Annotated in this window: 56 protein-coding genes, 1 tRNA gene and 1 riboswitch (2 of these 58 only partly in view); of the genes, 20 read left to right on the top strand and 37 right to left on the bottom strand. The window is 68.0% G+C overall.

All coding sequences use genetic code 11. The features are described 5' to 3' along the window. On the top strand, window positions 1–353 hold the 3' portion of the coding sequence (gene pstB / locus N1027_RS09205) for a phosphate ABC transporter ATP-binding protein PstB (protein ID WP_259507116.1). 427 nt of this gene lie to the left of the window's left edge; only the last 353 of its 780 coding nucleotides appear in the window; its start codon lies beyond the left edge, outside the window; the stop codon is at window positions 351–353. Between the two features lie 82 nt (window positions 354–435). Here pstB and N1027_RS09200 read toward each other — a convergent pair whose 3' ends face one another. From N1027_RS09200 to N1027_RS09190, 3 genes are all read right to left on the bottom strand, one after another. Next, window positions 436–1,281, bottom strand: coding sequence for an anti-sigma factor (locus N1027_RS09200; RefSeq protein WP_259507115.1), 846 nt, complete (start codon window positions 1,279–1,281; stop codon window positions 436–438). Beyond that, complete coding sequence (locus tag N1027_RS09195; RefSeq protein ID WP_372499703.1) at window positions 1,278–1,877, bottom strand: sigma-70 family RNA polymerase sigma factor; 600 nt, start codon at window positions 1,875–1,877, stop codon at window positions 1,278–1,280. Before N1027_RS09195 ends, N1027_RS09200 begins: the two co-directional genes overlap by 4 nt. Window positions 1,878–2,108: 231 nt before the next feature. Then, the gene (locus tag N1027_RS09190) at window positions 2,109–2,738 is read right to left on the bottom strand and encodes a DNA-directed RNA polymerase subunit beta (protein ID WP_259507113.1); all 630 of its coding nucleotides are present in this window, start codon (window positions 2,736–2,738) and stop codon (window positions 2,109–2,111) included. 137 nt (window positions 2,739–2,875) lie between these two features. Here N1027_RS09190 and N1027_RS09185 point away from each other — a divergent pair. Then, window positions 2,876–2,948, top strand: a tRNA-Lys gene (locus N1027_RS09185). A gap of 26 nt (window positions 2,949–2,974) precedes the next feature. Here N1027_RS09185 and N1027_RS09180 read toward each other — a convergent pair. Further along, window positions 2,975–3,613, bottom strand: a complete 639-nt coding sequence (locus N1027_RS09180; RefSeq protein ID WP_259507111.1) for an HD domain-containing protein — start codon at window positions 3,611–3,613, stop codon at window positions 2,975–2,977. A gap of 87 nt (window positions 3,614–3,700) precedes the next feature. On the opposite strand from N1027_RS09180, the gene N1027_RS09175 reads away from it, so the two are divergent. Both N1027_RS09175 and N1027_RS09170 read left to right on the top strand, forming a co-directional pair. Next, window positions 3,701–4,741 carry a GlxA family transcriptional regulator gene (locus N1027_RS09175; protein WP_259507108.1) on the top strand — a complete coding sequence of 347 codons (1,041 nt, stop codon included), beginning with the start codon at window positions 3,701–3,703 and terminating at the stop codon, window positions 4,739–4,741. Window positions 4,742–4,794: 53 nt separating this feature from the next. After that, window positions 4,795–5,769 (top strand): NADP-dependent oxidoreductase, encoded by a 975-nt coding sequence (locus N1027_RS09170; RefSeq protein WP_259507106.1) that lies wholly within the window; start codon window positions 4,795–4,797, stop codon window positions 5,767–5,769. Between the two features lie 14 nt (window positions 5,770–5,783). Here N1027_RS09170 and N1027_RS09165 read toward each other — a convergent pair whose 3' ends face one another. Genes N1027_RS09165 through N1027_RS09155 form a run of 3 tightly spaced genes read right to left on the bottom strand, consistent with a single transcriptional unit; the run spans window position 5,784 to window position 7,800 of the window. Further along, complete coding sequence (locus N1027_RS09165) at window positions 5,784–6,539, bottom strand: ABC transporter permease (protein WP_259507104.1); 756 nt, start codon at window positions 6,537–6,539, stop codon at window positions 5,784–5,786. Further along, window positions 6,536–7,255 carry an ABC transporter ATP-binding protein gene (locus N1027_RS09160; protein ID WP_259507103.1) on the bottom strand — a complete coding sequence of 240 codons (720 nt, stop codon included), beginning with the start codon at window positions 7,253–7,255 and terminating at the stop codon, window positions 6,536–6,538. Before N1027_RS09160 ends, N1027_RS09165 begins: the two co-directional genes overlap by 4 nt. Beyond that, window positions 7,252–7,800 (bottom strand): TetR/AcrR family transcriptional regulator, encoded by a 549-nt coding sequence (locus N1027_RS09155; RefSeq protein WP_259507101.1) that lies wholly within the window; start codon window positions 7,798–7,800, stop codon window positions 7,252–7,254. The genes N1027_RS09160 and N1027_RS09155 overlap by 4 nt, the downstream gene beginning before the upstream one ends. Window positions 7,801–7,870: 70 nt before the next feature. On the opposite strand from N1027_RS09155, the gene N1027_RS09150 reads away from it, so the two are divergent. Further along, complete coding sequence (locus tag N1027_RS09150) at window positions 7,871–8,479, top strand: TetR/AcrR family transcriptional regulator (protein ID WP_259507099.1); 609 nt, start codon at window positions 7,871–7,873, stop codon at window positions 8,477–8,479. Window positions 8,480–8,503: 24 nt separating this feature from the next. Here the strand turns inward: N1027_RS09150 and N1027_RS09145 are convergent, their stop codons facing one another. Both N1027_RS09145 and N1027_RS09140 read right to left on the bottom strand, forming a co-directional pair. Beyond that, the gene (locus N1027_RS09145) at window positions 8,504–9,457 is read right to left on the bottom strand and encodes a DUF8686 domain-containing protein (protein ID WP_259507097.1); all 954 of its coding nucleotides are present in this window, start codon (window positions 9,455–9,457) and stop codon (window positions 8,504–8,506) included. A gap of 33 nt (window positions 9,458–9,490) precedes the next feature. Beyond that, entirely contained in the window at window positions 9,491–10,120 is a 630-nt protein-coding gene (locus N1027_RS09140) for a pyridoxamine 5'-phosphate oxidase family protein (RefSeq protein WP_259507095.1), read from the bottom strand. 120 nt (window positions 10,121–10,240) lie between these two features. Between N1027_RS09140 and N1027_RS09135 the strand changes: the two genes are divergently transcribed. Genes N1027_RS09135 through N1027_RS09115 form a run of 5 tightly spaced genes read left to right on the top strand, consistent with a single transcriptional unit; the run spans window position 10,241 to window position 15,721 of the window. Next, window positions 10,241–10,837 carry a TetR/AcrR family transcriptional regulator gene (locus tag N1027_RS09135; protein WP_259507093.1) on the top strand — a complete coding sequence of 199 codons (597 nt, stop codon included), beginning with the start codon at window positions 10,241–10,243 and terminating at the stop codon, window positions 10,835–10,837. After that, on the top strand, window positions 10,834–12,570 hold the full coding sequence (locus N1027_RS09130) for an ABC transporter ATP-binding protein (protein ID WP_259507091.1): 1,737 nt from the start codon (window positions 10,834–10,836) through the stop codon (window positions 12,568–12,570). The genes N1027_RS09135 and N1027_RS09130 overlap by 4 nt, the downstream gene beginning before the upstream one ends. Next, complete coding sequence (locus N1027_RS09125; protein ID WP_259507089.1) at window positions 12,567–14,570, top strand: ABC transporter ATP-binding protein; 2,004 nt, start codon at window positions 12,567–12,569, stop codon at window positions 14,568–14,570. Before N1027_RS09130 ends, N1027_RS09125 begins: the two co-directional genes overlap by 4 nt. Then, window positions 14,567–15,289, top strand: a complete 723-nt coding sequence (gene merB, locus N1027_RS09120; protein WP_259507087.1) for an organomercurial lyase — start codon at window positions 14,567–14,569, stop codon at window positions 15,287–15,289. The genes N1027_RS09125 and merB overlap by 4 nt, the downstream gene beginning before the upstream one ends. A gap of 54 nt (window positions 15,290–15,343) precedes the next feature. Then, window positions 15,344–15,721: a DUF4190 domain-containing protein gene (locus N1027_RS09115; RefSeq protein WP_259507085.1), complete on the top strand. Its 378-nt coding sequence runs from the start codon at window positions 15,344–15,346 to the stop codon at window positions 15,719–15,721. Window positions 15,722–15,853: 132 nt separating this feature from the next. Here the strand turns inward: N1027_RS09115 and N1027_RS09110 are convergent, their stop codons facing one another. From N1027_RS09110 to N1027_RS09095, 4 genes are all read right to left on the bottom strand, one after another. Next, complete coding sequence (locus tag N1027_RS09110; RefSeq protein WP_259507083.1) at window positions 15,854–16,723, bottom strand: aldose 1-epimerase family protein; 870 nt, start codon at window positions 16,721–16,723, stop codon at window positions 15,854–15,856. Between the two features lie 184 nt (window positions 16,724–16,907). Beyond that, window positions 16,908–17,789 (bottom strand): bifunctional methylenetetrahydrofolate dehydrogenase/methenyltetrahydrofolate cyclohydrolase, encoded by an 882-nt coding sequence (locus N1027_RS09105; RefSeq protein WP_259507082.1) that lies wholly within the window; start codon window positions 17,787–17,789, stop codon window positions 16,908–16,910. Continuing rightward, window positions 17,783–19,057: a serine hydroxymethyltransferase gene (gene glyA / locus N1027_RS09100; RefSeq protein ID WP_259507080.1), complete on the bottom strand. Its 1,275-nt coding sequence runs from the start codon at window positions 19,055–19,057 to the stop codon at window positions 17,783–17,785. The genes N1027_RS09105 and glyA overlap by 7 nt, the downstream gene beginning before the upstream one ends. Before the next feature lie 46 nt (window positions 19,058–19,103). Further along, a riboswitch (ZMP/ZTP riboswitch) is annotated at window positions 19,104–19,186 on the bottom strand. An 8-nt stretch (window positions 19,187–19,194) separates the two neighbouring features. Next, window positions 19,195–20,433, bottom strand: a complete 1,239-nt coding sequence (locus tag N1027_RS09095; protein WP_259507078.1) for an MFS transporter — start codon at window positions 20,431–20,433, stop codon at window positions 19,195–19,197. A gap of 228 nt (window positions 20,434–20,661) precedes the next feature. Here N1027_RS09095 and purU point away from each other — a divergent pair, with 228 nt between their 5' ends. Further along, window positions 20,662–21,519, top strand: coding sequence for a formyltetrahydrofolate deformylase (purU, locus tag N1027_RS09090; protein ID WP_259507070.1), 858 nt, complete (start codon window positions 20,662–20,664; stop codon window positions 21,517–21,519). A gap of 113 nt (window positions 21,520–21,632) precedes the next feature. On the opposite strand, the gene nagB is transcribed toward purU, so the two are convergent. From nagB to N1027_RS09060, 6 genes are all read right to left on the bottom strand, one after another. After that, window positions 21,633–22,418, bottom strand: coding sequence for a glucosamine-6-phosphate deaminase (gene nagB, locus N1027_RS09085; protein WP_259507068.1), 786 nt, complete (start codon window positions 22,416–22,418; stop codon window positions 21,633–21,635). An 87-nt stretch (window positions 22,419–22,505) separates the two neighbouring features. After that, a complete protein-coding gene (locus N1027_RS09080; RefSeq protein ID WP_259507067.1) occupies window positions 22,506–23,561 on the bottom strand; it encodes a BadF/BadG/BcrA/BcrD ATPase family protein in 1,056 nt (351 codons plus the stop codon). Further along, a complete protein-coding gene (locus N1027_RS09075) occupies window positions 23,558–24,457 on the bottom strand; it encodes a carbohydrate ABC transporter permease (protein ID WP_259507066.1) in 900 nt (299 codons plus the stop codon). Before N1027_RS09075 ends, N1027_RS09080 begins: the two co-directional genes overlap by 4 nt. Next, on the bottom strand, window positions 24,457–25,398 hold the full coding sequence (locus N1027_RS09070; RefSeq protein WP_259507065.1) for a carbohydrate ABC transporter permease: 942 nt from the start codon (window positions 25,396–25,398) through the stop codon (window positions 24,457–24,459). Before N1027_RS09070 ends, N1027_RS09075 begins: the two co-directional genes overlap by 1 nt. Window positions 25,399–25,439: 41 nt before the next feature. After that, window positions 25,440–26,729 carry an ABC transporter substrate-binding protein gene (locus N1027_RS09065; RefSeq protein ID WP_259507064.1) on the bottom strand — a complete coding sequence of 430 codons (1,290 nt, stop codon included), beginning with the start codon at window positions 26,727–26,729 and terminating at the stop codon, window positions 25,440–25,442. Between the two features lie 52 nt (window positions 26,730–26,781). Beyond that, window positions 26,782–27,720, bottom strand: coding sequence for an N-acetylmuramic acid 6-phosphate etherase (locus N1027_RS09060; RefSeq protein ID WP_259507063.1), 939 nt, complete (start codon window positions 27,718–27,720; stop codon window positions 26,782–26,784). Window positions 27,721–27,853: 133 nt separating this feature from the next. On the opposite strand from N1027_RS09060, the gene N1027_RS09055 reads away from it, so the two are divergent. Then, window positions 27,854–28,948, top strand: coding sequence for a serine hydrolase domain-containing protein (locus tag N1027_RS09055; protein ID WP_259507062.1), 1,095 nt, complete (start codon window positions 27,854–27,856; stop codon window positions 28,946–28,948). Between the two features lie 2 nt (window positions 28,949–28,950). Continuing rightward, window positions 28,951–29,820 carry a MurR/RpiR family transcriptional regulator gene (locus N1027_RS09050; RefSeq protein WP_259507061.1) on the top strand — a complete coding sequence of 290 codons (870 nt, stop codon included), beginning with the start codon at window positions 28,951–28,953 and terminating at the stop codon, window positions 29,818–29,820. Here N1027_RS09050 and N1027_RS09045 read toward each other — a convergent pair. Continuing rightward, window positions 29,817–31,040, bottom strand: coding sequence for an alpha/beta hydrolase family protein (locus tag N1027_RS09045; RefSeq protein WP_259507060.1), 1,224 nt, complete (start codon window positions 31,038–31,040; stop codon window positions 29,817–29,819). The two genes, N1027_RS09050 and N1027_RS09045, sit on opposite strands and share 4 nt — an antisense overlap. Window positions 31,041–31,168: 128 nt before the next feature. Between N1027_RS09045 and N1027_RS09040 the strand changes: the two genes are divergently transcribed. Both N1027_RS09040 and N1027_RS09035 read left to right on the top strand, forming a co-directional pair. Next, window positions 31,169–31,390 carry a helix-turn-helix transcriptional regulator gene (locus N1027_RS09040; RefSeq protein ID WP_259507059.1) on the top strand — a complete coding sequence of 74 codons (222 nt, stop codon included), beginning with the start codon at window positions 31,169–31,171 and terminating at the stop codon, window positions 31,388–31,390. Beyond that, the gene (locus N1027_RS09035) at window positions 31,383–32,687 is read left to right on the top strand and encodes a type II toxin-antitoxin system HipA family toxin (RefSeq protein WP_259507058.1); all 1,305 of its coding nucleotides are present in this window, start codon (window positions 31,383–31,385) and stop codon (window positions 32,685–32,687) included. The genes N1027_RS09040 and N1027_RS09035 overlap by 8 nt, the downstream gene beginning before the upstream one ends. Before the next feature lie 7 nt (window positions 32,688–32,694). Here N1027_RS09035 and N1027_RS09030 read toward each other — a convergent pair whose 3' ends face one another. From N1027_RS09030 to N1027_RS09000, 7 genes are all read right to left on the bottom strand, one after another. Then, window positions 32,695–33,483 carry a glucosamine-6-phosphate deaminase gene (locus N1027_RS09030; RefSeq protein WP_259507057.1) on the bottom strand — a complete coding sequence of 263 codons (789 nt, stop codon included), beginning with the start codon at window positions 33,481–33,483 and terminating at the stop codon, window positions 32,695–32,697. After that, window positions 33,471–34,454: an ROK family protein gene (locus N1027_RS09025; RefSeq protein ID WP_259507056.1), complete on the bottom strand. Its 984-nt coding sequence runs from the start codon at window positions 34,452–34,454 to the stop codon at window positions 33,471–33,473. Before N1027_RS09025 ends, N1027_RS09030 begins: the two co-directional genes overlap by 13 nt. Further along, entirely contained in the window at window positions 34,451–35,950 is a 1,500-nt protein-coding gene (gene nagZ, locus N1027_RS09020; protein WP_259507055.1) for a beta-N-acetylhexosaminidase, read from the bottom strand. Before nagZ ends, N1027_RS09025 begins: the two co-directional genes overlap by 4 nt. Continuing rightward, window positions 35,947–36,789 (bottom strand): carbohydrate ABC transporter permease, encoded by an 843-nt coding sequence (locus N1027_RS09015; protein WP_259507054.1) that lies wholly within the window; start codon window positions 36,787–36,789, stop codon window positions 35,947–35,949. Before N1027_RS09015 ends, nagZ begins: the two co-directional genes overlap by 4 nt. Then, the gene (locus N1027_RS09010; protein WP_259507053.1) at window positions 36,786–37,775 is read right to left on the bottom strand and encodes a carbohydrate ABC transporter permease; all 990 of its coding nucleotides are present in this window, start codon (window positions 37,773–37,775) and stop codon (window positions 36,786–36,788) included. Before N1027_RS09010 ends, N1027_RS09015 begins: the two co-directional genes overlap by 4 nt. A 112-nt stretch (window positions 37,776–37,887) precedes the next feature. After that, entirely contained in the window at window positions 37,888–39,168 is a 1,281-nt protein-coding gene (locus N1027_RS09005) for an extracellular solute-binding protein (RefSeq protein ID WP_259507052.1), read from the bottom strand. A gap of 50 nt (window positions 39,169–39,218) precedes the next feature. Beyond that, complete coding sequence (locus tag N1027_RS09000) at window positions 39,219–40,373, bottom strand: ROK family transcriptional regulator (protein WP_259507051.1); 1,155 nt, start codon at window positions 40,371–40,373, stop codon at window positions 39,219–39,221. Between the two features lie 105 nt (window positions 40,374–40,478). Here N1027_RS09000 and N1027_RS08995 point away from each other — a divergent pair, with 105 nt between their 5' ends. Together N1027_RS08995 and nagA are read left to right on the top strand one after the other, a co-directional pair. After that, the gene (locus tag N1027_RS08995; protein ID WP_259507050.1) at window positions 40,479–40,832 is read left to right on the top strand and encodes a YrdB family protein; all 354 of its coding nucleotides are present in this window, start codon (window positions 40,479–40,481) and stop codon (window positions 40,830–40,832) included. Further along, window positions 40,829–41,974: an N-acetylglucosamine-6-phosphate deacetylase gene (gene nagA / locus N1027_RS08990; protein WP_259507049.1), complete on the top strand. Its 1,146-nt coding sequence runs from the start codon at window positions 40,829–40,831 to the stop codon at window positions 41,972–41,974. The genes N1027_RS08995 and nagA overlap by 4 nt, the downstream gene beginning before the upstream one ends. A gap of 198 nt (window positions 41,975–42,172) precedes the next feature. Here the strand turns inward: nagA and N1027_RS08985 are convergent, their stop codons facing one another. Further along, window positions 42,173–43,390, bottom strand: a complete 1,218-nt coding sequence (locus N1027_RS08985; protein WP_259507048.1) for an NADP-dependent isocitrate dehydrogenase — start codon at window positions 43,388–43,390, stop codon at window positions 42,173–42,175. A 148-nt stretch (window positions 43,391–43,538) separates the two neighbouring features. Between N1027_RS08985 and N1027_RS08980 the strand changes: the two genes are divergently transcribed. Genes N1027_RS08980 through N1027_RS08970 form a run of 3 tightly spaced genes read left to right on the top strand, consistent with a single transcriptional unit; the run spans window position 43,539 to window position 44,775 of the window. Further along, on the top strand, window positions 43,539–43,991 hold the full coding sequence (locus N1027_RS08980) for a GNAT family N-acetyltransferase (protein WP_259507047.1): 453 nt from the start codon (window positions 43,539–43,541) through the stop codon (window positions 43,989–43,991). Beyond that, window positions 43,988–44,368 (top strand): MGMT family protein, encoded by a 381-nt coding sequence (locus N1027_RS08975; protein WP_308199789.1) that lies wholly within the window; start codon window positions 43,988–43,990, stop codon window positions 44,366–44,368. Before N1027_RS08980 ends, N1027_RS08975 begins: the two co-directional genes overlap by 4 nt. Further along, window positions 44,365–44,775, top strand: coding sequence for a hypothetical protein (locus N1027_RS08970; RefSeq protein WP_259507045.1), 411 nt, complete (start codon window positions 44,365–44,367; stop codon window positions 44,773–44,775). Before N1027_RS08975 ends, N1027_RS08970 begins: the two co-directional genes overlap by 4 nt. Before the next feature lie 30 nt (window positions 44,776–44,805). Here N1027_RS08970 and N1027_RS08965 read toward each other — a convergent pair whose 3' ends face one another. The 9 genes from N1027_RS08965 to sucC form a co-directional block, all read right to left on the bottom strand. Beyond that, window positions 44,806–46,614 (bottom strand): ABC transporter ATP-binding protein, encoded by a 1,809-nt coding sequence (locus tag N1027_RS08965; RefSeq protein WP_259507044.1) that lies wholly within the window; start codon window positions 46,612–46,614, stop codon window positions 44,806–44,808. Next, the gene (locus N1027_RS08960; protein ID WP_259507042.1) at window positions 46,611–48,497 is read right to left on the bottom strand and encodes an ABC transporter ATP-binding protein; all 1,887 of its coding nucleotides are present in this window, start codon (window positions 48,495–48,497) and stop codon (window positions 46,611–46,613) included. Before N1027_RS08960 ends, N1027_RS08965 begins: the two co-directional genes overlap by 4 nt. Before the next feature lie 203 nt (window positions 48,498–48,700). Continuing rightward, a complete protein-coding gene (ddaH, locus tag N1027_RS08955; protein ID WP_284438728.1) occupies window positions 48,701–49,909 on the bottom strand; it encodes a dimethylargininase in 1,209 nt (402 codons plus the stop codon). Between the two features lie 68 nt (window positions 49,910–49,977). Further along, a complete protein-coding gene (purH, locus tag N1027_RS08950; protein ID WP_259507040.1) occupies window positions 49,978–51,624 on the bottom strand; it encodes a bifunctional phosphoribosylaminoimidazolecarboxamide formyltransferase/IMP cyclohydrolase in 1,647 nt (548 codons plus the stop codon). Beyond that, window positions 51,621–52,214, bottom strand: coding sequence for a phosphoribosylglycinamide formyltransferase (gene purN / locus N1027_RS08945; protein WP_259507039.1), 594 nt, complete (start codon window positions 52,212–52,214; stop codon window positions 51,621–51,623). The genes purH and purN overlap by 4 nt, the downstream gene beginning before the upstream one ends. A 2-nt stretch (window positions 52,215–52,216) precedes the next feature. Next, window positions 52,217–53,503 (bottom strand): cell division protein PerM, encoded by a 1,287-nt coding sequence (locus N1027_RS08940; RefSeq protein ID WP_259507038.1) that lies wholly within the window; start codon window positions 53,501–53,503, stop codon window positions 52,217–52,219. A 74-nt stretch (window positions 53,504–53,577) separates the two neighbouring features. Next, window positions 53,578–54,102 (bottom strand): hypothetical protein, encoded by a 525-nt coding sequence (locus N1027_RS08935; protein ID WP_259507036.1) that lies wholly within the window; start codon window positions 54,100–54,102, stop codon window positions 53,578–53,580. A 227-nt stretch (window positions 54,103–54,329) separates the two neighbouring features. Then, on the bottom strand, window positions 54,330–55,232 hold the full coding sequence (gene sucD / locus N1027_RS08930) for a succinate--CoA ligase subunit alpha (RefSeq protein ID WP_259507034.1): 903 nt from the start codon (window positions 55,230–55,232) through the stop codon (window positions 54,330–54,332). Between the two features lie 17 nt (window positions 55,233–55,249). Further along, window positions 55,250–55,878, bottom strand: the 3' portion of a protein-coding gene (gene sucC, locus N1027_RS08925; protein ID WP_259507032.1) for an ADP-forming succinate--CoA ligase subunit beta. It continues 541 nt past the right edge of the window; the window shows 629 of its 1,170 coding nt (coding positions 542–1,170); its start codon lies beyond the right edge, outside the window; the stop codon is at window positions 55,250–55,252.

Below are 55,878 nucleotides of genomic sequence, written 5' to 3'. Positions count from 1 at the left end.
TGTCGCTCCCGGGCTCCGGTCTCTCCGGTGGCCAGCAGCAGCGACTCTGCATCGCGCGCGCGATCGCGGTCTCCCCCGACGTGCTTCTCATGGACGAGCCGTGCTCGGCTCTCGACCCGATCTCGACCCTCGCCATCGAAGACCTGATCGAGGAGCTCAAGCAGGAGTACACGATCGTGATCGTGACCCACAACATGCAGCAGGCCTCGCGCGTCTCCGACAAGACCGCGTTCTTCAACATCGCGGGCACTGGCAAGCCGGGCAAGCTCATCGAGTTCGACGAGACCACGACCATCTTCAGCAATCCCACTGTGCAGGCCACCGAAGACTACGTCTCGGGCCGATTCGGGTAGCCCACCCCATTCCTCGCGAGTCGCCAAAGTCCGCCCTCCAACCGTATGGTTGAGGGCGGATTTTGGCGACTCGCGAAGGGGGTCAGACGGTGGGGGCCACGATGATGGGGTCGGTGGTGGGAGCCGATGAACCTCCGGCCGGCTCGACCGTGACGCCGACCGTGTCGCCGGGGCTGAGGGCGCCAGCCAGAACGTGCCAGGAGGTGCCGTCGCCCGACGCCTCGAAGGTGCCCGCGGGTGCTGCGCCCGCTGCGTCGATGTACCAGGCCTCGTAGACCTTGCCGTCGGGCAACGTCGCGAGTCCGTCGACCACGACCGCCGAGCGACCCAATTCGTTCGACCAGACCACCGTGGCCGTTCCGCCGCCCGCGACCGGAACGGTCGAGCGTTGGGAGTCGGCTGCCGCGGTGATCTCGGCCAGACCTGCCGCAGAGACATCCGTGATCACCGAGTCTCCGAAGCCGCCTGAGATCGCCGTGCCGACCACACCACCGCCGATGAACAGAGCGGCCGCGGCCGCGATGCCGGCCACGAGGGTTGCGGGGCGGTTGAACCAGCGGGTGCGGGCACGGGATGACGCGCGGGATTCCGCCCGGGTCGTCGTGGAAGCGTGTCGCGCATCCGCGACCGGCGTCTCGGCCGGGGTCGACGCATCCGGGATCGACGTAGCCGGAATTTCGCGGTCGAGCTGCGGAGTCGTCGCGAGCTTCGCCATCAAGTCGGTCTTCAAGCGCTCCGACGGAGCCACCGGGGTGGCTGCGAGGCCGAGCAGGCCTGCTGTCTCGACGAGGCCGTCGGTCTCCTCGCGGAGGCTGTCAGACGCATCCGTCGCCCGCTCGAAGGCCTCGGCCTCGTCGCGGGTCAGGGCATCGAGTGAGTACGCACCCGTCGACAGGCGGGGATCGTCGTCATCACGGCGGTCGTTCATGAGGTCACCCCCAATTCGTCTCGAAGTCTGATCATTCCGTCGCGGAGCCTGGTCTTCACGGTACCGACCGGAATGGAGAGGATGCCTGCGATCTCGGTGTGGCTGTATCCACCGTAGTAAGCGAGGGAGATCGCTTCGCGTTGCAGCGCGGTCAACTGCGCCATGGCCCTCTTCACCCTTTCGTGTTCGATGCGGATCTCGACGGTCTCGCTGACCTCGTCGTATTCGGGTTCGATGTCACGGAGCCCGATCCGTTCGTCGCGGTCGTGTCCCGACTGCGACGAACGCACCCGGTCGACGGCCCGGCGATGCGACATCGTGAGAATCCACGACATCGCGCTGCCACGCTGCGACTCGAACCGCGACGCGGTGCGCCAGATTTCGAGGAAGACCTCTTGCGCCACCTCTTCGGACTGCGCGTGATCGACCAGCACCCGCTTCACGAGGCCCAGCACGCGAGGCGCTGTGCGGTCGTAGAGCTCCGAGAAGGCCTGTTGGTCTCCTCGCGAGATGAGGTCGAGCAGTCGTTCGAAGGTCACAGCGGTCTCGGAACTCCCTGTGTCCGGCCCTCTGTCGGTGGTCACGAGTTCAAGCATGGCAGGACACGCTCTCAATCGGACTCGGGGGCTGAACATCGGATCACGTTCATGACAGCTATTCGGAACCCGGGAGTCAGCGGATTGGAGCGGAACTCCCCTCAGCGAGTGGAGGGGAGTTCGTGAAAATGAAGAGCCGGGTCGCGGAACGCCTCTCGGCGAGAGGCCGCTCGTAGCGGCGAATATTGGAGCCCGGGGTTACCGCGACCCGACTCGGTCTAGTTTACGCAATCAGTCGAGGTTGTCGCTGCGCCAGAGGCCGGCCGACTGCGTGAGATCCGCTCCGATGGTCTCGAATCGGAGTGCGCGGGTGGTGAGCGTCGACGCCGTGTCGGGGGCGCCGATCTCCGCGTCGTCAGCGATGCTGGCGCATCCCTGAGCCATGATGCGGCAGAACGCGGAGGCCCGATCGAGGGCGATCGCAAAATCTCCTGTGAAGAGGCCGCGCAGAATCTGATCGGCGAGTTCGGTGATCTCCTTCGGCCCCGTCGGCGACTCAGCACCGGCCACGACCGGGTCGATGCTCGGGATGACCTCGGTGCCGCGTTCGAAGAAGTAGCTGGTCTGCTCAGGGTCTTGCCGGATGAGGGCGCGCAGCAGGTAGATGCGCCACAGGCTCCCGGGCAGGGTGCGCGGGTTCGCGCGCGCCCAGAGCTCGGCGATGGCGTCGATTCCGTGATCGTCGGTGAAGCTGAGCAGACGGTCGATGACCTCCGGATGCGGATCGTCGCGCACCCGGTTGAGCAGCGCACCCGCGGTCTCGTGGGCCACACGATTGATGTGCGCGGGATCTTCGCCGCCCTGGAACGCTTCGAAGGCCGAGCCGTCGAAAAGTGCCGGCTTGTGGAAATCGTTGCTCATGCCATCCCATCCTGCCCCCGTCGGGGTCGTCTGACTTCTCAACGCTACGCGTCCGCATCCGTTACCGCAGGCGGTCACGCGCTGAGCGAACGTACCGGCACTCGGGCTCCTGCGTTTAGCGATAGATTGGGAGGCGAGGGCCTGTAGCTCAGTTGGCAGAGCATCGGACTTTTAATCCGCGGGTCGAGGGTTCGAGCCCCTCCGGGCCCACTCATCTCGCGGATCGCGCGGCGCCATCACGACGCCCAGGCCGATCCGTTGACGCGATCGACCATGCTGCCTCGGCGGAAATCGGGCACGAAGTGTTCGAGGATGTCGGCATTGATGGTGCCGTACGTGGTGTCGGGCCGTTGCTTGAGCCCCTGGTGGAACATCTGCAGGAACTCGTTCTTGAAGTCGCCCCGCGGATGCGCGGCCGTGATCTCCTCTACCAGCGCCGGGTCGAGCTCGTCGAGCCCCACACCGATGGCGTCGGTGAGCACACCGAGGTTGGTCGCAGCGATCTCGGGGCCCATGCGGCCCGGAATCCCGGGCGTCGTGTGCAGCGCGATAGCGTTCCACACGGTCTCTGCGGCCGACGCCGAGAAGCCGCGCTCGAGCAGGAAGGCCCGGGCGTGATCGGCGCCGTCGACCTCGAAGCGCTGCTCGGCGTCGGAGAAGGGGGTCAGCAAGCCGGTGTCGTGGAAGAGGGCCGCGATGTAGAGGAGTTCGGGGTCGGGCCGGAGGCCCATCGCTCGGGCGCGGAGCGAGCTGAAGAGAAACACTCGACGCGAGTGGTGGAAGAGCAGCGGGTTGGTGCTCTCGCCGATGAAGCGGGTCGCTTCTGCGGCGGCCGAGGTCTCCGGGATCTCCACCCCTGCGATAATTTCTGACATGCGATGCTCACTTTCGGGCCGTGACGTTGTGGAAGGCCACTTCCACAGTGCGCCGGCGCGACCCGACTCCGCCGCCTCGGCCAGGCCATGAACCACCCACATCCGGACACCGTCGGTTCCCGCCGGGCGTCCGGCGAGGGCAGCCATCTGGTCGCTGTACTCGTCTACGACGGGGTCAAACTGCTCGATGTCGCCGGGCCGACCGAGGTTTTCGCCGAAGCGAACCGGCTGGGCGCCGACTACCGCGTCACCCTGGTCTCACCCACCGGAGCCGACGTCACGACGTCTCTCGGCATCCGGATCGCCGTCGACGGCGGGCCCGACCTCGACACGCCGCCGCAGACCTTCCTCATCGCCGGGGGCGACATCTACCCGCGCACTGTGGTGCCGCCTGAGCTGGCCGCGGCAGCCGAGACACTCTCGAACGGTGCCGACCGCGTCGCCTCCATCTGCACCGGAGCATTCATCCTCGCCGCGACCGGACTCCTCGACGGCAAGCGCGCCACGACGCATTGGAAGGTCGCCACCACCCTCGCCGCGCAGTATCCGACGACCCGGGTCGAGCCCGACGCGATCTACGTGCGCGATGGCAGCACATACACCTCGGCCGGAGTGAGCGCCGGGATCGACCTCGCGCTGGCGCTCGTGGAAGAAGACTACGGGCCCGATCTCACCCGTGAGGTCGCACGAGCACTCGTCGTCTATTTGCAACGGGCCGGTGGCCAGTCGCAATTCTCCGCGCCGCTGCAGGGGTCGCCGCCCCGCACACCGGTGCTTCGGAGCATCGTCGACCTGGTCACGGCCGACCCGTCGGCAAGTCACACGCTGACGGAGCTGGCGGAGCATCTGCATCTGAGTCCCCGGCATCTCACCCGCCTGTTCCACGACGAACTCTCGACCACCCCTGGCCGGTACGTCGAGTCGATCCGCTTCGACATGGCGAAGGCGTTCCTCGACCAGGGGTACACCGCCACCCAGGCGGCAGAACGCGCCGGCTTTCCGAGCTACGAGAGCCTGCGGCGGGTCTTCGGCCGCGAATTGGGGATCTCCCCCGCGGCGTACCGGCGGCGGTTCCGCACGGCTCGACGGGAGGATGCCGCAATCGACACCGTGTCCGGATTCGAGTGATTTCCGGCCGGATGGGTGCTGCGCCCTGAGGCGCAATCCGTCACGCTGAAGACATGGACGAGACGACGAACGACACACCACCTCGCATGATGATGGCGCTGCGCGCGCATGAGCGTGGGGGCCCTGAGCGTCTCGTCTATGAAGAGGCGCCGCGGCCGGACGCCGGCGCGGGCGAGGTCGTCGTAGCCGTTCGTGCGGCAGCCATCACCTTCGCCGAACTCACCTGGCCCGAGACTTGGGAGGCCGATGGCGTCGACCGCACGCCGGTCATCCCTTCGCACGAGGTCGCCGGGGTCGTCGCCGAGGTCGGGCCGGGTGTCGGCGACCTCGAGGTCGGCGACTTCGTCTTCGGTCTCGTGCCCTTCAACCGCGACGGGGCGGCCGCCGAGTTCGTAGCGGTGCCGTCGGCGGCCGTCGCACGAAAGGCGGTCGCGGTATCCGACATCACCGCCGCCGCGGCCGTCTTGCCCGCTCTGACCGCCTGGGAGGCTCTGCGCGATCAGACGCACCTCAGTGCCGGTCAACGCCTTCTGATCAGGGGAGGAACGGGTGCGGTCGGCGCCTTTCTCACGCAGTTCGCGCATCGGATGGGAGTCGAGGTGACGGTGACTGTGTCGTCCGACTCGTCGTCGACCCGCGCGATCGGGCTCGGCGCCGACCAGGTGGTGGTCGTGCCTCGTGGCGTGGTTCCGCAGCTGCGCGGTTTCGACGTGGTGATCGACGCGGTCGGCGGTGGTGTGCCGGAGTGGATGTATGCCGCAGCTCGGCAGGGAGGTCAGCTCCTCGTTCTCCAGGAGCCGCCGAGTCAGGAGCTCGCCGACCGGCATGGCGTGAGCGCGACCTTCTTCGTTGTCGGCACCCGCCGCGACCGGCTGGAAGAGTTGGCCGCGCTGCTCGCCACGGGAGACGTCGAGGTGGCCATTGCGCAGACGTTCCCGCTCGCACAGGGCCGCGCCGCCTACGAGAGCGGTTCGCTGCCCAAGCCCACGCCTGGCAAGACGGTCATCCTCGTGCCCGCAGGCGCCTGAACGGTCACTCCGCTCTATCGATCGAGTTGCAGACGATGCCACGACAACGCGGTGAGCGCAACGAAGGCCGCCGCGAACGGGACGACCGTCGCGAGTTGCAGCATGGTCACCTGCGCGCCCAGCGACACCGCCCATAAGGCAGGCGCGGCCAGCGGCATCCACCCCCCGAGGCCGGCGAGCACCGAGACCTGCGCCACGACCACCAGCCCGATCGCGACGCCCACCCCGCCGAGCACCGAGCGGCTGAGCGTCGCCGCCCAAGCGACGGGCAACGTGATGACGGCCGACATGATGCCGAGCACCGACTGGCGCACGAGCATCGCCCAGGTGTCGTCATCGAGTGAGCCCAGCCCGGCGATCGCGCCCACGACGCCGAGCACCACTGACAGGAGAAGGCTCATCAGGACCGCCCAGCCCAGGTACACCACGAGCTTGGCGAGGGCGATCGTCGTACGACGGATCGGGAGGGCGAAGAGACCGGTGATGGTGCCGTCACCGAACTCCCTGCCGAACATCCACGCGAGCACCACCGCGAACCCTCCCAAGCCCCCGGCGCCCGTGATCTGGGCAGCACCGAGGAGGAATCCATGCCAGTCCCCGGTGGCCACGGGCCCGAGCTTGGCGAGCACCTGCGGATCGCTGGAAGTCTCGGCAGCCAACAACATCGACCCAATCAGCACCGAGATTCCGAGCACGATGGCAATCGATCCGACCCGGCCGACCGTGGAGCCCGCCAGTTTGACCGTCTCGGCCCACAAGGCGGCTCTCATCGTGCACCCTTCTCGTCATCGAGTCGGACTGTCTCGAAGAAGGCGTGCTCGATGTCCGGAATGGAGGGGTCGAGTGACCCGATCAGGCGCCCCGCGTTCATGACCACGATCCGGTGGGCGATCCGGGCGACCTCGTCGAGGTGGTGGCTACTGACCAGCACCGCGGTTCCGGCGGCTGCACGGCGGAGCAGGCTCTCGCGAAGCCGGATGACCCCGGCTGGATCGAGGGCGTTGGTCGGCTCATCCAACACGATGACCCGGGGGCTGTGCTGCAGGGCGGCCGCGAGGCCGACACGTTGCCGGTTCCCCAGGGAGAGTGCGCGCACCTTGCGACCCGCATACTCCTCGAGGGCGAATTCACTCAGGATGCGTGCGATCGCGTCGTCGACGTCGACCACGCCTCGGAGCCGGGCGCTCAGCTCGAGATTGCGCTGCGCCGTCAGCTCGGGGTACGCGAGCGGGTAATCGACCAGGTGACCGACGCGTCGCCACTCGCCGGAGGGAGCCTTGTTCAGCAGGGACCCGGCGAGGCGCGCATCGCCGGCGTGCGGCCTCAGCATGCCCAGCATCACGCGCATCAGCGTCGACTTTCCTGCACCGTTCAGGCCGACCAGGGCGACGACCTCCCCGGGGTGCACGCTGAGATCGAGGTCGAATACCCCGGCGCCGTTGCGGAAGGTGCGCGTGACGTGCTCGAGGGCGATCGCCGACGTCATACGTCGCCGCGCAGAACTCGCAAGGCAGCGTCGATACCGACGCCCAGATCGGGCTCGTCTCCGTCTGCCCAGTCGAGCAGAGCAGCATCGAGCGCTCCCATCGTCGCCGAGGCAGCGATGCGCGCATACGGCGAACCGACACCGCGCGCGACCAGAGCGTCTGCGATCGCATCTTCGGTCGCCGCGCTGTTGCGCGCGAGCGCTCCTCGCAGCGACGGTGTCCGGGACACGATCCTGAGGCGCTCACGGACCTCCGCGCTGGCTGGTGCAGGCACCGCCCGCCAGGCCTCTGCAACACCGCTGATGGCCGCGGCCAGAGCCGGAACCCCGTGGGGTTGGCGCCCGACGGCGTCGGCGATCAGCGGGTCGTAGGGGTCGTCGATGAGAACCGCATCCTTGGCGGGGAAATGGCGGAAGAATGTCATCTCGCTGACCCCGGCGCGCTCGGCGATCGCCGCCGCGGTCGTGCCGTCGTAGCCACGCTGGCGGAACAACTCGAGTGCGGCGCGAGTCAGGGACTCCTTCGTGCGGTCCGACCTGTTCATCTCATAATGTTAGTGACTAACATTTGGTGACGCAAGCCATGCACTAGACGACCAGTCGTATAATGGTGCGATGGGACGCAAATCGGATGGCCGCGAACGGCTTCTCGAGGCCGCGGCCGCCCTCCTCGCTCAGCGGCCGTACAGCTCCATCGGCGTGGCCGAGATCTGCGCGGTGGCCGGGGTGCAGAAGGGCAGCTTCTACTACTTCTTCCCGTCGAAGCAGGCTCTCGCACTCGCGGTGATCGACGAGCACTGGGTCTGGCAGCGCAGCGAATGGCTGAAGGCGCTCGAAGCGCCGGGCACGCTGCAGGAGCGGCTGCACTCGCTGTTCGTGGCGACATCCGACATCCAAGTCGCTTCGCTGACGGGTTCCGGGTCGGTCACCGGATGCCTGTTCGGCAACCTCGCTCTCGAACTCAGCAGTCAGGACGAGCCCGTGCGCGAGCGGCTGCAGGGCATCTTCGAAGAGCAGATCGACCTCGTCGAGCACGCGATCCGCGAGGGCGTCGACGCGGGCGAGGTCGCGGTCATCGACCCGCGCGAGGCCGCGCGATCGATCGTGGCCCAGCTCGAGGGCCTGGTGCTCTTCGCGAAGCTCTTCAACGACCCCGGGCAGATCGACCGCCTCTGGCAGAACAGCCTCAGCCTCCTCGGCCTGGCCACCCCCGCCGCCGTCTGAACGCGCCACCCTCAACGACTTCGACTAGGGACTCGAGAGCGGCGGGCGCCGATCGGGTGGGGTGCGCGGGGCCGCGGGGGTGCCCCAGCGCATCCAGGCCGAGACGTAGATGGCAAGACCGGCCACGAGCCCGACGATGACCCAGAGCACGATGAGGAAGTCGATCCACGACCCGATCGGCGGCGAACCGGGCAGGAAGGTTCGCAGCGGAATCGTGGCGAACAGCATCGCACCCATCCAGCTCATGAACGAGGGCTCCACCTTGCGCTTGCCCCGGAACGCCGTGATCGCCACGAAGAGCACGAGCGTGGGCATGACGATCATGAGGCCGAGCAGCACCACGCCGAACGCGAGCGTGCTACCGGACCGACTGGCCGTCATGTCGACGACCGGCACCTTCTCGGTCTGATCGCCTTGCACGATGGTTCCCGCATCGACGTCCTCATTGATGAATCCGGACAGGTTCCAGCCGGGTATGCCGCCGTCGAACAGGACGTTGGTGAACACGGGGGTGGAGACGTCATCCTCCGTGGTGAAGGCCAGCACGGTCAATTCGGGGGTGTTGTAGGTGTCTAGCGGCCAGTTCTCGATCTCACCGTTCGAAACGATCGAAACGGTCGTCGTCGGCGGGATCGTCCCTTTGGCGATGTCGATGGTCTGTTCGCCATCGACCGGCGTGATGATGACACTCAGATCCTTGGCCAGGGTCACCCCGCCACCGACGAGGAGGTCGTCAGATGGAATCACCTCGGCCTGCATGACGACGCGTTCACCCACACCATTGACGGCACTCGGCGTCATCCGCACCGTCACGACGTTGTGGTTCAATTCCGGGGTGCTGGGCAGCGCGAACCGCCCACTGGATGCGTAGAGCAACACCACCACCACGTACACCAGCACGGCGACCGCGACGAACACCGGCACCACCCATCGCCGTCGACGACGCGGGCGTTCGGGCATCCGCTGCTCAGCGCTCACGAAGCGAGCTTATCGGCGCGGCTCGCCGCAGCCTCAGTAGATCGAGTCGGCGTAGCGCGGCCCGTAGTACTCCTCGAGCACCTCGAGCGAGTCATCGGGCCGCTCGAGCGTCTTCGCGATCTTCGCCCGCGAGGGAGCGACGGATGCGTCCCACGACTCGGGCGCCCACGCCGCCGACCGCAGAAACGCTTTCGAGCAGTGGTAGTAGACCTCTTCGATGTCGACGACGAGCGCCAGACGCGGCCGGTGGCCCTTCACAACCAGGTCGTCGAAGAACGGCTCGTCGACCGCGATGCGCGCCCGCCCGTTGATGCGCAGCGTGTCGCCGCGCCCCGGAATCAGGAAGATCAGCCCGGCGTGCGGATTGTCGAGCACGTTGTGCAGGCTGTCACCCCTCCGGTTGCCTGGCCGCTCGGGCAACACGATCGTGGTGTCGTCGAGCACGTGGACCAAGCCCGCCGGATCGCCCTTCGGCGACACGTCGCAGCGACCGGATGCGTCGGAGGTGGCGACGAAGCACAGCGGCGACCCGGCGAGCCACACCCGGTCGACGTCGTCGAGCCGCGAGCGCGCCTTGTTCTTCACCCGCTCGAGCGGCTGGCCGAGCAGGTTCTGCAGGGCGTCGTGGGTGGCGATCGTGGGCGAGTTGAGTTCGTAGGGCATGGAGACCTCCTCCCCGATCCTCCCACGCCCCCGGCGGCCACCACCGTCCGCAGCCACCCGCGAGTCCCACTGCCGCGCAACGCTTGCGAGTGAGTGCTCACTCAGGTAGTGTCTCAGCTCGTGAGCAGCACCGACGAACTGGCCGAGAACGGCACCCGCCGCGCCCCCGCGCTCCCCCTCGAAGACCGCCGGGCGATGATCCTCGACGCCGTCATCCCGCTCCTCGTCGAGCAGGGCGCCGACATCACCTCGAAGCAGATGGCGGAGGCCGCCGGCATCGCCGAGGGCACCGTGTTCCGCGCCTTCGGCGACAAGGATTCCCTCATCCGCGCCGCCGCCGAGAAGTTCTTCGATCCGGAGTACGTGCGCAACGGCCTCCGCGGCATCGACCCCGACGATCCGCTCGAGTCGAAGATCGCGCAGGTCATCGACATCTTCCGCGCACGCCTCCGGGGCGTCATGCGCGTGATGGCGGCGCTCGGCCGCCACGAGCCCCCTCCGAGGCCCGAGGAGGACCGCTCGGGCGAGATCATGGCCCAGGTGTTCGCACCGGATGCCGAGCGGCTCGCTCTCTCACCCCGCCGCATCACGCACTTCATCCGGCTCATCGCCTTCTCCAGCGCCATCCCGCAGATCAACGAGGTCGACACCCCGTTCACGAGCGAAGAACTCGCCCGCATCATCGTTCACGGAATCACGAAAGAAGCCTCCGCATGACCCTTCTCCGCCTGCTCGGGCGCTTCATGAAGCCCTACGGCAAGCTCGTCGCCGCCGTGGTGCTGTTCCAGCTCATCCAGTCGATCGCCTCGCTCTACCTGCCCACCCTGAACGCCGACATCATCGACGAAGGCGTCGCCAAGGGCGACACCGCCTACATCATGACGACGGGGGCATGGATGCTCGGCATCACCCTCGTGCAGGTCGCCGCCGCGATCACCGCGGTCTACTTCGGGGCGCGCACCGCCATGGCCATCGGCCGCGACCTGCGCGGCGCGATCTTCCACCGCGTGAGCGAATTCAGCGAGCGCGAGGTCTCCTCCTTCGGCGCCCCCTCGCTCATCACCCGGTCGACGAACGACGTGCAGCAGGTGCAGATGCTCGCGCTGATGACCTTCACCCTGCTCGTCTCGGCTCCGATCCTCGCGATCGGCGGTGTGGTGCTGGCGCTGCAGCAAGACGTGCAGATGTCATGGATCATCGCGGTCGCGGTGCCGGTGCTGCTCATCTCGCTCGGCGCCATCATCGTGCGGATGGTGCCGCAGTTCCGAAAGATGCAGACCCGGATCGATGCCGTCAACCGGGTGCTTCGAGAACAGCTCGCGGGCATCCGCGTGGTGCGCGCCTTCGTGCGCGAAGACGTCGAGACCGCACGCTTCGCGAAGGCGAACCGCGATGTCACCGATTCCGCACTGCGGGCGGGCAAGTTGCTGGCACTGATGTTCCCGACGGTGCTGCTCATCCTGAACGTCTCGAGTGTCGCCGTGATCTGGTTCGGCGCGTTCCGCATCGACGAGGGCTCGATGCAGGTGGGCACCCTGATCGCCTTCCTCAGCTACCTGGTGCAGATCTTGATCGCGATCATGATGGCGACGTTCATGGCGATGATGATCCCCCGGGCCTCGGTCTGCGCCGACCGCATCACCGAGGTGCTCTCCACCGACTCGTCGGTGGTTCTGCCGGCGAACCCGGTGCGCGAGCTGAAGCGGCACGGCACCGTCGAGCTGCGTGGCGCCTCCTTCACCTACCCGGGCGCCGAGCAGCCGGTGCTGCGTAATCTCGACTTCAGCGTCGAGCCCGGACAGACCCTCGCCGTGATCGGCAGTACCGGATCGGGCAAGACCACGCTCGTGAACCTGCTGCCGCGCCTGTTCGACGTCACCGGCGGATCGGTGCTGGTTGACGGCGTCGACGTGCGCGAACTCGATCCGGATCTGCTGTGGAGCCGGATCGGCCTGGTGCCGCAGAAGCCCTATCTCTTCTCGGGCACCGTGGCCTCGAACCTCCGGTACGGCAACCCCGACGCCACCGACGACGACCTCTGGCGCGCGCTCGAGATCGCTCAGGCGCGAGACTTCGTGTCAGCGCTGGAGGGGCAGCTCGAGGCGCCGATCGCCCAGGGCGGCACGACGGTGTCGGGCGGCCAGCGCCAGCGGCTCGCCATCGCGCGAGCACTCGTGAAGCAGCCGGAGATCTACGTTTTCGACGACTCGTTCTCTGCACTCGACTTGGCGACGGATGCGCGACTGAGACAGGCACTCCGCACGAGAGTCGCAGGCGCCACGAAGGTGATCGTGGCGCAGCGGGTGTCGACCATCATCGACGCCGACCAGATCATCGTGCTGGAGGACGGCGCCATAGTCGGGCGCGGCACCCATGAAGAACTGCTCGAGACATCCGAGACCTACAACGAGATCGTGTCGTCGCAGCTCACCGCGGAGGAGGCAGCATGAGCGGCAACACCCAGACCAAGGCGCAGTCCGCTCCCCGTCCGGTCGGCCCGCCGGCGGGTTCGCCGGGCCGGGGCCCGGGCGGACGCGGCGGCGGCCCGTTCGGCGGCGTCGGCATGCCGACCGAGAAGTCGATGACCTTCGGCCCCTCCGCGAAACGTCTCATCCGGCGCCTCAGCCCGCACCGCATCGCGGTGCTCGCCGTGATCGCGCTCGGCGTCGTCAGCGTGGTGTTCACCGTGCTCGGCCCGTGGCTGCTCGGCCAGGCGACGAACCTCATCTTCGCCGGCGCGATCGGCAAGACCCTGCCGGCCGACATGACGAAGCAGCAGCTGATCGACCAGCTGCGAGCCGGCGGTCAGGGGCAACAGGCCGACCTGCTGAGCGGCATCGCCCTCACCCCGGGGCAGGGCATCGACTTCGACGCCCTCGCCATGGTGCTCGGCATCGTGCTGGTGCTCTACGTCGCGGCATCCGTCTTCTCCTGGTTGCAGGGCCGGGTGCTCAACACCATCGTGCAGAGCACCGTCTACCGGCTGCGCGAAGAGGTCGAGGCGAAGATCAACCGCTTGCCGCTCGGCTATTTCGACAAGATGCAGCGCGGCGAGCTGCTCAGCCGGGTCACGAACGACATGGACAATGTGGCGCAGAGCCTGCAGCAGACGCTCTCCCAGATGCTCACGTCGATCCTCACCGTCATCGGCGTGATCGTGATGATGTTCGTCACCTCGCCGCTGCTCGCGCTGATCTCACTGATCACCATTCCGCTCACCGTCGGCATCACCGCAGTGATCGCGAAACGCTCGCAGAAGATGTTCGTGGCGCAGTGGGCGCACACGGGAGCGCTGAACGCCCAGGTCGAAGAGAACTTCACCGGCCACGCCCTGGTGAAGGTGTTCGGCCGCCAGCGCGAGACCGAGCAGACCTTCACCGAGAAGAACGAGGAGCTCTACAAGGCCAGCTTCGGCGCACAGTTCGTGTCGGGCATCATCATGCCGGCCATGATGTTCGTCGGAAACCTGATCTACGTCGTGATCGCGGTGGTGGGTGGGCTGCAGGTCGCCTCGGGAGCGCTCAGCATCGGTGCGGTTCAGGCGTTCATCCAGTACTCCCGCCAGTTCACCCAGCCGCTCACCCAGCTGGGATCGATGGTGAACCTGCTGCAGTCGGGCGTGGCCTCGGCTGAGCGCGTCTTCGAGCTGCTGGATGCCGACGAGCAGACCCCGGATGCCTCGCCCGCCGAGACCCCCGCCGACTCGCGCGGCCGTCTGGTGTTCGAGAACGTGTCGTTCCGCTACACCGAAGACAAGCCGCTCATCACCGACCTGTCGCTGGTGGCCGAACCCGGGCAGACGGTGGCGATCGTCGGCCCAACGGGCGCCGGTAAGACCACGCTGGTGAACCTCATCATGCGGTTCTACGAGCTGGATGCCGGGCGCATCACGCTCGACGGCGTCGACATCGCGCAGATGACCCGGCGCGACCTGCGCTCGCGCACCGGCATGGTGCTGCAGGACACCTGGCTCTTCGGCGGCACCATCCGTGACAACATCGCCTACGGCCGGCCGGATGCCACGGAGGAGGAGATTCTCGACGCCGCCCGCGCCACCTACGTCGACCGCTTCGTGCACTCGCTGCCCGACGGTTACGACACGGTGCTCGACGACGAGGCGTCGAACGTCTCCGCCGGCGAGAAGCAGTTGCTCACCATCGCCCGGGCGTTCCTGGCGAAGCCGAGCGTGCTCATCCTCGACGAGGCCACCTCGTCGGTCGACACCCGCACCGAGCAGCTGGTGCAGAAGGCGATGTCGGCGCTGCGGGCCGACCGCACGAGCTTCGTGATCGCGCACCGGCTCTCCACCATCCGCGACGCCGACCTCATCCTCGTGATGGAGTCGGGCAGCATCGTGGAGCAGGGCACGCACGCCGAGTTGCTGGCCGCCGAGGGCGCGTACTTCGCGCTCTACAACTCGCAGTTCGCCCAGGCGTTGGTCGACGAATGAGTTCCGCCGGCGGCCACGGCACCGCGACCGGCCCCGCGGAGGTGGACGACTCCGCCGAGTTCGCCGAGCGGGTGCGGCACGCGATCTACGCGCGGTTCGCGTCGAGCGGCGCCGCCTCGTCGGTCGACGAGCTGGCCTCCGCGCTCGGGGCCGAACCGGCCGTCGTTTCCGCCGCCTTCGACCGGCTCGCGACCGAGCGGCACGTGGTGCTCGACGCCGAGCGGCGCATCCTGATGGCGCATCCGTTCGCCTCGATCCCGCTCGGCTTCTCGGTGATGGGCCCCGACACGCTGTGGTGGGGCGGATGCGCCTGGGACTCGTTCGCCATCCCGCACCTCGTGCCCAGCGCCCCCGAGGTGCTGGTGGCCACCACCTGCCCGAACTGCGGCACCGCACACGCCTGGACGGTGGGACGGGATGCGCCTCCCGCGGGCACGCAGGTCGCCCACTTCCTGGTGCCCACGGCCCACATCTGGGACGACGTGGTGCACACCTGCTCGCACCAGAGCATCTTCTGCTCCACGGGCTGCGTCGACGAATGGCTCGCCGCCGAGGAGCTCGAGCCCGGATACACGATGTCGCTCGAGACCCTGTGGCGGCTCGCGGCGCGCTGGTACGAGGGGCGGCTCGACACTCCGTACACCCGCCGGGACCCCCAGACCGCGGCCGCCTACTTCCGTGAGGTGGGGCTGCACGGTCCGTTCTGGGGTCTCGACTGAGGGGCGGCCGGGCGCCGGATCGAACGGTCAGCTGACCGAGGTACATTCGACGACATGAGCATCCTCCCGCAGGGCCGCAACGGTGCGGGGTGGTATCCCGACCCCGAAGCGACCGATGTGCTGCGGTGGTGGGACGGCTACCGGTGGACAGACGACTTCGCGCCGCTCGCCGTCGATCCGGCTGACAGTCGAAACGGCTATGCCACCGCGTCGCTCGTGCTCGGCATCGTGTCGATCGGGTTCAACGTGCTGTTCGTGCCGAGCGTGCTCGCGGTGGCCTTCGGGTTCGCCGGGCTGAGCAAGGCGCGTCGAATGGGCATGGGGCGCGGGCTCGCCATCACGGGCATCGTGCTCGGTGCCATCGGGGTGATGTTCATGATCGCGTTGATCGTGCTGGTCGTGACCATTCGCGCCGTCTCCGTCTCTCGCTGAAACGGCTCTTCACAGCGCGTCGATGCGGGCGTAAAATCGATGCCAAGAAGGACGAATTCATCAGAAGTCCCCCGCTCAGTCCGCACCGGCTGGGCGGGGGTTTCTCTGTGGAGGGCGGGCGCGGCAGGCGCCTCAGGGGGTGACGTAGCGGATGCCCCAGGCGAGCTCCCAGCGCTCCCCCGGCCGCAGCCAGCGCAGCCCCTGGCCGGAGTTGAACGCGTTCGCCGGTGCCGTCATGGGCTCGATCGCCACGGCCTGACGCGGACCGTCGGCCGCCGCGAAGTTCTGCGGGGTGAAGACCTGCACATAGCCGAAGTTCTCGTCGGCCCAGAGCTCGACGCGACGACCGTCGGGTGCTTCGAGTCGCTGCACGCTCCGTCCGTCGTTCGTGCTGACGCCACCGAAGCCGTGGTCGATCTCGAGACCGGCGACGCGCCGGCCCTGTGTGAGGTCGAAGTCGGTGCCGGCTACGTCTTCTTCGGAGACGGGGATCTGGTGCTCATCCGTGAGAAACCGGGTGCTTGCGTCGATGGTGAGGGTGAGTTCGCCCACCGGGAGGTCGCCGAGCGCGAGATAGGGATGCGCGCCGACAGCGACCGGGGCCGCCTGGTCGCTCTCGTTCACGATGGAGTGGGTCACCGTCATCCCTTCGGCGCTGAGCCGATGCTCGACCGTGGTCTCGAGCAGGAACGGGTACCCGTGCTGCGGAAAGACGGTAGCGCCCTGGAGCACGCGATGAGGCTCCTGTTCGAGCATCCGATACCCCGTCGACCGCAACAGCCCGTGAATGGCGTTCCCCTGTTTCGGCTCCGTGATGTCGAGCTGTTGCGGGGCGCCCGCCAACGTCCACCGCCCGCCCGCCACCCGATTGGGCCACGGCACGAGCACGATCCCGGCAGCCCCCGGCGGAGTGGATGTCTCGGGAAACGTCTCGACCAGCGCCACCCCGTCAACGTCAAGCGCCCGGATCCCGGCCGCCACCTGCGTGACGACCGCAGTCACCACCCGCCCTTCACCCTCGAAGCGAAGCGAGTATTGATCCCCAGTAGGCGCGCGCACCTCTTCACACTACTCGCCGCCCGCAGGGCAGGCGGGGCGGCGGGTTTTGCCTCCCGCCGCCTTTGAGCTCCGCTCAACCCTTAGGCGGGAGGTGAAACCCGCCGCCCCGCCTGCCCCACCCAAGAACTCAGCGAACGCGTCGCTCAGCCTCAGAAACGACGTTGGCCAGCAGCATCGCCCGAGTCATCGGCCCCACTCCCCCAGGAACCGGCGACAGGAACCCCGCGACCTCGGCAACCCCGGGATCGACGTCGCCGACGAGCCGCGCCTTGCCGGTCTCTTCGTTCACGATGCGGGTGATGCCCACGTCGAGCACCGCTGCGCCGGGCTTCACCCAATCGGGCTGGATGAGGCCGGGCACGCCCACGGCGGCGACCACGACATCCGCCCGCCGCACTTCAGCGGCGAGATCGACCGTGCGGGAGTGGGTGAGCGTCACGGTGGCGTCGATGCCCTTGCGGGTGAGCAGCAATCCGAGCGGTCGGCCGACGGTGAGCCCGCGACCCACCACCACGACGTGCTTGCCCGGCAGCGTCACGCCGTAGCGGGTGAGCATCTCGACGATGCCCGCGGGAGTGCACGGCAGCGGCGAGTTCAACTCGCCTTCCACGCCGAGCACGAGCCGGCCGAGGTTCGTGGGGTGGAGGCCGTCGGCGTCTTTCGCCGGGTCGATCAACTCGAGCATCGCGTTCTCGTCGATGCCGTCGGGCAACGGCAGCTGCACGATGTAGCCGGTGACGGAGTCGTCGGCGTTCAGGCCGGCGATGGCGTCGCGCACATCCTGCTCGCTCGCCGTGGCCGGCAGATCGACACGCACCGATTCGATGCCGACCTCGGCGCAGTCGCGGTGCTTGCCGGCGACATAGGAGATCGACCCCGGGTCGTCGCCGACGAGCAGGGTGCCGAGCCCAGGAACGATGCCACGTTCGCGGAGGGCGGCGACCCGCTCGCGGATCTCCGTCTTGAGGGCCGTCGCCGTGGCGACGCCGTCGAGTCGAACGGCTACCACTGCTCGAGGCCCGGGTAGAGCGGGAAGGCCGCGGTGAGCTCGAGCACGCGGGTGCGGAGGGTCGTGACATCCGGTGCGGGCTTCAGGGCGGTGGCGATGATGTCGGCCACCTCGGTGAACTCCACGTCGCCGAACCCACGGGTGGCGAGGGCGGGCGTGCCGATGCGAAGACCCGACGTCACCATCGGGGGGCGCGGGTCGAACGGAACCGCATTGCGGTTCACGGTGATGCCGACTTCGTGCAGGATGTCTTCGGCCTGCTTGCCGTCCAGCTCCGAGGTGCGGAGGTCGGCCAGCACGAGGTGCACGTCGGTGCCTCCGGTGAGCACGTCGACGCCGGCGGCGCGCGTGTCGTCGGCGGTGAGGCGCGAGGCCAGGATGCGGGCACCGCTCACGGTGCGCTCCTGGCGGTCTTTGAACTCGGGTGTGGCGGCGAGCTTGAACGCCGTGGCCTTGGCGGCGATGACGTGCATCAGCGGTCCGCCCTGCTGGCCGGGGAAGACGTTCGAGTTGAGCTTCTTCGCGAGTTCCATGTCACGGCTCACGATGAAACCGGAGCGGGGGCCGCCGATGGTCTTGTGCACGGTCGACGACACCACGTCGGCGAAGGGCACGGGCGACGGATGCAGGCCCGCGGCCACGAGACCGGCGAAGTGCGCCATGTCGACCCAGAGCTTGGCGCCCACCTCGTCGGCGATGGCCCGGAAGGCGGCGAAGTCGAGCTGCCGCGGGTAGGCCGACCAGCCGGCGATGATGACCTGCGGCTTGTGCTCGAGCGCCTTGTCGCGCACCACGTTCATGTCGACGAGGAAGGTCTCGGGGTCGACGCCGTAGGAGACGGCGTTGTAGAGCTTGCCCGAGAAGTTGAGCTTCATGCCGTGGGTGAGGTGACCGCCGTGGGCGAGTTCGAGGCCCAGGATGGTGTCGCCGGGGGTCGCGATGGCACTCAGCACCGCCGCGTTCGCGGTGGCGCCGGAGTGCGGCTGCACGTTCGCGTATTCGGCGCCGAAGAGCGACTTCGCGCGGTCGATGGCGAGCTGTTCGGCGATGTCGACGAACTCGCAGCCGCCGTAGTAGCGGCGGCCCGGGTAGCCCTCGGCGTACTTGTTGGTGAGCACCGAGCCCTGGCTCTGCAGAACGGCTCGCGGAACGAAGTTCTCGCTCGCGATCATCTCGAGTGTGCCTCGCTGGCGGTCGAGCTCGAGCTGCAGCACTTCGGCGATCTCGGGATCGACCTCAGACAGAGGGGAATTGAAGGTGTCGGACAAGACTGGCTCCTTTTCGGCGTGACGGACTGATGGTGATTTCGGAATCCGTATCGACCCAGGCGCGCGGCCGAATCCCTGTCCGTCGCTTCCCGATGGTGACCATCTGATACGCCAGTTGCGACGCGAGTCAGCTTACCTCAGACGCGTCGGGCGCGGCGAGTGAGAACGGGAGTCACGGCCAGCAATGCACCCGCGACCACCAGACCGATCAGATAGATCCACGGAAGCGAAGCCAGCCCCAGCGAGTCGAGGAAGAGGGAGCCGACCAGCGCCCCGATCCCGATGCCCGCGTTGAAAGAGGAGGAGTAGAACGCGCTCGAGGTGTCGCGGATCTCCGGCGACGCCGCGTGCATCAGTCGCGTGGGCAGCAGGGTCGGAATCACACCGAACGCCACGCCCCAGACGAAGAAGGCGCCGATGGCCACCACGGGGTTGGCGGCGAACACGGCCAGCAGCAGCACCGAGACGCCGGTCGCGGCCAGCGCGATCACGAGCCCCAGCGTGGGCCGTCGACCGAACACGGCTCCGGCCGCGAACACGCCGATCGCACCGGCGGCACCGTAGACGAGCAGCAGCAACCCCACCTGGCCTTCGGGCACACCCATCTGGCCGATCATGAAGGGCGCGATGTAGGTGTAGAAGGCGTAGTTGCCGATCATGATCACCGAGACCAGGATGCAGATGAGGGCCACCACGGGGATGGTCGGGTCCAGCGGTCCTCGACGACGCGCAGCACGCAGCGCCCTGGTGTCGGTCGAGGGCTCGAGGTGCTTGCGGTGATCGACGCGCGGCAGCAGCAGCACGATGAAGACGGCGCCGAGGAGCGCCAGCACGGCGATGCCGAAGAACGGCACCCGCCAGCCCCAAGCGTGGCCGACGGCGGTGGCCAGCGGCACGCCCAGCACGAAGGCGAGCGTGCCACCTCCGGTGGTGATGGCGACCGCGCGGCCGATCTGCTCCCGGGGCACCAGGTGGGCGGAATACGCACCCACCACGCCCCAGAACAATCCGTGCGCCATGCCGCCGACGACGCGTGCCACGACGAGCACCTCGAAGTTCGGGGCCAGACTGCCGACGAGGCTGGAGAGAGCGATGACCACCAGCACGAGCATCAGCAGCAGGTGCCGGGGCACTCGGCGAAAGAGGAACGTCAGGGGAACGCTCGTGAACACCACGGCGAAAGCGAAGACGCTGATCAGAAGACCCGTCTGCGATTCGGAGACGCCGAGCGACGTGCTCATCTCCGGCAGCAGACCGGTCGGGATCATCTCGGCGGTCACCGAGAGGAAGACGGCGGTGGCGAGGACGATCAGTCCACCCCAGGGGAAACGTTTGACGACAGGCGTGGAGCCCGTTCGCGGCATTGTTGTGGTCACAGCGTGCGCACCTATTCGAAGACAACTCGAAAGCGGCGGACAGAGGAGGCCCCTGCGCTTTTCGACGCCGTGCCTGCCTGACGACCTGACGTACCGTGGCGGGGCAGAAAGCCCGCGAACCGGTGCGCCTTCGTACATGCCCGAGGACGAACGATATCCGTTCGGCCACTGACTAGTGTAGCTCAGGAGAACCCGCGGGCAAGAGGCCCGGGATAAGAGGAGAGTCGCATGGCGCTGCCGCACAACCACTGGGTGCTGACTTTCGTGTGCGCCGACCTGGCGGGAATCGTGCACGCTGTGAGCGGCGCCGTCGTCGCATCCGGTGGCAACATCACGGAGAGCCAGCAATTCTCCTCGGCCGACACCGGGCGGTTCTTCATGCGGCTGCAGGTGGAGTCGGAGGCATCTCGCGGGGAGTTCGAGGCGGCGCTGGCTCCGGTGGTGGAGCGCTATGACATGGAGTGGCAGCTCGACGTGGTGGGGCGGCCGCTCCGCACCCTCGTGCTGGTGTCGACCGCGGCGCACTGCCTGAACGACCTGCTGTTCCGGCAGCGTGCCGGCCAGTTGCCCGTGCAGATCCCGCTCGTGCTCTCGAACCACGGATCTCTGCGCGACCTCGCCGGGTTCTACGACGTGCCGTTCGAGTCCTTGCCGGTGACGGATGCCGCATCGAAAGCCGCCTTCGAACAGCGCGTCATCGACGCGGTCGACGAGCACGACATCGAACTCGTCGTGCTGGCGCGCTACATGCAGATCATCTCACCCGAACTGTGCGAGCGGCTCGCCGGTCGGCTGATCAACATCCACCACTCCTTCCTTCCCGGATTCAAGGGCGCCAACCCTTACAAGCAGGCGCACGCACGCGGCGTGAAACTCATCGGCGCCACGGCGCACTTCGTCACCAGCGACCTCGACGAGGGCCCGATCATCGAGCAGAACGTCGTGCGCGTCGACCACACCCGAACCCCGGCCGAGCTCGTGGCGATCGGTCAAGACGAAGAGAGCCGCACCCTCACCCAGGCGGTGAAGTGGTTCGCCGAAGACCGAGTGCTGCTCGACGGCGCTCGCACCATCATCTTCCGGTGAGTTCATTGTGCGCCGCCGCCACTGGTGCGCACCTCCCGGCGAAGTCGCGGCGACTCACCGATCGGCGTTCTCGACGCTGAACGCGACGGGCGCGGTTGGCGCGTTCAGCCGAATCACGCGGCGCGGGGCTTGAACTCCTGCACGGAACGGTAATAGTCGGCGAGGGCCAGGCCGGAGGCGGCCGCCTCGTCGATCACGACCGTGGCGTGGGGGTGCAGCTGCAGGATGGAGCCCGGCCAGCGGCTGGAGAGCGGCCCTTCGATCACGTGCGCGATCGCATCCGCCTTGTCGACGCCCTGGGCCACGAGCAGCAGACGCCGTGCGTCGCCGATGGTGCCGAGGCCCTGCGTGATGCAGTGCACCGGCACCTGATCGGGTGAGTCGAAGAAGCGGGCGTTGTCGGCTCGGGTCTGCGGGGCCAGGGTCTTGACGCGGGTGCGGGAGGTCAGCGACGAGCTCGGCTCGTTGAAGCCGACGTGCCCGTTGCGGCCGATGCCGAGCAGCTGCAGCTCGATGCCTCCGGCGTGCGCGATCGCGAGGTCGTACTCCGCGGCAGCGGCGTCGACATCGGCGGCCGATCCGTCGGGCACGTGGGCGTTGGCCGGGTCGATGCCGAGAGGGTTCACGATCTCGCGCTGCACCACGGCGGCGTAGCTCTCCGGGTGACCGTCGGGAAGTCCGACGTACTCGTCGAGCGCGAACACGCTCACGGCCGAGAAGTCCACCCGGTCGGCAGTTCCGGGGGCGGAGAGCTCTGCGAGCCGCCGGTAGGTGGCCAGGGGCGACGACCCGGTGGCCACGCCGAGCACCGCATCCGCCCTCGAGCGCACGACCCCCGCGATGAGGTCGGCGGCGACCCGCCCGACCTCTTCGGGGGTGTTCGTGATGATGATCTCCATCGGATGCCTTCCGGGTCAGATCGAGTGGGCACGATTCGTCGCGCCCACGGGACGTGTGCGACGAATCGTGCCCACTCGATGGAGGGTTCAGGGGGTGGTGAGCCAGAGGTGCTCAGGGTGACCCGCTGGTGGGTTGGCGCTGGTGAGCAGGCGGGCCAGACGGATGGCGCCGTCGAGCGGCGTGCCGGCCGGAGGGCGCAGTTCGATCGGCGGGTGCGCCTCCCCCACCGCCGCCGTGAAGGCGTCGGTGAACGCTCCCGACGACCCGCGAGGTGCCGCGACGGCACCGCCGGAGACGGATGCGGGAGGTGGAGCGGATGCGGCGGGTACCGCCGGTGCCGCGAAGACACCGCCCACCGCCGAGGCGATCCGCGGGAGCCGCGGGTCGAGGGCCGCGACGAGCGTGCGGGCCACCTCTCGGCCCGCCGCCGTCATGATGCGCACAGCAGCGGCATCGCCCACTGCCGCGAGGGCGTCGACGCGACCCGCGAACGACCCCAGCACCCCGGCGCGGTCGTTGCGCGTGTAGAGCTGGGCGGGCCAGGTCTCCGGCGCCCCGAACGACTCGATCGCGGCGGCGAGGAGCGCAGAGGAGTCGGTGGCGACCCCGTCGCGCTGTCGCATCGCGGCCTCGAGGCCTTCGCGGCCGATCCAAGAACCGGCGCCCCGATCGCCGAGGAGGTGCCCCCATCCGTCGACCCGACGCCAGACCGAACCCAGATCGGTGCCGAGCGCGACCGACCCGGTGCCGACGGCCACCACTGCTCCCGGGGAGCCGGCGAGGGCGCCGAGGTGCGCGGTGACGGCATCCGTGGCGAGCGCGGCGACGGCCCCGGATCGGCGAGCGGCGATCGCGCGCACCACCTCGTGGGGGTCGTCGATCAGTGTGAACGCTCCGGTCGCGCCGACAGCGATGGCGCCGACGGCAGCCCACTCCTCCGGCCATTCCGCCGCGGCGCGATCGAGGAGGTCGTCGACGACCTCCGGGATGCTGCTCCCCCGGGAAGCGATCCCGACGCGCGACCCGTGCACCACGCGCATCCCTCCCGCGTGGCCGGAGTCCGCGCCGCCCGCGGCCAGAGCGATCCGGCTGCCGCTGCCCCCGATGTCGAGGCCGAGCACCCAGCCGGCGTCGGAGCTCACTTGCTCATGCCCGCGGTGAGTCCGGAGACGATCTGCTTCGTGGCGAGCAGGAACAGCACGACCAAGGGGATCGTGGCGAGCGTGAGCCCGGCGAACAGGGTGGCCCAGTCGGTCTGGTATTCGCCGAAGAAGCGCGTGATGCCCACCGGCAGAGTGTAGGCCTTCTGATCGCGGATGAGGATGAGCGGGTAGAAGAAGTCGTTCCACACCGGCACGAAACGGAAGACGATCACGGTGGCGATCGCCGGCCGCACGAGCGGCAGGTGCACCCGCAGGAACGTGGTGAACGACCCGGCGCCGTCGAGTTTCGCGGCCTCGTCGAGCTCGATCGGCAGCTGCCGGAAGAAGCCGGTGAGCACGAAGGTGGAGAACGGGATGCCGAGGGCCGCGTAGACGAGGATCAGGCTCCACAGGTTGCTCACCATGCCGAGGCTGTCGAGCAGGAAGAACAAGGGGAGGATGGCGAGATAGACCGGCAGCATCAGGCCCGAAAGGAAGGTGCCCTCCAGCAGCGTGAAGATGCGCGATTTCGTGCGGGAGAAGGCATACGCCGCGAGCAGCGAGACCGCGGTCGAGAGCAGCACCGAGGCCACGGTCACGAAGATCGAGTTGAAGAAGTAGGTCTGGAAGTCGGCGGTGATCCAGGCCTTCTGGTAGCTCGTGAGCGTGGGCTGCAGTGGCAACCCGAGGGGGCTCTTGGCCATCTCGGGCATGGTGCGGAAACTGTTCAGCACCATCAGCACGAGCGGCGCGATGGCGATCAGCGCGTAGAGCCAGAGGAAGCCGGAGCCGAGGAACGAGCCGAGCGTGAGACGCTGACCGGGCAGCCGGGCGGCGCGAGACGCCTTCGCGGCCCGCGCCCGCGAGGCCCGGGTGGAGGTGGTGGTGGCGCTCATCAGTAGAGCCTTCTTTCCGCGCGGCGCATCAGCCAGGTCATGAGGAGGGCGACTCCGAAGATGAACAGGAACAACAGGGTGGCGATCGCCGAGGAGGTGCCGATGGCGTTCGACGAGCCCGACTCGAAGGCCGTGCGATAGAACAACAGGCTGAGCACATCGGTGGCGCCGGCCGGGTTGCCCGCCGATCCGCCGAGGGCGTACGGGATGGCGAAGGCCTCCATGGCACCGATGAAGGTGAGCACGCTCACCGTGCCGATGGCCGGGAGGAGCAGCGGGCCCGTGATGTCGCGGAAGCGCTGCCACGGCGTGGCGCCGTCGAGCGATGCGGCTTCGTCGATCTCGTCCGGGATGCCGCCGAGCGCCGCCCCGTAGAGGAGCACCGGGAAGCCGACCCACTGCCAGGCAGTGACGAACACGACGACCCAGATCGCGGTGGTCGGGTTGCCGAGCCAGGGCTGCGCGAGCGCATCCAAGCCGATGCCCTTCAGCACGGCGTTGACCGGGCCGAACAGCGGCGACAGCATGAGCGACCAGAGGTAGCCCACCACGAGCGGCGACACCAGGTAGGGCAGTGTGTACACGGTCTGGAAGAACCGCTTGAAGCGGCGCACCCGGTGCAGCAGCACCGCCAGCCCGAGGCCGATGGTGTTCTGGAACACCATCGCACCGACGAACAGCAGGATGTTGTGCACGAACGCGTTCGGTATCGCGTCTTTGTAGGGCAGTTGCGTGAAGATCGTCACGTAGTTGTCGAACACGGAGAAGTCACCGCGCACGATCCCCGTCCAGTCGAACAGCGAGTAGCTGAGCGCCGTGATGAGGGGATACAGGATGAAGATGACGAACAGGATGAGCGCGGGCAGAACGAAGACCATGCCCGCACGCCGCGACAGGGTGATGCCGGTGTTCCGGCTCCGGCGTGAATTCGTGACAGGCATGGTCTTCGTTCCTCAGGTGCTCGTGCTCGGGTGCGTTGGGATTACGGGGTGGGCGTGAACCACTGCGAGATACCGTCCTGGAGCGCTTTGGCTGCTCCTGCGGCATCCTGCTCGCCCATGAAGATCTTCTGGATCTGCGGGCCGAGCACAGCGGTTCCGAGCGGGTCGCCGTAGCGGAAGTCGACGAGCAGCAGGTAGGGCGCCTGACCCTTCTGGTAGTTGTCCCACGCCTCCTGCATGACCTCGTTGGAGTAGGTCACACCGGGGATCGCGGAGAACTGGTTGAGGTCGTCGGCGACCAGCTGGCCGAACTCGGGCGTCGCGAGCCAGTTCAGCAGCTCAGCGGCGGCCTCCTTGTTCTTCGACTTCGAGTTGATGGCGAAGTTGCCGTCGGCGTAGGCGGGGCTGACCGGGGTGGTGGAGACCGCATCCGGGGGCAGCGGCACCTGGTAGGAGCCGAGGTTCATGTCGGGAGCCTGGGTGGCGAAGGTGGAGATCTCGAACGATCCGCCCGGGAACTGCGCCGCCTGGCCGGAGGTGAACTGCACCTGGCTGTCGGTGTAGCTCACGCCCACGACATCCGGGGTGAGGTACTTCTTCATGTCGGCCACGATCTGCAGCGACGCCACGTAGTCGGGGTCTTCGAACGTCTTGGTGCCATCGAGCACCTCGCCCTCGAAAGCGCTGCCGCCGTAGCGGGCCGAACCCACGATGTCGGCGAAGATCGGCATCATCCAGTCGTCTTTCACGCCGAGGGCCATCGGGGTGATGCCCTTCTCGACGAGGGTGTCGTTCAGGTCGATGAACTCCTGCCAGGTGGTGGGCACCTCGAGGCCGTTGTCCTTGAAGATGTCTTTGTTGTAGAACATCTGCAGCGTCTGGGTGGCGAGCGGCACGGCGTAGGTCTTGCCGTCTTCCTTGCCCTTCGCCCCGGCGAGAACGCTCGGTGCGATGTCGTCGAGCCCGTCGACGATGTCGTCGATCGGGTCGAGCTGACCCGCCTCGATGTTCGGCTGCAGCTGTCCGTACGCGCGCACCATCGGCACGTCAGGGCCGTCGCTGCCGGCGAGGCCGGTGGTGAGGATCTGGTTGTACTCCGTGTTCTGGAACGCCTCGAAGTCGACAGTGATGCCGGGGTGTTCCTTCTCGAAGACGTCGAAGATCGTGTTGTACGCATCGATGTCCTCGGTGCGCCACGACCAGACCTTCAGCGTGACGTCGTCGTCGCTGGAAGCCGCCGTCTCGTTGACGGGCGCCGAGGGGGCGCATCCGCCCAGCAGCAGCGCGACGCCGGCGACGCCCGCTGCGAGCGAGAGTGCTCTGCGCATCATGGATGTTCTCCTTCTGATTGGTGGTACTCGGTGGGGTGGGACAGCTAGGGGGTCAGGCCGCGGGATGCTCGAGCGCGGTCAGCGCTGCGCGCACCGAACCGTTCGCACCGGCCAGGGCGGCCTGCGCCCGATCGACCGGAACGGCGGCCACGGCGGTCACGATGGCGACTTTGAGATCGCCGTCGGCCCGGGTCAGCAACTCGGTGCCTTCACTCTGCGAGACACCGGCCGACTGCATGAGGATACGCAGCGTGCGGCGGCGGAGCTTCTCATTGGTGGCGACGACCGAGACCATCAGGTTCGACCAGGTGCGGCCGAGGGCCACCATCAGCGCGGTCGAGAACCCGTTCAGCGCCAGCTTCTCGGCGGTGCCCGCCTTGAGTCTCGTCGAACCGGTCACGACCTCGGCCCCGGTGCGCAGCACGATGTCGCTGTCGGCGAGGGCGGCGAGCGAGGCACGCGGGTTGCAGGAGATGAGCGCCGAGTGCGCGCCGAGTTCCCGGGCACGCTCGAGCGCGCCACCGACGAAGGGGGTGTTTCCGGATGCGGTGAGGCCGATCGCGACGTCGTCCGGTCCGAGGGTGGCGGCTTCACGTCGGCCGTCCTCGACCGAGTCTTCGGCGTTCTCGACGGCGTGCACGAGAGCGCGCGGGCCGCCCGCCATGTGCGCGACGACGACGCCGGGTTCGATGTTGAACGTCGGAAGCAGCTCGGCGGCGTCGAGCACCGCCAGGCGGCCCGAGGTGCCGGCACCGAAGTAGTGCACCGATCCTCCGCGCAGCACGCAGCTGACGGCGATGTCGACGAGGGCGGCGAGCTGCGGCGCGACGGCGGCCACCGCGTCGACGGCCACGCGGTCCTGCGAGGCCAGCAGGGCGAGGATCTCGGTGGTCGACAGCGAATCGAGCTCGAGCGACTCGGGGAGCCGCCGTTCCGTCTCGGGCACGTACACGTCTCCCTCGAGAAGGGGATCGAGTGCGGGGTGGTGCATCGCCATCGTTGTCGCTCTCCGTTTCGTTCGCCCGGGCGCTCTGCGCTCCGGCGTCATCGAGCATCTTGTAACAAAACCCCATGATTCGTCAAGCGGGTGTGGATTTTCTTCATCTCCGTGAAACAATCGGTCTGTGAATGAGATCGCACGCCTCCTCGACGAAGCGACGAGTGGTGAATCGCCGGCGTGCTCGGCCGCCGTGGTACTGGTGTCCTCCGGCGGACGACTCCTCGTCTCCGAGGCACGAGGCACCCTCGCCCGGGCCGCCGACGACCGCGGCTCACCGCACGAATTCGCGAACACGCCGGCATCCGTCGACACCCTCTTCGACCTCGCGTCGATCACGAAACTCTTCACCGCCGCCGCCCTGCTCACGGTGCTCGACGAGCAGGGCCTCGGCCCGGGATTCCGGGTCGCGGATGCGATCGACGAGTACCGCGTCGACGGCCTCTCCGCGGTCACCGCCGAGCAGCTGCTGAGCCACACGGCCGGGTGGCCGGCCGAGTGGACCGACCCCCGCTCCGGCCAGTCGCCCTGGGCGCGATTCCGTTCGGGGCAGCCTGGCGACCAGGCCGGCAGCGTGCATCGCTACTCCTGCGTGAGCTACCTCTGGGCGGGTCTCCTGGCCGAGAGCCTGAGCGGCGAGCGGCTGGATGCCGTGATCGCACGCACCCTGCTCGAGCCGCTCGGTCTCCACGACACGATGTTCACCCCCGGTGCCGAGCTGCGTGGCCGGATCGCCGCGACCGAATACCAGTCGGTGCCCGACCGCGGTCTCGTGCACGGCGAGGTGCACGACGAGACAGCCTGGGCACTCGGCGGGGTGACCGGCAACGCGGGTCTGTTCGGCAGCGCATCCGATCTTCTCGTCTTCGGCGAAATGCTGCGGAACGGTGGTCGGCACCAGGGCCGGCAGGTGCTGCCGGAGTGGGCGGCGGCGGCCATGACGACCAACCGGCTCGACGATCTCGGTCTCGCCACCGACCAGCGGCCGGCCTACGGCCAGGCCCTCGGATCACGGGTCGGAGACGCCGACTGGATGGGACCGCTCGCGGCACTCGGCGCGATCGGGCACACGGGTTTCACCGGCACGAGCCTCATCGTCGAGCCAGGGGGTCGGCGTTCGGTAGTATTTCTGACCAATCGGGTCCATCCGACTCGGCATCGCTCGGACATCCGGGATCTCCGGCTCCGCGTGGCCGACGCTGTCGTCCGTCTGGAGGAATAGGGATGTCCACTGATGTCTTCATGGCCCTCCGCCAACGGCTGCCGGCGCTGAGCAAAGCCGAACGCCGCATCGCGGATCGGGTGCTCGAGCAACCCTCGATCGTGGTCGACTCCACCATCAACCAGCTGGCCGAGCTCTGTGACGTCTCACAGGCGAGCGTGGCGCGACTGTGCCAATCGGTGGGTTTCAGCGGCTACAAGCCGTTCCGGATGGCGATCGCGTCGGCGATCACCCTGGAGGAGGCTTCCCGCGACCAGTTCCGGGTCTCGGATGCCGACATCGGGCCGGATGACAGCGCTCACGACGTCGTGATGAAGGTCGCCTATCAGGAGGCCCGGGCCGTGGAGGAGACCGCGCGCGCGCTCGATCTGGAGGCGCTCGACGCGGTGGTCGCCGCCATCCGCGACGCGGCGCGCATCGACATCTTCGGCGTCGGGTCGAGCGGCCTGACCGCTCAGGATCTGCAGCAGAAACTGCACCGGATCGGGATGAGTTCGTACTCCTGGGTCGACCCGCACCTCGCTCTCACCTCGGTGGCGCTCACCCGGCCGGGGAACGTGGCGATCGCGATCTCGCACTCGGGCCTCTCGGTCGAGGTCAACGACATGCTCACGGTGGCGCGCCGCGCGGGCGCGATCACGGTGGCCATCACGAACTTCCCCGAATCGCCGCTCGGCCTCCTCGCCGACCTGGTGCTCACCACGAGTTCGCGCGAGAGCCGCTACCGCTCGGGCGCGATGTCGAGCCGCATCGCCCAGCTCGCGCTCGTCGACTTCCTGACCGTGCGGCTCTTGCAGGGCAGCTACGAGCAGGCCAACGAGTCCCTCCGCCTCACCTACGACGCCGTGCAGAACCACCGCCTGAGGTACTAGGCGCGGTTCAGGATGGCGTCGAGCCAGTCGAACATGCGCTGCTCGGTCAAAGCCCGGGCGAGCGGCTGGCAGTGGTAGTTCGCGCCTTCCGCGGCGGTGAACTTCACCACCGTCGAGACTGAGGGCGTGAGCGCCGCGAGCTCCTGCGACTGGCCTGGCCAGAACTGCTCGTCTTCGGGCTCGGTGATGAGCAGAGGGGTCGTGATGGCGGTCGCCTCGTCGACCACCGTGTACGCCCGCACCGCCTCGATCGTCTCGGCGTAGCCGCCACTTCCGTACGGTCGCGCGCGGAAGTTCCAGGTGCGCGCCGTGCCCGGCGAGAGTTTCAGCCCGAGCGCCATCTCGCGATCGAACTTCGTGTTCTCCTTCTCATCGAGGAGTTTCAGCAGGCCGTTCGGCAGGTGCGTCGTCCATGACGTGGAGACGTCCACCACGCCCGGGTCGACGATCGCCGCGGCGAAGCGGTGTTCGAACGCGAGAGCCCGGGGCACCCAGTAGCCGGCTTGGCTGATGCCGTAGACGGCGACGCGGTCGGCATCCACTCCCGCGTGGCCGAGCACGAAGTCGAGCACCGGGGTGAGCACGGCCTCCCAGTCGGGCCGGAAGGTGGTGTTGCGTTCGAACAGCATCGACTGCTGACCGGGGCCGTCGAAGACGAGCGCGTCGTAGCCGCGCGCCAAAGCCCCCGAGACGGCGCTCGACCAGAGCGCCGCGAGCGACCCGTCACTCCCGTTCACCGCGACGAGCACCGGATGCGTGTCACCGGGCGCGGTACTGCGGAAGTAGTAGCCGGGGAGCGTGGTGCCTTCATACGGGATCTCGACGCTTCGGGCATCGACCGAGGTCGTGCCGATGAACCGCTCCCACGCGCGGCGCTGCTTGGTGAAGGTCGGCAGCAGCTGATCGGTCGAGTCGAGGGCCGACACGGCATTCACCGCGACGCCATAGTAGGCCGACGCGCGCAGGTAGGCGGAGGCGGCGCTCTCGTCGTGGCTGGCGTCGGAGGAGGCATCGCCGATGGCAGCGATCCGGTCTCCGAGCGCATCCCAGGCGGCGAACCATTTCTCGTGCTCGTTTTTGCCGATGCCACTCACCGCGGCCAGCACTTCGCCGGTGTCGGAGGCGCCGGCGTAGGCCAGGCCCAGCACGCAGCGGATCTCGAAGTCGTAGTCGGGGTTCGCCGAGAACCCGGAGACGAAGGTCTCGGATGCTTTCACCATGCGGCCATTCTGTCGATCCGGGCTTTGCCTGGCTACGATTGACTACGCGAAGGTAGTCGTAAAGCCTTGACTACCCATCTGTAGTCACTGATAGACTGACTACCTTCACGTAGTCGTCTGGGGGCACCATGCGCGCGACCATCGCCTCTCCGCAGGATCTCGGCCGGGTGGTGCAGCGTCTTCGAGCACGTCACGGCCTGAGCCAGCGGGAACTGGCGCAACGGCTCGGCACCTCGCAGCGCTACGTCTACGAACTCGAAGCGGGCAAACCGAAGACAGCTGATGCTCGCTATTTCCGTCTCCTGGGCCTGCTCGGCATCCAGCTCACCGCGGAGACGACGGATGACTGACGGCGAACTCCCCGTGCGTCTTCACGGCACGCATCTCGGTGAGCTCGTCGGGGCGGAGACAGGCCGCAGCGGGCGGGGAGGCAGCGTAGTCCTCCGCTGGTCGCGCGACGCCGAAGAGCGCTGGGGCCTCAACTCGCCCGTCCTCAGCCGCTCCTTACGTGTCGGCTTCTCGTCCCCCGACCTGACGGATTCCTTCTTCGGCGCCCTCCTTCCCGAAGGGCGCCACCTCGAACGACTGGCAGCTGAAACGAAGTCGACCACCACCGACCTCCTGGGCCTGTTGACCCGCATCGGTGCCGACCTTGCCGGCGCGCTTCAGATCGGCGATCCGCGGGAGGCTCGCGAACCGCAGCTGCTCACGACGGAGCAGATCGACCAGCTACTGGCCGGCGCATCCGGATTCCTCGTGGGAGGTGGTGGCTCGGCCCTGCCGGGGTTCCAGCGCAAGCTCACTCTTACCCGCGCCGATGGTCGTTGGCTGCGCGGCAACGGAACGCTTCCCTCGACTCACATCCTGAAACCCGTCGCCATGGAGGATCGTGCGACTGTGGACAGCGAGCATTTCACCCTCACGATCGCACGCGAGATCGGACTGTCTCCGTTCGAGACCTGGGTCGAGCAGATCGGCGAGAGAGCGGTGCTCGTCGTCGAACGCTACGACCGCCGTCGCCGCGACTCCGGCTTCGAGCGGTTGCATCAAGAGGATGCCGGGCAGGCGATCGGTCTGCCCTGGGGTGGAAACGAGAAGTTCGAGCAGAACGACGCCCGCGCGTCGCTCGCGTCGGTCGCTGCACTCCTCGATCCGCAGCGCACGGTCTTCGCACCCGGGCGGCCAGACACCGAGAAGCTCTTGCGGTACACCACCCTGAACGTCGCATCCGGCAACACGGATGCCCACGCCAAGAACTTCTCGCTGCTGCATGACCACGACGGGGCCACCACTCTTGCGCCGTTCTACGACGCGGCTCCGCTCGCGCTGGCCTACGGCGCGACGCAGTCGCTGTCGATGCGGGTGAACGGTCGCTGGTCGCAGCCGGACATCACGCGCGCTGATCTCGTGGCCGAGGCAGTGAGCTGGGGGCTGGCCGAAACGCGGGCCGCGGCGGTCGTCGATGACACGCTCGCCCGCATTGTCGAGGCGACGCGGGTCGTGCCAGCACATCCTTCCATCTCCGCGCACATCCCGGGCTACATCCGGGAGCAGGCGAAGAACCTCGCGGCCGGCAAAGCGGCCCGCATCTCCTCGCCCATCCCCTTGATGGCCCAGAAACACATCGGCACCCCGCAACCGCGTTGAGGCGGTGTCAGATGATGACCGGGTCCCAGGTGGGCTTGTTCGAGAAGGCGTCGAGGTAGTAGTCGAGCTCGAGGAGCATGCTCGCGGCCTCCTCGTCGACCACGACGCTGGCCCTCGGATGAAGCTGGATGGCCGATGCCGGAACACTCGCCGTGAGCGGCCCCTCCACCGCCGCCGCGATCGCATGCGCCTTGGCGGCTCCGAACGCCAACAGCACGAGTCGCTTCGCGCGGAGGATGGTGCCGAGCCCTTGCGTGATGCTGTGGATCGGTACCTCGTCGACCGAGGCGAAGAACCGTGCGTTGTCCTCCCGCGTCTGCTTCGTGAGCGTCTTCACCCGGGTGAGCGAGGCGAACGACGAACCGGGTTCGTTGAAGCCGATGTGCCCATCGGTGCCCACACCCAGAATCTGGAGGTCGACCCCGCCGGCCGCGACGATGGCATGCTCAAATCGCTCCCCCGCCGTCTCGATGCCGAGTGCCCGGCCGTCGGGCACGTGGACGGCCGCAGGGTTCAGTCGCAGGGGGCCGATCACCTCGCGGTCGATGACCGAGTGGTAGCTCTCCGGATGCGCGACCGGGATGCCCACGTATTCGTCGAGCGCGAACCCGCGTACCGCCGAGAGATCGAGCCCGAGCGCGACGCGTTCGGCGAGAGCGCGGTAGACGGGCAGGGGCGTGTCGCCCGTCGCGAGGCCGAGCACGGCATCCCTCTTGCCCGCCACCAGCCGCTCGATCGCCTCGGCCACCAGGGCACCGGCCGCCTCGCGATTTCTGACGACGATCACTTCTGCCACGTGGCGACCTTCTCTCCCTGACCCGTCGGCGTGCCGACATCCGTCCGGGATGCCCCGGCGAGCGGAGCGCCCACCAGGGCCGCGCCGACCGCAGCAGCCGGGAACCCTGCCGGAACCAGCTGCACCCGGCTGTCGAGACCGAGCGACGCCAGGAACGGCGACTCCACCGCCCAGGATGTCAGAACCCGGCGCACCTCGTCGAGCAGCCAGGCTCCGATGGCGCTGAGTCCGCCGCCGATCATCACGATCTCCACGTCGACGGTGAGCACGAGCACGCGCACCGCCGCGGCCACGTTGTCGACCAACAGCGATCGGATGGCGAGCGCCGCCGCATCGCCGGCGTCTGCGGCGGCCAGCAGCGAACGAGCCGGGATGGGGTCGTCGGTCACCCACTGGCGGGCGATCGCCGAGCCCGAGGCCACGGTCTCCAGGCATCCGCGCTGTCCACACGGGCAGAGCACGCCGTTCGGATCGACCGGGATGTGCCCGATCTCGCCCGCGGTCCCCCTCGCTCCGCGCCACAACGCACCGTCGATCACGAGGCCTGCGGCGAGCCCGGTGCCGAGGTTGAGGTAGGCGATCGACCGAGCCGTCAGCCCGGGCTGCGCCGTCATCAGGTGGTAGGCGCCGAGCGCCGCCGCCTTGACGTCGTTCTCGACCTTGACGTCGAGCCCGAGCGCCACGCTGAGGCGGCGGCCGACGTCGAGTTCGTCGAAGCCGAGATTGACGGCGTGGGAGACGTTGCCGGTGACGACATCGACCTGGCCCGGGATGCCGATGCCCACCGATTCGAAGCCGTCCACCGGCACGCCGGTGATCTGCGAGATGCGCGTCACCCCCTCGATGGCCGTGCGGATGACCGCCTCCGGCCCGAAGCCGGTGGCGAGCCGCACGCGGTCGACGATCGTGCCGTCGTCGTCGACCGCGACCGCATCCGTCTTCGTTCCGCCGATGTCGAGCCCGAGCCTCACGCGCGCACCCCGCTCTCGCGGAGCAGGTCGGCGAAAGCGGCGCCGACGAGTCCGGATGCCCCGAACGTCGCGATCCCGGCGTAGGCCGGGTCGTCGCCCGGCCAGCCCATGTCGACGCTCACGACCCGCTCGTGGCGGGTGCGGAGCTCGTCGACGAGCGCGACCACCCACGGTCGTCGTTGATTGTCTTTGCCGATGACGAGAAGAGATGCCTCCGACGGCATATGTCCGATCCGCTCGTTCCAGTCCTCCTCGGTCACCGCGATGACGGGGAGCCGTGGCCCCGATGCCTCCAACGCGGCGAACGGCCCCCAGGCGGAGATGCCGACCGCGATGTTGGCGACCGTGTCGAGGCGCAGCACCACCCAACCGGAGCCGTGCAGTTCTGCGGCGACCGACGGTGCGATCGAGAAGGCGGAGGCGACGCGACGCACATCCGGCATCGTCGGTGCCTCGACGCGACCGAGCGGAACCCCGGTCGCCGGAACGCCGGCGCCGTCTGCTCGCGCTTCGGCGTCGCGGATGCGCTCGCCCAGTTGCCGCAGCCGCACGGTGGCCTCGGCGAGCCTGGCCACCGTCAACTCGCCGTCGCGAAGCGCCGACGACACGCGGTCGACGATCTCGTTCAGTTGCTGCTCGGTGTTCTTCGTGCCGATGCAGAGCAGGTCGCAGCCTGCGGCGAGCGCCTGCACGGCGGCCGTCGGTATTCCTGTCTCGCCGCTCGCGCCCACCATGTCGAGCGCGTCGCTCACGATCACGCCGTCGAAGCCCAGCTCGTCGCGCAGCAACCCGTCGAGCACGATGGCCGAGAAGGTGGCCGGATGCCCGGGGTCGAGTTGCGGCAGCAGGATGTGGCTCGTCATGACCGTGAACGCGCCCGCTCGCACCGCCGCAGCGAAAGGCTGCAACTCGCGTTCGCGGAGCGTCTCGAGTGACACGTCGACACTCGGCAACGCCAGGTGCGAATCCTGTGCCGTGTCGCCGTGCCCAGGGAAGTGTTTGATGCTCGCGGCGACGCCCTGAGCTTGCAGGGCTTCGACCCAGGCGGCACCGTGCCGCGCCACGAGGGCGGGGTCGCTGCCGAAACTCCGGATGCCGATGACGGGGTTGCGCGGATTGGAGTTCACATCGACGTCGGGGGCGAAGTCGATGTTCACGCCGGCAGCCCGCAGCTCCGCACCGACCGCTGAAGCGACGGCGCGGGTGGCGTCGAGGTCGTCGAGCCGCCCGAGCACGGCGTTGCCCGGGAAGGGCGCTCCGCTCTCACCGTGCAGGCGGGTGACGTCGCCGCCCTCCTCGTCGACCGCGATCAGGGCGTCCGGATTGGCGGCACGGATCGCATCCGTCAGCTCGCGCAGCTGCGTCGGCGACACCACGTTCTCGTGGAACAGGCACACCCCACCGAGGCCCTCGCGGAGCATGCGCTCGACCCACTCGGGCAGGGTGGTGCCCACGAATCCGGGCAGGAGGGTGCCCAGGATGTGCTGTCGGCTCATCCCTTCACCGCCCCGCTGACGAGCCCCGAGGTCATCCGGCCCTGCACGATCAAGAAGAACACGATCACTGGAATGGCCATCAGCGTCGACCCGGCCATGATGGCGGCCCAGTTCGTGGTTCCGGTGACCTGTTGGAAGGTGCGCAGCCACACCGGCAGCGTCATCATCTCGGGGCGGGAGTTCACCACGAGGGCGAGCAGGAACTCGTTCCAGGCCTGGATGAAGCCGAAGACACCCGTGGCGACGAGGCCCGGTGCGAGCAGGGGGAACGTGATCCTCCAGAACGCACCGGTCCGCGAGCATCCGTCGATCATGGCCGACTCCTCGAGCTCCACGGGCACGCCGTTCACGAAGCCGCGGAGCGTCCAGATGGTGAAGGGCAGCACGGTCGCCACGTAGACGAGCGTGAGGCCCGCGATGGTGTTGAGCAGGCCCCAGCCGTCGAGCACGCGGTAGGTGGAGACGATCATGGCCTCGGCCGGGATCATCTGGATGATGAGGATGGCGAAGATGAAGGTCTTGCGGCTCTTGAAGCGGTAGCGGCTGACCGCGAGCGAAGCCAGGAAGGCGAAGACCAAGGCGATGACCACGGTCGAGATGGTCACCATCAGCGAGTTGCCGAGTGCGGGCAGGAACGGCGCGCGGCCCGGATCGAAGATCACGGTCTCATAGTTCGCCGTGGTGAGGTGCTGGGGCACGAAGTTCGGCACGGTGCCGCGGATCTCGTTGTTGGGCTGCAGGGAGGTGTTCACCATCCAGTACACCGGGAAAACCGAGAACAGGAACACGATGACGGAGGCGGCGCCGAGCAGGATGCCCGTGGTGCGCTTGCGTGTCATGACTCCTCCTCCTTGAGACTGCGGCGCACGTAGAAGAGCGAGATGCTCACCATCAGGATCACCATGATGACGGCGATCGCACCGCCCGTGCCGTAGTCGCCCTTGCCGAGCGAGGTCTGATAGATGTAGACGCCGAGTGTGGAGGTCTGCTCCTTGATGCCGCCGATTCCTTGCAGGGCGAAGATCTGGGTGAAGACCCGCAGATCCCAGATCACCTGCAGGATGATGACGACCACGAAGATCGAGCGCAGGTAAGGGAACAAGATCAGGCGGAAGCGCTGCCAGGCGCCGGCGCCGTCGAGCTGCGAGGCCTCGAGCACCTCGTCGGGCACCTGCGTCAGCCCGGCGAAGATGGTGAACGCCACGAAGGGCACGGCGCCCCAGGTGACGATGATGGTGGCCACCACGAAGAACGAGAACGGGTCGATGAGCCAGGAGTGGTTCGTGAAGTCCTGGCCCGACACCGCTTCGAGCAGGTAGTTCACCACGCCGTACTGGGTGTCGAACATCCACCCCCACACGATGGTGGCGGTGAGAGCGGGCATCGCCCAGGCGAGCAGCAGCCCGACGCTCACCAGCACCTTGAAGAACCGGTTCACGCGGTGCATCAGGAGCGCCACGAGCGTGCCGAGCACCATCGCGGTGATGACGTTGGCCACGCAGAACAGCACGCTGCGGCCGAGCACCGCCCAGAACTGCGGATCGCTGAACACGCGCACGTAGTTGTCGAAACCCACGAACGGGGCGGGGGCGCCGAAGACCTGCGACCGGCCGAACTCCTGGAACGACATCACGAACAGCTGGATGAGCGGCCAGCCGATCACCACGGCCAGGATGACCAGCGCCGGTATGAGCAGCATGATCGGAGTGAAGCGGGCCGCGCGGGTGCGCCGTTGCAAGCGCCGGCTCTTCGGGCCGAGTTCGGGCGGTAGCTCCTGCAAGCCACCCGATTCGTGCTCCCTGATCAGGGTCACGGACGAGCTCATCGGGGTCCTCCCGTTAAGATTGCGTTGGGCCACTCACCTTCCTAGGGCGATGGACCTGGACCGGTGGTGGCCACTGTTCGCGCAGTGGCCACCACCGTTTCTCATCCCTCTCCTAGGAGTTCAGGATGCCGTCGATCTTCTCGTCGAGGGCCTTCGCGAGCTGCTCCACATCGCCGCCCTGGGCGATCGACACGAAGAAGTCGGTCAGCGCTCCGGATGCCTCCACGTCGGCCCACTTCGGCGACGCCGGGGTGAGCTTGGCGTTGCCCGCCGCTTCGGCGATCGCCTTGGCGACGTCGTCGGTGCCGAGGGTGGACGCCAGCGACAGCTTGGCCGGAACGAGTCCGTTCTCGCCGAGGATCGTCTGGTAGTCGTCGCTCAGCATGATCTCCAGCGCATCGGTGGCGAGGTCGGGATGGGCCGACTTCGCGGCCACCGCGATGTTCGAACCGCCCGCGAACACGTGGGCGGCACCGCCATCGGCACCGGGGAGCGCGTAGACGCCGAGGTTGGCTTCCTGATCGGGGCAACCCGGCGCATCCGCGTCGGCCGGGGCGAGGATGGAACCCTTCACCCAGCTGGGCGCCGACAGGTTGGCGACGGTGCCCTCGCAGAACGGAACCTGCGGATCGGTCTCGTTGCCGTCCTTCGGAGCGACGGATGCCTGGGTCATGACCTCCTGCACCTGCTTCAGCCCCTCGATCGACTCGGGGCTCGAGAAGCTTGACGTCCACGTGTCGCCGTCTTGCGTGGCGATCTCGCCGCCGGCCTCCCAGATGTAGGGCAGAGCGTTGTACCAGTCCTGGCCCGGGAAGTAGATTCCCGAGACGCCCGGGTTCGCCTGCGCCAGCGCGACGCCGTTCGAGACGTACTGGTCGAGGGTGGTGGGAACGGTCAGGCCGGCGTTCGCGAGCAGGTCCTTCTTGTAGAACACCAAGCGGGCGCCGGAGTAGTACGGCGCGGCGTAGAAGGTGCCGTCGTAGGTGCCCGCCTCCACGAAGCCGGGCAGCAGGTCGTCGCCGCCGATCTCGTCGTAGACGTCGGTGAGCGGCAGGAACGCGCCCGCCGAGGTGAACGCCGCGGCCTGCGTGTTGCCCACCTCCACGACGTCGGGGCTGTCGGAGCCGGAGAGGTTCGTGGTGAGCTTGTCGACCAGCCCCGTCCAGCTCTGCTCCTCGATCGTGAGCGTCGAACCGGGGTGCTCGCTCTCGAACGTGGTCTTCAGGTACTCACGCGCGGCATCCGGCGTGTCGGTGCCGTTCAGCCAGACGCGGATGTCTGCGCCGCCGGCCGCATCGGTGCTGCCTCCTGACGAGCTGCCTCCAGCGCATCCGGCGAGCGCGAGCGCTGCCGTGACGCCGAGGGCGGTGACGGCGAGTGTCGTCTTCCTCATGGTGTTCTACCTTTCCTAGGGCGATGGATTGCTTCTCTGGTGGTGCGGGTCTAGGAGACCCCGAGCTGGCCCGAGAGGACCATGACGGCCGCTCCGCGCAGAACGATGTCCTGCCCGAGCGTCGTCATGCGCAGTGTGAGCGCGCCATGGAATTCGGCCATGGTGCGACTGCGCAGGGTCTCGACGGTGGCCGCCATCAGCGGTCCGTCGAGGAGTTCGGTGGGGCCGCTCAGGATGATCTCGCTGAGGTCGAGAGCCCCCACCACCGGTGCGAGGGCGATGCCGAGCCGCTGGCCCGCTTCCCGGAGAGCGGCCGTTCGCGCGGCGTCATCCTCGCCCTCGAGGCGTTCGATCAGGTTCGGGATGCTCAGCCAGGTCTCGAGGCAGCCGCGCTTGCCGCAGGCACACACCGCTCCCCCGTCGGTGCCGACCACGACGTGGCCGATCTCGCCCGCGGCGAATCGGCTGCCGAAGAGCGGGGTGCCGCCGAGCAGCAAGCCCGCGCCCACACCGTGACCGATCGTGATCAGCATGGCGTCGCTGTCGGCGCCGCCGAAGCTGTGCTCGGCGAGCACGGCGGCGTTCGCATCGTTGGCGACGAGCACCGGAAGACCGAAGCGGGCGTTCAGGATGCTCTGCAGGGGCATCCCGTTCCAGCCCAGGTTCGGGGCGCTGAGCACCACGCCGCCGAGGTCGACCACACCGGGCGAACCGACGCCGATGCCGAGGATCGGCACGGTCGCCTGGTCGACCAGCTGTTGCGCGAGAGCGACGACCTTCTCGACCGCGGCGTCGCCGGTGCTGCCCGCGAGGGCGACCTCCGCCCGGGCGCTGATGGCGCCGTCGAGATCGAGCAGCGCGCCCGAGAAGGTGGAGTGCTCGGAAAGGTCGAGGCCCACGATCACGAACGCGCTGCGGTCGAGATCGAGCAGGGTGGCGGGCTTGCCGGGCCGGGTCTCTTCGCGCTGGCCGAGTTCGACCACGAGGCCGTCGGCGATGAGCTCGGCGACCAGGGCACTCACGGTCACCCGGGTGAGACCGGTCTCGCGGGCGATATCGGCGCGACTGCGTCGGCCTGAGCGGTAGAGGGACTGCAGCACCAGCGAACGGTTGTGACCGCGAGCGTGTTCGGGCAGCACCTTCGAACTCGGTCGAAGGGCTCTTCCGTGTGCGAAGCCCTTGTTCGACGTCGGTGTCGCTGTCATGTTTGTTAGTAAAGCTTACGAACAAACGCGGCCACAAGAGGCGATCCTGAATTTGATAGCGATCTTTACAAACTCGAAACATTTCGTGGCTAGTACCATGGGCGGGTGCCTGAAGAACCCCCCGACAGCCGACTCGGCGTCAATGATTTCGTCCGTTTCCTGCTCGAGCTGTTCGCATTCTTCACCTTCGGCTTCTGGGGTTTCGTGGCCTGGCCGTTCCCGTGGAACATCGCGTTCGGCGTCGCGACCCCGTTGTTCGCGATCGTCGTGTGGGCTCTCTTCCGCTCCCCCAGGGCCGTCATCCACATCGATGCCTTCGGCAAGGCGCTCGTGGAGATCGTCATCATGGGCTCGGCAGCGCTGGCCTGGTTGATGCTCGACCAGCCCGTCATCGCCGTGGTCTTCGGCGTGCTCGCCGCCATCTCGGGTGTCATCGCGGGCCGCAAGGAGTTCCGGTGAGCGTTCTCGTGCACGGCGGCCGCAAGGTCGATGCCGACGGCCTGATCGACGACTTCTGGTTTCTCACGGCGGGCGACCGCATCCTGGCCACCGGAACCGGTGACGGCTGGCGTTCACGGCTCTCGGCCGAGACCGAGACCGTCGACGCGAACGGCTTCTGGCTGACCCCGGGTTTCATCGACATCCACTCCCACGGCGGCGGCGGTCACTCCTTCGACGACGGCACGGAGTCCATCCGAGCTGCGCTCGCCATGCACCGCAAGCACGGCACCACCCGCTCGGTCATCTCCCTCGTCGCGAATCCGGTGCCGTCGCTCCTCGTCGGTCTCGAGACGGTGGCGAGTCTGGCCGACACCGATCCGCTCATCCTGGGCGCCCACCTGGAGGGCCCGTTCCTCGCCCGCAACCATCGCGGCGCGCACAACCCCGACTTCCTGCACTCCCCCACTCCCGACGAGGTCGCCCTGATGATCGCTCGCGGCCGTGGGCACCTGGTGCAGATCACCATCGCCCCCGAGCTGCCCGGTTCGCTCGAGGCCATCGACGCGTTCGTCGCAGCCGGCGTCGTCGTCGCGGTCGGCCACACGGATGCCGACCTCGAGCTCACCAAGGAGGCGTTCGCGCGGGGCGCCACCCTCCTCACGCACGCGTTCAATGCGATGCCCGGCATCCGGCACCGTGAGCCCGGACCGGTGGTCGGCGCGTTCGACGACCCGCGCGTGGGGCTCGAACTCATCGTCGACGGCTTCCACGTGCATCCGGATGTCGTGAAGATGGCCTTCTTGATCGCCCCCCAGCGCATCGTGATGATCACGGATGCGATGGCCGCGGCCGGCTCCGTCGACGGCCACTACCGCCTCGGCACTCTGAACGTGAGCGTCGCCGACGGGCGCGCGATGCTCTCCGGAACGGCGACGATCGCCGGGTCGACACTCACCCAAGACGCGGCGTTGCGCTGGGCCGTCGGGTCGTCGGCGATCGATCCGGTGCTGGCCGTCGGGGCGCTCACTGCGAATCCGGCGCGCGCCATCCGCCGCGATCACGAGCTCGGCTACCTGCGGCCCGGCTATGCGGCCGATGCTGTGCTGCTCGACGCCGACTGGACGGTGCACTCCGTCATGGCAGCCGGCCGCCGTCTCTGACCCCGCCGCCTCCACAGCTCGCTCCACCCACCCCACGCCACCCCACAGCCGACGAAACGACGGATTCCGGCGCCGAATGTCGGGATCGACGGATGCCGCGCCCGCTCCCCGGTCAAAGCTCCGTCGTTTCGCAGGCGGGCGTGACGACGAAGGCCCCCGACCGCTGAGCGGTGGGGGGCCTCGTCGTGCGGCGGGAGCCTAGGCGGACATGCGCGCCTTGAGGTTCTCATCCAGCGTCGCGAGGAATTTCTCGGTGGTCTGGTAGGGCTGGTCGGGGCTCACGAGCAGCGCCAGGTCTTTCGTCATCTTGCCCGACTCGACCGTCTTGATCACGACGTCTTCGAGAGTGAGCGAGAAGTCGATCAGCTCCTGGTTTCCGTCGAGCTTGCCGCGGTGGGCGAGGCCACGGGTCCAGGCGTAGATCGAGGCGATCGGGTTGGTCGACGTGGGCTTGCCGGCCTGGTGCTGGCGGTAGTGGCGGGTGACGGTGCCGTGCGCGGCCTCCGCCTCCACGACCTTGCCGTCCGGCGTAGACAGCACGCTCGTCATGAGGCCGAGCGAGCCGAAGCCCTGGGCCACGGTGTCCGACTGCACGTCGCCGTCGTAGTTCTTGCAGGCCCAGACGTAGCCGCCCTCCCACTTCATGGCGGAGGCCACCATGTCGTCGATCAGCCGGTGCTCGTAGGTGAGGCCGGCAGCGTCGAACCGCTCCTTGAACTCGGTCTCGAATATCTCCTGGAAGATGTCTTTGAAACGGCCGTCGTAGGCCTTCAGGATCGTGTTCTTGGTCGACAGGTACACCGGGTAGTTGCGGCTCAGGCCGTAGTTGAGCGAAGCACGTGCGAAGTCGCGGATCGAGGCGTCCTGGTTGTACTGCACCTGGGCGATGCCGTCATCCGGAGCGTCGTAGACGTCGAACTTCAGCGGCTCGGAGCCGTCTTCGGGGGTGAACTCGACGGTCAGCTTGCCCTTGCCCTTGAACACGAAGTCGGTGGCACGGTACTGATCGCCGAACGCGTGACGGCCGATGATGATCGGCTTGTTCCAGCCGGGCACGAGACGCGGGATGTTCGAGATGATGATGGGCTCGCGGAAGATGACGCCGCCGAGGATGTTGCGGATGGTGCCGTTCGGCGACTTCCACATCTTCTTCAGGCCGAACTCCTCCACACGCGCCTCGTCGGGCGTGATGGTGGCGCACTTGACGCCGACGCCATGCTTCTGGATGGCGTGGGCCGCGTCGATCGTGACCTGGTCGTCGGTCGCGTCGCGGTGTTCGATGCCGAGGTCGTAGTACTCGAGGTTCACATCGAGGTAGGGGTGGATCAGCGTGTCCTTGATGGCCTGCCAGATGATACGAGTCATCTCGTCGCCGTCGAGTTCGACGACCGTGCCTTCAACCTTGATCTTCTGCAATTCAGCTCCTCTACAGCCGCCGGAAATGGGCCGTCTGTCAGTTTACCCGTTTCGGGAGATATCTCGACATCGAGATAGTTTCCGCAGAGCGAACGGGTGGGGGGTCGCTCCGCTGGCGCGGCCCGATCGCAGACGTTAGCCTGAGTCCATGAGTGAACTGAGGCTCGAAGAGCTGTCGGCATCGAACATCGTGGCGGCGAACACGCTCTCGCTGAAGCCTGGCCAGGAGCAGTTCGTGGCTCCGGTCTCGCACTCCATCGCCGAGGCGTACGTGAACCCCATGACGGCCTGGCCGCGGGTGGTGCTCGAAGACGACGAGGTCGTCGGCTTCATCATGGGCAACTTCGATCCGGATGCGCCGGAGGTCGAATTCCGAGGCTGCATCTGGCGCATCAACGTCGCGGCCACCGCACAGGGCCACGGTGTGGGGCGGTATGCCGTGCTGGCCTTGGCCGATGAGGCGCGCTCGCGCGGATTCGACCGCGTCACGGTCATCTTCGAGCAGGGCGAGGCCGGCCCCGCGGCCTTCTTCGAGAAGCTCGGCTTCGCGCCGATCGGTGAAACGCCCTACGGCGAGACCATTGCCGCTCTGGATCTGTGATCGCTGGGCCTCCTGAGCCATCCGGGGGCACCGCGCCCTCGTTCGTCGACGAGGTGCTCGACATCGTCGACTCGATCCCACCCGGCCAGGTGCTGAGCTACGGCGACGTCGCCGCCCTCGCCGGAACCCGGGCCGCACGGGCGGTCGGCAGCGTGATGCGGAGGTACGGTCATGCGCATCCGTGGTGGCGCGTGGTGCGTTCCGGAGGGCTTCCGCCGGCCGGTCACGAGACGCAGGCGCGCGAGCACTATGATGCCGAAGGCACACCGCTCCGAGCGATCTCGCGGGAACCGGGCTATGCAGTCGAGTACGCTGTAGCTCGGTGGCAGCCGTTGCACCCGGATGCCCAGCAGGAGAGGAACACCCACAGCCGATGAAAAGACGCGCGCTTCTCGCCGGATTGGCGGCGGCGGGACTCGTCGCAACGCTGTCCGGTTGCACGTTGGCGAACGCCATCACCCCGCCGATCGAAACCCAGCTCTACCCCACGATCGCCGATGCCCAGGCAGCGAGTGCCACGATCTCGATCCCCTCATGGGTTCCTGCCGACGCGCAGATGATCCGCATCAAAGAGAACTCCGAGACCGGTCAGGCCATCATGCAGTTCGGCGACCCGGCACCCGAGCCGATCGGCGGTCCGTGCGACGCCTCGATCGCCGGCAACACGCCGCCGCTCGACGACACCTGGTGGCCGCAGGCGCTCGACACGTCGGCGCTCACCTGCCAAGACGGCTGGCACATCTCGTTCATGTACGGCTCGCAGTACTTCGCCTGGAAGCCCTGAGCCGACCGGCCCGCCGACTGAGCGAGACGCTCAGACGAGCGACTCGCGCCAGGAGGCGTGCAACTGCGCGAACCGGCCGGTGCCGCCGATCAGTTCCTCGGGCGTTCCGTCTTCGACGATGCGCCCCTTCTCCATCACGAGCACCCGGTCGGCGATCGAGACCGTCGAGAGACGGTGGGCGATGATCACGGCGGTACGGTCGGCGAGCAGTGTCTGCAACGCCTCCTGAACGAGCCGCTCGCTCGGAATGTCGAGTGACGCGGTCGCCTCGTCGAGGATGAGCACGGTGGGGTTCGCCAAGAACGCCCGCGCGAACGAAATCAGCTGCCGCTGGCCGGCCGACACCCGACCGCCGCGTTTGTTCACGTCGGTCTCGTAGCCGTTCGGGAGCCCGCGGATGAAGTCGTCGGCCCCCACCGCGCGCGCCGCCGCGATGATCTCGTCGCGACTCGCCTCGGGTTTGCCGATGGCGATGTTGTCGGCCACCGTTCCCGAGAACAGGTAGGCCTCCTGCGTCACCATCACGATCGCGCGCCGCAGGTCTTTCGGATGCAGGTCGCGCAGATCGATGCCGTCGAGCGTCACCCGCCCGGCGGTCGGGTCATAGAACCGTGAGATGAGTTTCGCGAGGGTGGATTTGCCGGCGCCCGTCGAACCGACCAGCGCGACCGTCTGACCCGCTGGGATCACCAGATCGAAGGGGGGCAGGATGGGCCGATCGGCCGTGTAGCCGAATTCCACGTCGTCGAACGTGACCGCTCCGGTCGACTCCCACAGGTCGACCGGCCGCTCCGGATCGGCCACACTCGGCGTCTCCTCGAGCACGCCCGAGATCTTCTCGAGAGCAGCGGTGGCGCTCTGGTAGCTGTTGTAGAACATGGCCATGTCTTCCATCGGATCGAAGAACCGGCGGGTGTAGAGCACGGCGGCCAGCAGCACACCGATCTCCATTCCGCCGTCGACCACTCGGAAGCCGCCGATGAGCAGCACCACGGCCACAGCGACGTTGCCGATCAGCACCAGACCGGGGTCGTAGATGCCGAAGAGCTTGATCACGCGCGCGTTGGATTCGCGGTAGTCCTCCACGAGACCGCCGAACTCCACCTCGTTGCGCTTCTCTTTGCGGAAGGCCTTGACCGCGCGGATGCCCGTCATGGTCTCCACGAAGTGCACGATCAGCCGCGCGGAGGCGACACGCGTGCGCCGGAACATCCGTTGCGACCGCAGCTGGAACCAGCGGGTGAGGATCAACAGTGGCACGAGTGCTGCGAGCAGGATGAACCCCGACTCGACGTCGAGCAGGAACAGCGCGACCGCGGTGAACGCCATGTAGAGCACACCTTGCACGAGCTGGTTGATGCCCGAGTCGAGGAGCTCGCGGATGGCGTCGAGATCGCTGGTCTGGCGGGAGATGATGCGCCCCGAGGTGTAGCTCTCGTGGAATTCGAGGCTGAGCTTCTGCGTGTGCAGGAAGACGCGCTTGCGCAGGTCGAGCAGGATGGCCTGGCTGATGCGCGCCGAGAGCACGGTGAACCAGGCGATCAGCACGGCGCCCACCACGCCGGCGAGCAGGTAGGCCACGCCGGCGAGTGCCACCGGCATCCAATCCTGATCGAGCAGTGCGGGCAGGCCGGTGTCGATGCCGTAGGCGATGATCGACGGGCCGGCCACCTGCGAGATGGTGCTGATGACCACCACGATGATGCTGAGCGCGAGACGCGCTCGCATCGGGCGCACGAGCGAGCCGAGCAGGCGCAGCGAGCGTTGACGGATCTGGCGGCTCTCGACTCGCGTGAAGTCGTCGCGCTCCTCACCCTCGACTCCGAGAACGGATGTCACGATGCCACCTCCTTCGTAGTGATGCTGCCTTCGCCCTCGAGCACCTCGGCGTGAACCTCGGCGTCGTGCTGCGCGGCCCGCTCCTCGGCCTCCCGCACCTCGGCGCGTTCGTCGGCGTCGAAGCTCGAGATGACGAATCGGTAATGCGGGCTCGTGGCCAGCAGTTCTGAGTGGGTGCCGACCGCGGTGACCCGCCCGTTCTCGAGCAGGGCGACGCGGTCGGCGAGCGCCACGGTCGAGGGGCGATGGGCCACGATCAAGGCGGTGGTGGTGGCGAGCACGCGCCGAAGCGCCGCTTCGACCAACGCCTCCGTATCGACGTCGAGCGCCGACAGCGGGTCGTCGAGCACCAGGATGCTCGGTCGAGCCGCGATCGCGCGGGCGAGCGCGAGGCGCTGCCGTTGCCCGCCGGAGAGGCTGAGGCCCTCCTCGCCCACCTTCGTGTCGAGCCCCAGCGGGAGGTCGTCGACGAAGGTGGCCTGCGCGATCTCGAGGGCCTCGCGCAACTCCTCTTCTGACGCATCCGGCCGGCCGAGCAGCACGTTCTCGCGCACCGTCTGGCTGAACAGGGTCGCTTCCTCGAACGCCATCGCGATCCGGGTGCGCAGTTCGTCGCGGCTCAGGTCGCGCACGTCGACACCGTCGACCTTCACCGATCCCCCGGTGACGTCGTAGAGCCGGGTGGTGAGTGCCGTGAGTGTCGACTTGCCCGAACCGGTGAGGCCCACGAGAGCCATCGTCTCGCCGGGCTGGATGGTGAGCGTCACGCCGTCGATCAGGTCGGGGAACGACTCCGGCGCATCCTGGTAACGGAAATGCACCTCCTCGAAGCGGAGCTCGCCCCGCGGGTCGGCGACGGTGGCGGGAACGGCCGGGTCTTCGATCGCGTTGACCGAATCCATCACCTCGAAGAAGCGTAAGGTCGCCGTCTTCGCGTCGAGTGTCATGGCGAGGAAGTAGCCCATCGACCAGATCGGGAACAGCAGCACGGTACCGGTGGCGAAGAACGCCACGAGCTCGCCCACCGAGGAGGCTCCGGTCGACGCCAACCACACGCCCACGACGAGACACACGCCGAACGCGAGGTCGGGGATGAGGGTGAGGTAGAGCCAGATGCCGGCGATGGCCTTGGCCTTCTCGATCTCGGTGCCGCGCAGCTCTTCGGCCTGCGACTCGAAACGCTTCAAGGCGTAGCGGCTTCGACCGAAGGCCTTGAGCACGCGGATGCCGTGCACCGACTCCTCGACGCTGGTGGCGAGGTCGCCGGCCTGGTCTTGGCTGCGGCGCGCGACATCCGAGTATTTGCGTTCGAAGGCGAAGCTGTAGGCGATGACCGGCACGGCCGCGGCCGCGAAGATGAGTCCGAGCACCCAGTTCAGGCTGATCAGGATGATCACCCCGCCGATCAGGGTCAGCACGTTCACGACGAGCAGCACGAGGCCGAACGACAACCAGCGTCGGATGAGGTTGAGGTCGCTGACCGCGCGCGAGAGCAACTGCCCACTGGGCCAGCGGTCGTGGAACGACACCGGAAGATCTTGCAGTTGCGCGTAGAGCGAGTTGCGCATCCGCGCTTCGACGTGCGTTCCGGGCGTGAGCACCAGCGCCCGGCGCGCACCGATCAGCACGGCCTCGATGACTCCGAGGGCGAGCACGATGCCGGCGGCGAGCCAGATCTGGTTCGCGTCTCCATCGGCGAGCGGGCCGTCGACCATCCACTGCAGCACCTGAGGGATGGCCAAGGCCACCACGCTCGCGGTGAGGGACACCGCCATCGCTCCGTAAATGCGCGGCAAAGCTGCCTGTACGTAGGGGCGGAGGCGCGACAGCACCGCCACCGTTCCGGCAGCGGGCGCAGCCGTCGAGCTGGGCGTTTCTGACATCGTGATCTCTCTTCGCAGTGCGCGTCGTGTTCGTGGCACAACGCTTTGCCACACGCATCGATTCCCCCCGGGCGGCGTCGTCGGGGCACGCTGATCACCCCCTCTCCGGGGGTGGTGGCGTCGCGGCAGCCTTACAGGCTATCGGCAGGCGACCGAGAAATGCAACAGCGGATTCTGCGGAGTCGAGCCCCGACCAGGCGCACTCAGCGCACGCGCACCGAGAGGCAGGTGACGCATCCTTCGAGCTTCTCGAACTCCGAGATGTCGACCGAGATGACGCGGTAGCCGAGGCCCTCGATCAAGCGCGCCGATTCGGGAGCACTCGCGGCGACGAGCACCGTGTCGTCGGTGAGCACCACGACGTGGGCGCCGCTCGGCTCAGGCATCTCCAGGAAGCGGTCGAAGATGAACGGGTCGTCGACCAGCGGGCGATAGCCGATCACCGTGCCGTCGGGCAAGGCGGTGACCGCGCTCTTCAGGTGCAGCGCCTTGGTGACGGGCACGGCCACCACCGAGTATCCGCGTGGCGCGAGGATCTTGCGGAGCTGACGGATGCCGTCGGAGTTCGTTCGGCCCCCGCGCCCCACGAACACCGTGGTGCCGACCTTCAGCACGTCTCCCCCATCGAGCGTGCCGGGACGGGTTATACGCTTCACCTCGATGCCGAGTGACCGGATGCTCTCCTCGACCGCCGGGGTCTCCGCGATGCGCGAATCGGCGCCGGGGCTGCAGATCACCGCGAGCGTGCCGAACATCACCACCGTGTCCTCCACGAACACGGAGTCGGGCAGGTCATCGGCGACGGGTACCTCCACCGGGTCCCAACCGCCGCCGGTCAGGGCCGCGACATATTCCTCCCACTGCTCCTCGGCGAGCTCGAGATCGACCTCGTTCCGCTCGATGTGGGTGACGATCCCCTGCGGAAGCGATTCGGCGGGGCGGCGCACCAGCACGTACTTCTTGCGCAGCACCTCCTGCTGCTCCTCCATCGCGAAGCGCGTGTGGATGCGCCGCGCCAGGGTGACGGAGGCGAGCACCGCGGCGAGCTCGAAGACCAGGTTGGTGCCGATCAGCGTTCCGAACAGTTGCCCGATCAGTTCCCCGCTCAGCACCGCTCCGTTCACGAGCGAAGCGATCCCGGTTCCGACCAGGGCAGCGAGGGCGGCCGACACCACACCCGCGATCAACGCGGTGTACCAGCGTTGATAGGCGCCGATCAGCCCGAAGACCGATGACAGCACGAAGAGCACGATCGTGCCGGCGATGAAGAACTGGAACGCGACACCGAACGCCTGCACGGCCTGGCCGTTGGCCACGAAGACCGCGAGTGAAGCCGAGGCGAGCGCGACCACCGCTATCACGGCAGCAGCGGCCACCGAAGCAGTGAGCGACCGGAGTCGGAACGATGACATGTCTAGACCTTAGGTGATGCAGCCTGGATGCTTCCGGCGAGAGAAGTGAACGCAGGCTCGGAGTGGGATCAGTGGAAGAAGTGCCTCTCGCCGGTGAAGTACATCGTGACGCCGGCCTTCTCGGCCGCCGCGATCACATCGGCGTCGCGCACCGATCCGCCGGGCTGCACGATGGCCGAGACGCCTGCCTGGATGAGCACCTCGGCGCCGTCGGCGAAGGGGAAGAACGCGTCGGAAGCGGCCACGGAGCCCGCAGCACGGTCGCCGGCACGCGTCACCGCGAGCTGGCACGAGTCGACCCGGTTCACCTGGCCCATGCCCACACCGACGGATGCTCCGCCCTTCGCGAGCAGGATGGCATTCGACTTCACGGAACGGCAGGCCTTCCACGCGAATTCGAGGTCGGCGAGGGTCGCCTCGTCGGCGGCCTCACCGGCCGCGAGCGTCCAGCGCGAGCGGTCGAAGTCGTCGAACACGTCGGGGGTCTGGGCGAGCAAGCCGCCGCTGATCTGGCGGAGCTCGACCCCCTCGCGGCCGTAGCCCTCAGGCAGGGTCAGCAGGCGGAGGTTCTTCTTGGTCGACAGGAGCTCGAGGGCGTCGGCATCGAAGGCCGGAGCGATCAGCACCTCGGTGAAGATGTCCTTCACCGTCTCGGCCATCGCGAGCGTCACCGTGCGGTTGGCCGCGATCACGCCGCCGTAGGCCGAGACCGGGTCGCAGGCGTGTGCTTTCGCGTGGGCCGAAGCGATCGCATCCGGCGCATCCGCATCGGCCAGCGCGATGCCGCAGGGGTTCGCGTGCTTGATGATGGCGACGGCCGGCTCCGCGAAGTCGTAGGCGGCACGCACCGCGGCGTCGCCGTCGACGAAGTTGTTGTACGACATCTCCTTGCCGTGCAACTGGGTCGCCTGCGCGATGCCGTGGCCGGCGGCGCGGGTGTAGAGAGCGGCCTGCTGGTGCGAGTTCTCGCCGTACCGCAGGGTCTGGGCCTTCCGGGCGGTGACGGTGAGCACATCCGGGAAACCGGCCGGGGCATCCGTCGTCTCGTCGTCGATGGAGGCACCGGCGGCCGAGGCGCCCGATGTGCCGAGCTGTTCGGCGAACCAGCCGGCCACGGCGGTGTCGTACGACGCGGTGTGGGCGAAGGCCTGCGCGGCGAGCTCGCGCCGCATCTCCAGGCCCGTTCCGCCAGCGGCCAGAGCGGCCTTGACGTCGTCGTAGCGGTCGGGCGACACCACGATGGCGACGTTGGCGAAGTTCTTCGCCGATGCGCGCACCAGGGCTGGTCCGCCGATGTCGATCTGCTCGATCACGGCGTCGGCCGCTGCACCGGATGCGACGGTCTCGCGGAAGGGGTAGAGGTTCACCACCACCAGGTCGAACGGCTCGATGCCGAGCTCCGCCAGCTGATGCTTGTGCGATTCGAGCCGCAGATCGGCGAGGATGCCGGCGTGCACGCCGGGGTGCAGGGTCTTGACGCGGCCGTCGAGCGACTCGGGGAACCCGGTGACGCTGGAGACCTCGGTGACGGCGACGCCCGCTTCGGCGATGGTCTTGGCGGTCGATCCGGTGGAGACGATCTCGACGCCGGCGCCGGCGAGCGCCTGCACGAGCTCGACGAGCCCCGTCTTGTCGCTGACCGAGATCAGCGCCCGGCTGATCGGAACCGTGTCGCGATGCGTGTAGAGGCTCGGGTCGTGCTGGGGGCCACTCATCGTGCTGCTATCTCCTTGAGGTCGACTGCTCCGTTGGCGATGTCGAAGACGGCCTGCACGAGCAGTTCGCGTTCGACGGATTTGATGCGCTCGTGCAGTTCGTGTTCGGTGTCTCCCGGATAGACCGGCACCGAGCGCTGCACGATGACCGGCCCGGTGTCGACGCCCTCGTCGATCACGTGCACGGTCACGCCGGTGGTGTCGACACCAGCCGCCAGCGCGTCCCGCACCGCGTGGGCGCCGGGGAACGCGGGCAGCAGTGCCGGATGCGTGTTGATGATGCGCGGAGTCAGCGCCGAGACGACAGCGGGCGGCAGGATGCGCATGAAGCCGGCGCACACCACGAGATCGGGCGACCAGCGTTCGATCTGCTCGAGCAGTTCTGCGCCCCAGGCGTCACGGGAGGCGAACGACGTGGGCACCACCGTGAACGTCGGGATCTCGAATTCTTCGGCGTGCGCGAGCCCCGGGGCATCCGTGTCGGAGCCGACCGCGATGACTCGGGCGGGATACTCGGCGTCGCTGGACGCTTCGAGGAGCGCCCGGAGATTGGAGCCTCCCCCGGAGATCAGAACCAAGAGAGAGAGCACCCTCACAGTGTATCGGCCGCTCTCGGGGCCCCTGTGCGGGCTCCGGCGACCAACCCCAGCAGCATCGACCCGGTCAGTTCGACGAAGGCCCACAGCCAGACCCAACCCGCATCCGGGCCCACCTCCACCAGTCGGCCCGGCCCCGCTGCGCCGCCCGACCAGAGGGCGAGGAGAGCCAGGATGCTCGCGCCCACGGCGCCGCCGCCCGCTGCGGTGAGCACGAGCCGCACGACGCGGGCACCGCCGCTCCGCGCAGTGCTCAGGCTCGGTCCGATTCGACCGTTCACGTTCGCGAGGAAGGCGGGCCGCAGCACTGCGGCCGTGAGGTAGCCGACCACGATGGGCACCAGCAACCCGGCGAAGCCGAGAGCCGGAGTGCCGTGCGGCAGCGCTCCGAACACCGGTAGCGAGGGCACGAGACCGAGCTGCGTGCCGAGCGGTGAGACCGCCGATCCGGTGCCGAGCGCGAAGCCCGGGCCCACGAACCAGCTGGCCGTCCAGACGATGAGATTGGGCAGAAGCGCGAGTTGCGCGAGGGTGAGCGAGATCCCGCCGAGGAGGCCGGCCTGCAAGCTCTCGTAGAGCGAGACGATCGACGAGAAGCCGAACACCAGGATGAGCGCCATCGCCAGCGCGGCGAGCCCCATCACGCCGGCAGCGGCGATGGCGCCGGCACGGAACATGAGGGCCACGAGGCCGCGATCCCCCGGAGCGATGGTCGCCAGCCGCTCTCCCCAGCGTCGGCGGATGCCGGAGTTCGGCCCGAATTCCAGCGTGGCGACCCGACGGGAGGTCCACGCGTAGCCGATCGCGAGTCCGATGGCGTAGACGAAAGCCGGGTAGAGGAGGCTTTGCGGCAGGGACGGCAGGGCGGCCGGATCGCGCACGCTGAGGGCCACCAGCCCCGCCAACGCACCGAGACTCACCACGCCCACGACGGCACCGGTGACCGGGTACTGCGTAGCGGTGAGGCGGCGGCCCGATCGCGCGCCGAGCAGCACGGTCACGAAGGCGAAGCCGAGGGGTGCCACCCCCACCTCGAAGGGAAGTTGCGCACCGTCGAGCGCGAGCCGCAGCGCCAGATCCGGATCGATCGAGAAGAGCACGTCGACACCGTTGCCGAGCAGCCAGATGTCACCCGCAGCCCGCCAGAACACCAACCAGTCGATGGCCAGGCCGAATTGCGTCGCCCAGAGGATCGTCAGCGGGATGAGCGGGATTCCCACGCCGATTGCGACGACGATCACCGCGTCGAGAGCGGCGAGCAGAGCGGTGATTGGGCGATTCATGCGTGGCGAGCCTACCTGCCGGGTCGGCGCATCCGTCAACGGCGCGCTCGGGTCGGGGAAGCTCGACAGTCGTCTCAGTGGAAGACGGCCTTCAGCAGGATGACGACCACCCCGAGCAGCGCTGTCGCGGTGCCGCCGAGCAGGCAGAAGTACCAGCGGCTGCCGCGTTCGGCGAAGGCGAGGGTGCCGAGCACGAAGAGGATCACGACGCCCACGAACAGGGCGAGCACGTAGGCGAGGTCTTCGTCGACGATGCCGGCGGCGCCGAGTGCGAGAACCAGGATGGGGATGATGGCCGCGATGAGGAGGCCGGCGGAGTGCCGGACCGCGTTGCCGAGCGCCTCGCCGAGCGGGATCTCGATGCCACCCCGCTTGCCGTGATGGGCGACGGTCGCTGCGAAGACGTGGGCGATCCAGAACACGAAGCTGGTGCCGGCGACGACGACGAGGAGGTTGAAGTCGCTTTCGTCGTCCTCGGCGATCACGATCAGCGCGCTCACGATGATGGTGCCGTAGATCGACTCCGGCGTGACCAGCTCATGCCGCAGCCGCCGATACAAACTCAACTCACCGTGCGCGTTGGGCTGGGTCTCGGTCACAACCACATTCTGCCAGTAGGCTCCACCGCGACCCGAGCCAGCAGGCCGCACTCGACGACCCAGGCGCTCCACCGCGCTCGCAGGCAGCAGGCCGCGCTCGACGACCCAGGGTGAGCGCGAGGCCGCGTCAGCGACCTCACGCGAACATGTCGCGCGGCGCCGGGCGGGGACCGGCGACGCCAAAGGGGGCCGCGCGAAGCACGGCCCCCTTTGCAGCTAACACAGCATCACAGCCCCGCGTACACCTCGCGCAGCAGCGCGGCGGTCTCGCTCGGCGTCTTGCCCACGCGCACACCGGCGGCCTCGAGGGCCTCCTTCTTGGCCTGGGCGGTGCCGGCCGATCCGGACACGATCGCTCCCGCGTGGCCCATCGTCTTGCCCTCAGGGGCGGTGAAGCCCGCGACGTAGCCCACGACCGGCTTCGTGACGTTGGCCTTGATGAAGTCGGCCGCGCGCTCTTCGGCGTCGCCGCCGATCTCGCCGATCATCACGATGGCCTTCGTCTCCGGGTCGGCCTCGAACGCGGCGAGCGCGTCGATGTGGGTGGTGCCGATGATCGGGTCGCCGCCGATGCCGATCGCGGTCGAGAATCCGAGGTCGCGCAGCTCGTACATCATCTGGTAGGTCAGGGTGCCCGACTTGGAGACGAGGCCGATCGGGCCCTTGCCGGTGATGTTCGCCGGCGTGATGCCGACGAGCGACTCGCCGGGCGTGATGATGCCGGGGCAGTTCGGGCCGATGATCCGGGTCTTGTTGCCCTTGGCCTTGGCGTAGGCCCAGGCCTCCGCCGAGTCCTGCACGGGAATGCCCTCGGTGATCACGACGAGCAGCGGGATCTCGGTGTCGATGGCCTCGATGATGGCGTCCTTCGAGAAGGCCGGCGGCACGAAGGCGATCGACACGTCGGCGCCGGTGGCCTCGATGGCCTCGGCGACCGTGCCGAACACGGGCAGTTCGACGGCGTTGCCGTCTTTGTCGGTGTGGCTGACGGTGGTGCCGGCCTTGCGGGCGTTCACGCCGCCGACCACCTGGGTGCCGGCCTTCAGCATGAGGGCGGTGTGCTTGGTGCCCTCACCGCCCGTGATGCCCTGGACGATGACCTTGGAATCCTTGTTCAGAAAAATCGACATGTTCTCTCGTCCTCTACTTACTTCGCCGCTGCGGCGAGTTCGGCGGCCTTGTCGGCGCCGTCGTCCATCGTCAGGGCCAGGGTCACGAGGGGGTGCGCGGCCTGCGTCAGGATGGCGCGTCCCTCCTCGACCTTGTTGCCGTCGAGCCGCACGACGAGCGGCTTGGTGGCCGAGTCGCCGAGCACCTCGAGGGCGCCGACGATGCCGTTGGCCACGGCGTCGCAGGCCGTGATGCCGCCGAACACGTTCACGAAGACGCTCTTCACCTGCGGGTCACCGAGGATGACGTCGAGGCCGTTGGCCATCACCTGAGCGGATGCTCCGCCGCCGATGTCGAGGAAGTTGGCCGGCTTCACACCGCCGTGCTTCTCTCCGGCGTACGAGACGACGTCGAGAGTCGACATCACGAGGCCTGCGCCGTTGCCGATCACGCCGACCTCGCCGTCGAGCTTCACGTAGTTGAGGTCGTTCTTCTTGGCCTTCGCCTCGAGCGGGTCGGCGGCTTCGGCGTCTTCCAGGGCTGCGTGGCCGGGGTGACGGAAGTCCGCGTTCTCGTCGAGCGAGACCTTGCCGTCGAGCGCGATGATGTCGCCCTCTTCGGTCAGCACGAGGGGGTTGACCTCGACGAGCGTCGCATCCTCGCCCT

Origin of the sequence: Herbiconiux aconitum, assembly GCF_024979235.1 — a bacterium.
In the GTDB taxonomy this organism is placed as follows: domain Bacteria; phylum Actinomycetota; class Actinomycetes; order Actinomycetales; family Microbacteriaceae; genus Herbiconiux; species Herbiconiux aconitum.
The sequence above is the reverse complement of the archived record's forward strand: the minus strand, read 5'-3'. Positions and strand labels throughout refer to the sequence as shown.

Excerpts from the sequence above, each read along its gene's own strand:
- merB (WP_259507087.1), top strand. The coding sequence starts at position 14,567 with ATGAGTTCCGCCGGCGGCCACGGCACCGCGACCGGCCCCGCGGAGGTG.
- N1027_RS09165 (WP_259507104.1), bottom strand. The coding sequence starts at position 6,539 with ATGAGAGCCGCCTTGTGGGCCGAGACGGTCAAACTGGCGGGCTCCACG.
- N1027_RS09035 (WP_259507058.1), top strand. The coding sequence starts at position 31,383 with ATGACTGACGGCGAACTCCCCGTGCGTCTTCACGGCACGCATCTCGGT.
- N1027_RS09015 (WP_259507054.1), bottom strand. The coding sequence starts at position 36,789 with ATGACACGCAAGCGCACCACGGGCATCCTGCTCGGCGCCGCCTCCGTC.
- N1027_RS09155 (WP_259507101.1), bottom strand. The coding sequence starts at position 7,800 with ATGAACAGGTCGGACCGCACGAAGGAGTCCCTGACTCGCGCCGCACTC.
- N1027_RS09140 (WP_259507095.1), bottom strand. The coding sequence starts at position 10,120 with ATGCCCTACGAACTCAACTCGCCCACGATCGCCACCCACGACGCCCTG.
- N1027_RS09175 (WP_259507108.1), top strand. The coding sequence starts at position 3,701 with ATGAACCACCCACATCCGGACACCGTCGGTTCCCGCCGGGCGTCCGGC.
- N1027_RS09115 (WP_259507085.1), top strand. The coding sequence starts at position 15,344 with ATGAGCATCCTCCCGCAGGGCCGCAACGGTGCGGGGTGGTATCCCGAC.
- N1027_RS09190 (WP_259507113.1), bottom strand. The coding sequence starts at position 2,738 with ATGAGCAACGATTTCCACAAGCCGGCACTTTTCGACGGCTCGGCCTTC.
- N1027_RS09010 (WP_259507053.1), bottom strand. The coding sequence starts at position 37,775 with ATGAGCTCGTCCGTGACCCTGATCAGGGAGCACGAATCGGGTGGCTTG.
- N1027_RS09005 (WP_259507052.1), bottom strand. The coding sequence starts at position 39,168 with ATGAGGAAGACGACACTCGCCGTCACCGCCCTCGGCGTCACGGCAGCG.
- N1027_RS08970 (WP_259507045.1), top strand. The coding sequence starts at position 44,365 with ATGAAAAGACGCGCGCTTCTCGCCGGATTGGCGGCGGCGGGACTCGTC.
- ddaH (WP_284438728.1), bottom strand. The coding sequence starts at position 49,909 with ATGTCATCGTTCCGACTCCGGTCGCTCACTGCTTCGGTGGCCGCTGCT.
- N1027_RS09040 (WP_259507059.1), top strand. The coding sequence starts at position 31,169 with ATGCGCGCGACCATCGCCTCTCCGCAGGATCTCGGCCGGGTGGTGCAG.
- sucD (WP_259507034.1), bottom strand. The coding sequence starts at position 55,232 with ATGTCGATTTTTCTGAACAAGGATTCCAAGGTCATCGTCCAGGGCATC.
- N1027_RS09180 (WP_259507111.1), bottom strand. The coding sequence starts at position 3,613 with ATGTCAGAAATTATCGCAGGGGTGGAGATCCCGGAGACCTCGGCCGCC.
- N1027_RS09130 (WP_259507091.1), top strand. The coding sequence starts at position 10,834 with ATGACCCTTCTCCGCCTGCTCGGGCGCTTCATGAAGCCCTACGGCAAG.
- N1027_RS09000 (WP_259507051.1), bottom strand. The coding sequence starts at position 40,373 with ATGACAGCGACACCGACGTCGAACAAGGGCTTCGCACACGGAAGAGCC.
- purU (WP_259507070.1), top strand. The coding sequence starts at position 20,662 with ATGGCGCTGCCGCACAACCACTGGGTGCTGACTTTCGTGTGCGCCGAC.
- N1027_RS09045 (WP_259507060.1), bottom strand. The coding sequence starts at position 31,040 with ATGGTGAAAGCATCCGAGACCTTCGTCTCCGGGTTCTCGGCGAACCCC.
- N1027_RS08960 (WP_259507042.1), bottom strand. The coding sequence starts at position 48,497 with ATGTCAGAAACGCCCAGCTCGACGGCTGCGCCCGCTGCCGGAACGGTG.
- N1027_RS09075 (WP_259507066.1), bottom strand. The coding sequence starts at position 24,457 with ATGAGCGCCACCACCACCTCCACCCGGGCCTCGCGGGCGCGGGCCGCG.
- N1027_RS09200 (WP_259507115.1), bottom strand. The coding sequence starts at position 1,281 with ATGAACGACCGCCGTGATGACGACGATCCCCGCCTGTCGACGGGTGCG.
- nagB (WP_259507068.1), bottom strand. The coding sequence starts at position 22,418 with ATGGAGATCATCATCACGAACACCCCCGAAGAGGTCGGGCGGGTCGCC.
- N1027_RS08980 (WP_259507047.1), top strand. The coding sequence starts at position 43,539 with ATGAGTGAACTGAGGCTCGAAGAGCTGTCGGCATCGAACATCGTGGCG.
- N1027_RS09070 (WP_259507065.1), bottom strand. The coding sequence starts at position 25,398 with ATGCCTGTCACGAATTCACGCCGGAGCCGGAACACCGGCATCACCCTG.
- N1027_RS09195 (WP_372499703.1), bottom strand. The coding sequence starts at position 1,877 with ATGCTTGAACTCGTGACCACCGACAGAGGGCCGGACACAGGGAGTTCC.
- purH (WP_259507040.1), bottom strand. The coding sequence starts at position 51,624 with ATGAGTGGCCCCCAGCACGACCCGAGCCTCTACACGCATCGCGACACG.
- N1027_RS08940 (WP_259507038.1), bottom strand. The coding sequence starts at position 53,503 with ATGAATCGCCCAATCACCGCTCTGCTCGCCGCTCTCGACGCGGTGATC.
- N1027_RS09170 (WP_259507106.1), top strand. The coding sequence starts at position 4,795 with ATGGACGAGACGACGAACGACACACCACCTCGCATGATGATGGCGCTG.
- N1027_RS09050 (WP_259507061.1), top strand. The coding sequence starts at position 28,951 with ATGTCCACTGATGTCTTCATGGCCCTCCGCCAACGGCTGCCGGCGCTG.
- N1027_RS09150 (WP_259507099.1), top strand. The coding sequence starts at position 7,871 with ATGGGACGCAAATCGGATGGCCGCGAACGGCTTCTCGAGGCCGCGGCC.
- N1027_RS09060 (WP_259507063.1), bottom strand. The coding sequence starts at position 27,720 with ATGCACCACCCCGCACTCGATCCCCTTCTCGAGGGAGACGTGTACGTG.
- N1027_RS09125 (WP_259507089.1), top strand. The coding sequence starts at position 12,567 with ATGAGCGGCAACACCCAGACCAAGGCGCAGTCCGCTCCCCGTCCGGTC.
- nagZ (WP_259507055.1), bottom strand. The coding sequence starts at position 35,950 with ATGAGCCGACAGCACATCCTGGGCACCCTCCTGCCCGGATTCGTGGGC.
- N1027_RS09160 (WP_259507103.1), bottom strand. The coding sequence starts at position 7,255 with ATGACGTCGGCGATCGCCCTCGAGCACGTCACGCGCACCTTCCGCAAC.
- N1027_RS09065 (WP_259507064.1), bottom strand. The coding sequence starts at position 26,729 with ATGATGCGCAGAGCACTCTCGCTCGCAGCGGGCGTCGCCGGCGTCGCG.